We start from the raw sequence: 57,671 nt of genomic DNA, 5'->3' as shown, positions 1-57,671 counted from the left end.
CTAAGTAAACATCACCTACAGGTTTAATGCGATCAGCAATGGCATCGTATTCAGCTTGGCTGGTTGCCAATGCAACACTAGAAAAGGTTAAAGCAGCGAATAACACGCTTATGATTCGTCGAGACATATCCATTAAACTCACTTTATATTCCAAAGGTAAGTTCATGCTTACCTATTTATACTTAGATTTAGAGTGTGGCTGATTTAAAAGCCATTCAAGCTGTTAAATCAATGTAAATATTGGGTGATTATATCCCGATAAGTTGTTGCAATAAACAACAAGTTGCGATCTTCAAGGGGTGAGTCACATCCTTATTATAGAGGTAATAATGGTTATCTGATGAAAAAGGCGTCAAACGATAAAAAAAGTTGAAAAAGTACTAGACGCCCTAGTGTGAACTCCGTATTATTCCACTCCGCCGATAGGGCATGCGCCCGTAGCTCAGCTGGATAGAGCGTTGGCCTCCGGAGCCAAAGGTCGAAGGTTCGAATCCTTTCGGGCGCGCCATCCGGATGCTTATGTAAATAAGTAGCAAATTGGCAAAACAGTGGTGGCTATAGCTCAGTTGGTAGAGCCCCGGATTGTGATTCCGGTTGTCGCGAGTTCAAGTCTCGTTAGCCACCCCATTATTTGGTAACTTCGGTTTCCTTTCTTGGTGAAAGTCGAGAAAAAAGATTTACATCGATGAATAGACTAGTTTGATAGTGCATCATGATGTTAGGAATAGCGGAGCAGAGAGTTCTCTCTCGTTTATTCCAAAAAATGAATTTGTATCGGTGAATAGCGCAGCTTGGTAGCGCATCTGGTTTGGGACCAGAGGGTCGGGGGTTCGAATCCCTCTTCACCGACCACTTTTCTTTTCTTCTCATTGGTTAAAAATGAAAAGAAAAATAACGGCAAGCAAGCGGTTATTGCAAAGTTTGATGGTGGCTATAGCTCAGTTGGTAGAGCCCCGGATTGTGATTCCGGTTGTCGCGAGTTCAAGTCTCGTTAGCCACCCCATTATTCGGTAACTTCGGTTTCCGTTCTTGGTGAAAATCAAGAAGAAAGAGATATATCGGTGAATAGCGCAGCTTGGTAGCGCATCTGGTTTGGGACCAGAGGGTCGGGGGTTCGAATCCCTCTTCACCGACCATCTTAATGAGCCTCAGTCGAAAGACTGGGGCTTTTTAACATCTGGTGTTTGAAGTATTAATCAAGGTAATGAGAGCCAAAGTGGGGTTCGTCTGATATTCAAAACCGGGCTCTTCACCGACCATCTTAATAAGCCTCAGTCGAAAGACTGGGGCTTTTTAACATCTGATGTTTGGAGCCTTAATCAAGGCAATGAAAGCCAAAGTGGGGTTCGTCTGATTTTCAAAACCGGGCTCTTCACCGGCCATCTTAATAAGCCTCAGTCGAAAGACCATTCTCTCTATTCAATGTTCGATTCCTTATTGGCTCCTATCTTATTAAGTCAGTGAATTATCATGTTTAAAGGCTAAACCCTAAATTTTCTGTTCAGATGAATTCACTGCTTTTCTGCCTTTTCATTAGTTTTTAGTCTGGCATTTTGTTGGTTATTCTGGTTTTTGTTTCTAATGTGTTACGTGATATGCCGCAATATAATTTGAAATTTTATTCTGCATTCTTTTTTAGAATGCATGGTAAATTGGCGTTTTCTTAGGCTTAACGTCTATGTTTTGGGGTGTATTACTGCGTGCTAGAATATTGGTCATACCAATGATTAATGCATATGTGGTGCATAAAAATACGATGTTACTGCTTTGGTTTGATTTGATATCGACTTTTTATCCTATCGATGTTGCTTTTCTGTGAAATATTTGCCAAATTGATGGCCTTGTTAATTACCAGAATATTGTACTGGTATGAATGGATTCATTTTTACTGGCTTTGAACGCTTTGTTGTTCAAAGGTAGTTACAGACAGGGCACAACACTGCCCAAGTCGTAGAGGTCTGGGATGTCACTTTTAGAAGTAAAAAACCTGCGTATTGAATACCCATCGCGTCATGGTGTTCACGTTGCTGTGAAATCGCTTTCGTTTAATATCGAGCGGGGTGAAATTGTTGGGGTTGTGGGAGAATCAGGCGCCGGAAAATCGACCGTAGGTAATGCGGTTATCGATTTATTGAGCCCACCCGGTCTCATTGCCAGTGGCGATGTGTTCTTAGATGGCGAGAAGATTTCAGGCCTATCGCCTGAGCAGATGCGCCAAGTTCGCGGCTCTAAAATTGGTTTTATTTTTCAAGACCCAATGACGTCGCTTAATCCGCTATTTACTGTTGAACATCAACTGACAGAAACCATCCACGCCAATATGAAAGTGACTGAGGAAGAAGCGTATCAGCGTGCACTTTCTTTGATGAAGCAAGTGGGTATTCCTCAGCCTGAAAACCGTTTGAAGCAGTATCCACACCAATTCTCTGGTGGCATGCGTCAACGTGTTGTGATTGCCATTGCGCTGGCGGGTGAACCTGATCTTATTATTGCCGATGAACCGACCACTGCATTAGACGTTTCTATTCAAGATCAAATCTTGAGCCTCATCCGCGAGCTATGCATTAAAAACAATGTTGGCTGTATGCTGGTTACCCATGATATGGGTGTGGTCTCGAATGTGACGGATCGCGTCGCGGTGATGTATCGCGGTGACTTGGTTGAATTTGGACCGACAGCTAAAGTGTTGGGCGCTCCTGATCACTCCTATACGCGCAGTTTGATTTCCGCCGTTCCTCGCTCAGATAAAAAACTCGATCGCTTTCCGCTGGTGAGCTATATCGAAGAGGCAAGTGAGTTAAAACCACTGGATGTTAAAAACCATTGGTTAGGTCAGAGCCAAGATAATCGCCAATACACAGGCCCACTGCTGACTGTGGAAAACGTGAATTTACGCTTTACGACCAAAGACTCATTGTTTGAAAGTCGCCGTGAATATGTCCAAGCTTCAAATGACGTCAGTTTTGAGGTGTTTGAAGGGGAAACTTTTGGTTTGGTTGGGGAATCAGGTTCCGGTAAATCAACCATCGCACGCGTGATTGCGGGCCTGTACGCTCCAAACTCAGGCAAAGTCTGTTTTGAAGGGATTGATCTTACTGCGCTGAAATCGGAAAACGAGCGCCGTCCGATGCGCCGCCAGATGCAGATGGTGTTTCAAAACCCTTATACCTCAATGAATCCGAGAATGAAGATTTTCGATATCATTGCCGAGCCGATTCGTTTTCATAAATTAACCCGTAGCGAAGCGGAAACACGGCAAATTGTGCATGATCTTTTAGAGCACGTAGGCCTAGGTAAAATGGCGGGAGTGAAATATCCGCACGAGTTTTCCGGCGGTCAACGTCAACGTATTTCGATTGCTCGCGCACTCGCCACGCGTCCTCGCTTATTGATTTGTGATGAACCTACGTCCGCGCTCGACGTGTCTGTGCAAGCGCAGATCTTAAACCTATTAAAAGATCTGCAAGATGAGCTCAATTTGACCATGCTGTTCATCAGCCATGACTTACCTGTGATCCGCCAAATGTGCGATCGTGTCGGCGTCATGCAAATGGGGACCTTACTGGAGGTCGCCCCTACAGAGCAGTTGTTTAAGTCACCTCAACACCAATACAGCCAGCATTTGATTTCTTTAATGCCTGAGTTTACGGGCTTAAGAGAAGATGTAGTAACGGCGTAAGCCAAAAAAGTTACAGATAGAGATATCATGACCAAGCGTGCTTGGAATGAATAAACAGAAGCAATTACAACAACTAGGGATTTGGATTCCCGCATAAGGAGTTATGCAATGAAAACCATGAAAAGCAAACTAACAGTAGCTTTGATGGCGGCAGGCTTAAGCTTTGCAGCTAGCGCGGCCAATATTACCGTCGCTTATGATGCTGACCCAGTGTCACTTGACCCGCATGAGCAGCTATCTGGTGGTACGCTACAAATGTCTCACATGGTGTTTGATCCTCTCGTTCGTTACACCCAGACATTTGATTTTGAACCTCGCCTTGCTGAGAAATGGGAACGTGTCAACGATACAACGTTCCGTTTTATGCTGCGCAAAGGGGTAAAATTCCATTCTGGTAACGAAATGACGGCAGACGATGTGGTCTGGACGTTCGATCGTTTACAAGATTCTCCTGATTTCAAAGCTATTTTTGAACCGTATGAAAAGATGGTCAAAGTAGATGATTACACCGTCGAGATCGTATCCAAAGGCGCTTATCCTCTGGTTCTGCAAACCGCAACCTACATCTTCCCTATGGACAGCAAGTTCTATTCGGGCAAAGCGGCTGATGGTAAAGAGAAATCTGAAATTGTGAAGCACGGCAACTCGTTTGCTTCGACCAACGTTTCTGGTACTGGCCCATTTAGAGTGACTTTCCGCGAACAAGGCGTAAAAGTGGAATTTGAACGCTTTAAAGATTATTGGGATAGCGCATCAAAAGGCAACGTAGACAAACTGACCTTAGTACCGATTAAAGAAGATGCCACTCGTGTTGCGGCGCTCCTTTCGGGTGATGTGGATATGATTGCACCTGTTGCGCCAAACGATCATAAACGTGTGGAAGAAGCCAAAGGTATTGATCTTGTGACCTTACCGGGTACGCGCATCATCACCTTCCAAATGAACCAAAACAGCAATGAAGCACTGAAAGATGTTCGTGTGCGTCAAGCCATTGTTCACGCCATCAACAACCAAGGTATCGTTGACAAAATCATGAAAGGTTTTGCGACAGCAGCTGGCCAACAAGGCCCAGCGGGTTATTCTGGTTATGACGCGAACCTTGTGCCTCGTTTTGATTTGAAAAAAGCGAAAGAGCTGATGAAAGAGGCTGGTTATGAGAAAGGGCTGACGCTCACCATGATCGCGCCAAACAACCGTTATGTGAACGATGCGAAAGTCGCACAAGCTGCAGCGGCGATGTTGTCGAAAATTGGTATTAAGGTTGATCTTAAAACCATGCCAAAAGCGCAATATTGGCCTGAGTTTGATAAGTGCGCCGCGGATCTGTTAATGATTGGCTGGCACTCAGATACTGAAGACTCAGCAAACTTCACCGAGTTCTTAACCATGACACGTAACGAAGAGAGTGGTAAAGGCCAGTACAACTGTGGTCACTACTCAAATCCAGAAGTGGATAAGTTGGTTGAAGCGGCAAACGTAGAAACCGATCCTGCGAAACGTGCACAGATGCTGCAAAAAGTCGAAGTGACTTTGTACAACGACGCAGCATTTGTTCCACTGCATTGGCAAAACCTAGCGTGGGGTGCGAAATCTACTTTAGATATCAAACCGATTGTTAACGCGATGGAATTCCCTTATTTCGGCGACCTAGTCGTTAGCGAGTAATTACTTAAGTTGGCCGCTCATGTGATGTGGGCGGCGCTTAAGTCACTCAAGGCATCCGCTTGGATGCCTTATTAAGATCTCTGCACTTTGCTTTATTTCAGTCGGGTCGAGTGTCATTTTTTAGGCTGAATTTTTTCGTTCCTATTAAAGTTAATTCAATTTTAAAAAGAACCATCATGGATAGTTTAAGGGGCAAGGAATGTTTTCGTTTCTGGTCAAGCGCCTGTTTCAGGCACTGATAGTGATGTTTGTGATCAGTCTGGTGGCGTTTGCCATTCAGGATAACTTAGGCGACCCATTGCGTGAGCTTGTTGGGCAGTCTGTTTCAGAAAGCGAGCGCCAAGCGCTGCGCGATGAACTTGGACTGAATGATCCTTTCATTGCCAAATATACTCGTTTTATTACGGCCGCGGTGCAGGGTGATTTAGGCACGTCCTACTTTTTCAAACGTCCTGCGGTAGACGTTATTCTCGATAAATTAATCGCAACGTTAGAGCTTGTGCTCGGTGCGACTGTAATCATCATTGTCTGTTCCATTCCATTAGGGGTTTACACAGCCATTCATCCCAAAAGCTTCTTTACCAAAGTGGTGATGGCGGGCAGCAGTATTGGTATTTCTATCCCAGTGTTCTTAACTGCGATTATGTTGATGTACGTTTTCTCGATCACGTTAGGTTGGTTACCATCGTATGGACGAGGGGAAACCGCCAATTGGTTGGGTTGGGAATCTGGCTTTTTCACGGCTGATGGATTAGCACACTTGGTGCTGCCTTGTGTTTCACTGGCGTCGATCATGCTGCCGCTGTTTATTCGTTTAGTTCGTTCTGAAATGTTGGAAGTGCTGAGCTCGGAATACATCAAATTTGCTAAAGCTAAAGGCTTGGCATTGAACAAAATCTACTACCAACATGCCCTTAAAAATACCATGTTACCGGTGCTAACCGTCGGCGGTGTACAAATTGGGACTATGGTGGCCTACACCATCTTAACCGAGACTGTTTTTCAGTGGCCGGGTACGGGCTTTCTTTTCCTTGAAGCGATCAACCGAGTTGATACTCCGCTGATCACCGCTTACGTCATATTCGTTGGCCTGATTTTCGTTGTCACCAACACCATTGTCGATCTGTTATACGGTCTGATTAACCCGACTGTGAACCTTACTGGAAAAGGAGCTTAATCATGAGCCAATTTGCTGCTGCTCCATCTCGTTGGGAGCGTTTTAAACAGTCTGATTTTTTGTACTATTTCTTGCGTGATAAAGTGGCGATGACCAGCTTCGTCATCTTTTTGGTATTCTTAACTTTGTCTGTCGCTGCGCCACTCATTGCCCCCAGTAACCCGTACGACCTATCATCGATTGATCTGATGGATGCAGAATTACCTCCCTCTTGGATGGACGGAGCTGATGAGCGCTTTGTTCTCGGCACGGATGAGCAAGGGCGCGATATTTTGTCGACCATACTGTATGGTTCGCGTCTATCACTGACGATTGGCTTTTTGGCGGTCGGTTTACAGTTGCTACTTGGTATCGTGATTGGCCTTTCTGCTGGCTACTTTGGCGGACGTATTGATAGCTTTTTGATGCGTTTTGCCGATGTACAGCTATCGTTTTCAACCATGATGGTGGCGATCATTGTTTCGGCAATTTTCAAAGCCAGTTTTGGGAGTGAATTTTATAGTCAGTATGCGGTTGTGATGCTGGTGGTGATTATCGGCGTGGCTGAGTGGCCACAATACGCGCGGACAATTCGTGCGTCAGTGCTCGCCGAGAAGAAAAAAGAGTATGTGGAAGCGGCTCGTGTGATGGGTTTTAAATCGCCACGCATCATGTTTCGCCATATTTTACCTAACTGTTTATCGCCTATTTTGGTTATCTCAACTGTGCAAATTGCCAATGCGATCATGTCTGAAGCGGCACTCTCTTTCCTAGGTTTAGGTTTGCCAGTCGATCAGCCATCATTGGGTGCTTTGATTAGCATGGGCTTTAACTACATCTTCTCTGGCGCTTGGTGGATTACGGCTTTCCCTGGTTTTGTACTCGTCACATTAGTGTTGGTGATCAATCTGTTGGGTGACTGGCTACGCGATGTTTTTAACCCAAAAATTTACAAAGGGTGATGTGGCAATTGATTTTTGCTAAAGAAAATCCCTAAACTAAAAGCCGCCGTCAAATGCGGCTCTTTTTTTGCTAGTATTTTTGTTATACCCAACCCAAATCCATTGAACTAGGGAACATTGAATCGGTAATGTTGTCACTACTATTAAGCAAGTATATGGACTCAATATGATGACCCTGATGCGGAAAACGACCCTGTGTGTGACATCAAGCCTAACGGTGTTGGCGTCGCTGGCTTTATTTCAACCCGCTTGGGCGGAAGATTTTCTTTGTGATGCGACTCAAGCTTCTGTCGATCAGCTGCCCATTCTTGATAAAGCATGCCCAATAGGGCAAGGTTTATGGGGAAAGAAAAAGCCCAAAGGGCAATCATCCACTTTTTGGATTCAGTGTGGTGTGTTAAATAAGCCATTATCTTTGCTGAAAGCCAAAGCGTTTTATACCCATATTTCTACCGATGTATGGCTAAAACCAGAAGCGAAAACGTATCGTTGCTTAATCGGTCCTTATACTGATTATGAGCAAGTAAAAAAAGAACTGCCTCTTATCCAGCAAATCCCCGGTTACAAAGAAGCTTTCATTCGTGAGGTTGTCAAAGGGCGCCCACAGTCTAGCTCGCCGATAAAAAAGACAACTTCCGCTCAAGCAACGTCTGCCGCAAAACAAATCACCAAAAAGTCTTTACCGAAACCACAAGTGGAAATGGCGAGTTCGCCATTATCAACGAAACCATCAACCAAAGCGCCAGCTCTTAATGTTCCGCCAGCGGTTGAAATTCGTTTGAGCACCACCGCAAACGGTTTGCAGTTTGTGGTGCCTCATTTACGTTCGAGTGATGAACAGTTCTATATGGAACATGGCCTAGCATGGAGCCGCCTAAACTACGAGGTGGCAGAAAAAACCTGCCAAAAAATGGCGATGCGCTTGGTAACGGAAGAAGAGTGGCAACGCCTTTTGGATTCAAAACAGATGGACAGTAACCAATGGCCAATGCACTTACCTTATTGGGGATGGTCGCAAAAAGGGCTTTTTACCAACGGTAAAGTCAGCCAACTGAAAGGTTCCTCATTACTCAATGTTATTTGCGTTAAATAAGTGTCTCAGTTTGCCGTCAGAAATGGCGGCAGCGCTACTCTTTCTTTCCCTCTTCGAGTAATTGTAGATAGCGTTGTTCGATAAAATCTTTTTCTTTACTGATGTGATACAACTGTTTTTTCATCGCTTCGACATCGACAGAAGTGCTACCTTGTTTGGCTTGCTCTTTGTATTTCTCAATGGTCTCTAGTAGTTCTTTTTTCTCGGCTTGATAATTTTTTGCCATTTCGTAGAAATCACCCGCTTTACTGATCTTGATGTATTCCGCTTCTAACTGTTCAAACTCTTTTTCGATGGTGGCTTTTTCTTCTTTCAAACTGTCAACGGTATCAGTTTGAGCAAAGAGTTTTTTACGAGTCACTCGTAGCCCTTTCACACTTTTATCGAGATCGCCTTTCAGTTTGCGGATCAACTTATGCGATTTACTCAATTTCTCATTGAGCTCATCAATTGAAGCCTGATCTTCGGCACTAATGCCCTTAGAAGAGGAATTTTTGATGAGAGAAACCTGTTGCTCGAGCGCTTTTTGAATGATGATTAAATCATTCAGAGTCGAGCTATGCTCTGCGGTGTAGTTCAACGCATTTTCAACGGATTGTTGGCATAGATGAAGCGTGTCTTCATCGCTATCACTTTTATTACGAGTAAAACCATGCGCAAATTTCCTAAATTCACGCAGGATCAGCAGCAGGATAAAAAACCAAGCCAACAAGATAATAAGCCCGAGATCGATCGCTAAGAGCGATAAAACCTTTTCGGTGAGGAACTCTTGTATTGGCATCACATAAACCCACTTTTGTTGCTGTATTTTCAGGTAAGTTTAGTTGTTGTAAAAAAATGTGCCTATACTTTGAACAAGTTAGGTCATAGAAAAATATGCTGTGAAGATTCTCATTGTTGATGACAGTAAAGCGACACTTGAAATAGTCAGACGAGCCTTAGAGGCGTTTGGCTACCGACGTTTGTCCATTCAAAAGGCAGACAATGGTAAGGCCGCACTCAAGCTGATTGGCAGTTGGCAGCCGGATATTGTCTTAACAGATTGGCACATGCCCGGCATGACGGGGCTGGAGCTGACACAAGCGATAACCAAACGTAAGCTCGGGATAAAAGTGGCAATGCTCACCACGGTGGCCGATGAGCAACAAATCAAACAGGCGCTTGAAGCTGGAGCGTCGTTTGTGTTATCGAAACCGTTTGACGATGGTGAACTGCACCAAAAGTTGCTTCCTTTAGTGCAAGGAGCGGAAGATAGCTGCATTGAATTAGATGAAATGGTCGAGCTGCAAGATGAGTTGGCTTTACCAAAGCTTTCGCAGCTAGAGAAGCTGCTAAAAAGAGCGGTAGGTGCTGATATCGTGCTGAATAATATTCGTCGCCAATCGTTTGATGAGAGTAAAATTCCTTGTTTGATGGCAGTCTATGAAGATGGCGAAACGCAAAAGCCGCGCGCGGTGGCACTGCTTGATATCTACGCCGTTTGTGTCTTTGCTAAAGGCAACCCCAGCATTACCAAAGAGCAACTACAACAAGCGGTACACAGCAAAATGGTCAGTAAAGATATTCTCGATACTTGCCAGAAAGTGTTAAGTGCTTCCGCATTAGCGTTTCTTGATAATCAAACCCGCAAAAGCTTGAAGTTAAAAAATATCAGTTTTATCCCTCAATCATTTGAAAAGCTCGAAACCCTATTTGCCAAAGAAGCGGATAAACGGGTCGATTTTTCCTGCCAAATGGGGGCGTTAGCCCAAGGGAAAATTACTTTAGTGGGATTTTAATCATCTTTAAGAGCATATTCTGAGGTTATCTTTATGACAGGATGATTTTTGCTATTGGGCATATTCTTAGATGATATTGATGAGCCGTTATTCATGAGATATAAGCAAAATTGCCACTTAGTGACTATATTTAAGTTATTCCTAAAAGTATTTAACATTAGGATTAATTGATTAATTAAAGGAAGCGATATGATAAAGTTTATACGGATATTCATCATTGGTTGCTTAAGCCTATTTATGTCAGCCCCACTTTTAGCGAATGTTACGTGGGAGGGGCATTGCCGAGATAGAAAGCCCTATCTTTATTTTGAAAATGGTGAGTGTAAAGGCCCTGGTGGCGATGTGATTAACCAGGTTATTCTTAAGTTGGGGCATAAAGTCCATTGGACAAAAGTTCCTTGGGCAAGAACCATTGGTGTTGCACCACAGGGTGGAGTTGATCTTATTCCTCTGCACTCTATGGATGAAGAGAGAGAACAGTTTCTTCACCCATTATTAATGGGGTATGGTGAAAGAGAGGTGTTTTATTTTACTCGGACGAACTCGGATATTGATGCAAATAGTTTTGATGAAATTGTCAGCCGAGGTTTTGTTATTGGTGCACTCAATGGCAGTTTTTATAGTGACCAATTTAACCAAAATACAGACAAATTAAAAATCAGTTTTGTCACTAGCGTAGAACAAATTATCAATATGCTAGAGGCTAGTCGCATCGATCTTGCTATCACCTCTGAACAGCATGGGCTTAATCTTTTTGAAAATGACCCTAAATTAAAGAAAATAAGTTATAAAAATATTTACCTAAATGGTCGTTTTTTTAGTGTGCCTAAACGATCGGCGAACTATCAGTATATCGATCAGCTAGAGAATATTTTAGCTGAAATGCGTCGTTCCGGAGAGATTACTAGGATATACGAATCTTATAACTTAGAAGCCCCAATTCAGAAAGAGTAGATTGAGGAATATTACTTTTTATTTTTATATTTCATTGCGATATATCTATTCGTAATTTAAACAGCAGCGAGGCGGCTTATGACTCGCTGCTGTTTTACGATAAAGAATATATTTAGTTTCTCATGGTATCACAATACTACCACACGTAATTTCTGGAATTAATCTGTAAAGCTTTGTCTGCTCTAGTCTTGCGGCATTTTCCAGAAAACTTCCCGGTTGAGGCTGAATTTTAATGGATTTCTGTCACATTCAGCATTTTTCCAGAATTTTCGTTGTTAAGCCAGTGCAGAAATTCAGTGTGTTTTGTCTACACTAATGTCGGAAGCTTGCTGCAACGCAATAGTGTTGTTAGAGGACAAAATAGTTTCATCGGAAATGTGGATTTTTCATGCATTTTTTATCAATGTGAATGCTAAGGTTTGATCATTTTTTAGGCGCATCACTAATGCCAAATCTAAGGAGATGATAATAAAGATTGACCAATTTCAAAAACCTTTCTGTACAAAAGCTTCTTAGAGTTCGTACTTAAATTGTGGTTCGTCGAATTAGTTTTAGTATGGCAAGCTAGTATGATAATTTTCTTAAAAAATCATCAAGATATCATCACCTTTGACGGCGTTCGTACAATTTACATATCTAGACATCGTGCTTGTTCAACACTTGGGATTAAGCGCAAATAACAAAAACTATCGTTAACTATCAATTGCTAAAGCTAGTGTCACTTGCAAAAGTTGAACGATTGTTTCGTTCAATTATCGACAGTCTCGGCAATAGGGTTTGCCAACGCTTACACTAAAAAAGTACAAAAACATTGTGCGTTCCTTAATAACTTTGTAGATTCAATGGGATATATGCAGTACCCCTTGAGGCAAGTCAACCTGTGAGAAAAATTAAAGAAAGTATTGAGGCGCATTTCGATTCACTGAATCTAGATCTTCGTCTTAATGGTAATGGCCGCTACTTTGACCAAAAGTGTACATTAGACGTGCTTTGCTCGGTTAGTGATGTCATTTTAGAGATGCATGAAAACGGCCAACAAACATTTACCGTGAAGAATGTCATGTATTCCGATGAGTTAAATGAAGTGATGGCAGGGCATTTCAAAAAGCCAGCAATCAGTGATCCTGGCGCTGCTCGTGAATATGATAAAGTCGCATCGATGCCAATCAAAGCTCTGACACAAGCAGGTGTACTCCAAGAAACAGGAAAATCTGGAAACGCCACCCTCTACAGAGTCGCCAATGAGGACTTTCTTAGTTACATTGCTGCCAGCGAGCGTAACACTCTAAATTTTGTCGTCAGTTACCTAACAAAAGTAATGCGTGATAGCGGTCTTTACCCTAAATTTGAGCAGTTCTTTGCTAGCCCGAACAAGGTCAACTATTCAGATCTTAAAGAGAGCTACAGCAGCTTTATCATCAACTACACCAAGATTAATGGCGTTACGGAATGTAACCGAATATTCCCTAAAGTGCTGAATCCCATCGCCTTTGCTAGATCCTCACATGGTTCAAAAGATGGGCATCTGTCATCAGGGCCAATCCCTTACCAAGATCTCATTTACAACCGTCCTAACTTTAGAGACCTAAACAAACCGAAAGACATGCCAAGGGCCACATTCCTTGAGCAAATTCCAGAGGAAACGACCACTGAGGTCTACCACGTCAACAAAGCGAAGAAGAGTGTACGTCGCTACCATGAGGGCAAGAGTGAGGTGAATCGCTTTAAGGAATTGGAGGCTAGCCATGTGCACCATATTTTCCCTCAAGCAGTCTTCCCTGAGCTTTCTGATACGCTTGAAAACCTTATATTACTAACGCCAGGGCAGCACCTAGCCTACGCACACCCCAATGGCAACACTCAGACCGTATCAAAGTCTTACCAACTGGTTGGCCTACTCGCGAAATTAGACAGCATTGAACGCTCGGTCTTCTCTCAATTTGATGAGTTTTATAGCTTGAATGAGTTCATCAATGTAGTGAACACAGGGTTAGATTCCGATTTGCTTACCGAGGGGATGGGCGTGGAAGAGATCAGACATAAAATTGCTGCGGCATATATCAACTAGCTTTGCCACCTAGGCGCTCAAAACTTGAGTAAAAAAATAGTAGGCGTCATACCTGCTATTTTTTTAATAACAATCTTCAAGCTGCATTATTAGATTAGCGTTTCATCCCAAAGTAACTCACTGAAACACTGTCGATATTCATCGAACGTGTACCATAGTTTCTCGCGATGCGATAAAACTGATTAAACTCAGAACTTGAGAAGTAATCAATATTATCATCGGTCACCACATCATCGGTATATAAAATTGCCGCTGAACCATCAGCCACGCTGCCTTTTGGCAGGCGTGTTGCGCGTGGATTGTAGGTCAGGTTCGGCACCAGAATTACATTGGCATCGAGATACTTTTTCACTGCGAATTCTGAGATATCATCCACATAGCAATCGTAATTTTCAATGTCTTTGATGTCCCCATGGCCGATATTGCGCGACTTAATTACGCGATATTTACCCTGCTTTTTCGTGTGTTTCTTGGTGATTTGACGGTCACGAAAAACTTTAAACTTACCAAACTCTAGGGTCTGGAAAATCTCATCAAACCATTCATTACGATACAACAACCAACTATTGAAGTAGTTATGAGTCAAGTAGTCTTGCTCAAGCACAAAGTAAGCCTTGTTCAGGTAAGAGTAAACGCTCACCTGACTGTGGTTTTTAGGCTTGGAAGTTGTGTAAGTAACTGAAACAGTCTCAATTTTCACATCGAACGCTTTTTCATTGTAATCGTTGATATGCAGCAGTGTGTGCATTTCTAGCAACTTTCGCGTCTTCATATATTCCGGCGCATTTAGTAGCGCTTTTGGTACAATTAATGAAACATGCTTGCCCAACTTGCTGCATTTCTCAATAAAAAACGAGAAAATGTTATTAGTAGTTTGGTTCGCCAAGCCACGACGATACTTACTAAGCAGGCTGTTATCTTTGATTTTCATGTACGGCGGATTACCAACAACCACATCGTAGGTTTTGTTGGTTTCTAGCAGTAAGAAGTCTTCATTAAAAAAATTGATTTCTACATTATCGAGCGAGATGTATTTGTTGATCAGCAGTTTACAAAGTTCAATCGAATCTTTGTTGATGTCCACGCAATCAATGATCAGTTTTTTACCTTGATACTTTTTGACAATTTGATGCAAGAAGTTACCCACACCAACCGCCGGCTCTAGTACGCGTAAGGTGTCAGAACTAATCTCCGGCAACGGCGCTATTGCTGAAAAGCAGATTTCTTGGTCGGTGTAATATGCAGCGGTATCAAGTCGTTCTGCGTTGGCTAACTCACAGATTTTGAACATGTCTTGTGATGCATAGTCTTGCCAGTTCTTCTCAACGAACTTGTAAAGTGTTGCCATGTCTTCCAAGTGATACTCTCGGATGGTATCAGCGATCTGTTTTTCAGATAAACGAGGAGACTTCACACCTATGATCTTACGTCCTATTTCACCGAACACGGCGCTAGGCACCGCTTCACCCAAGCATTGGCGAATATTGATATCAGTCTTCTTTCTAAACTGATTTTTTACTTCATAATTAGCAGCGTTGGTTGGTACAGTACCACTTGGGAACCATTGAAAAGACTCAGGGATCGACATCATCAGCATCAATTCACGAATACTGAAAACGCGGTCATCCACCGGATGGACAGTGTTTTGGCTTGGCAAACAATCGTTGCGTGTGTGAATACAAGGCGCGACCTTATCCCAAAGCTGACGTTGATACTTATCGCCATTTTTGCTCTGGTTCACCACAATTTGTCCATCGACAACCTTGTGCGGCTTTAGCTTGTCGTCGGTATTATCAAATGCACTCTTGCCGTAAGGAGTGGCCTTAATCCAAGGCAACATTTCTTCTTTATACGGCCTGAATGAGTGGAAGAAATCATCCTCAGAAAATTCACCCATCTTTTTTAGATATGGTAAGTGACCAATAACGTCTTGCAGTGTTTTCTCGGGGCGGAAATCTGGATAAAGATCGAGCGGTGTCACGCCTTTTTGATCTCTTCTAACACCAATTACAAGTGTACGGGTGCGACTTGAGTTCGCGCCATAGTTCTTGAGGTTAAGAACTTTGCTTTCAATCTGGTAGTCTGGGCCCAAGTTGGTATGGATAGCCTCTTTGATAGGTTTATCGACACCATCGAGATCGGTACACACTGATTGAAGAAACGCGCGTACGTTTTCAAAGATAAAAAACCTTGGCTGCTGTTCTTTGACAATCTTCAAAGACTCAACCACTAGCGAGTTACGCCCAAGCTCCTCATTTTTCTTATGGTTAGCCACACTCATGCCTTGGCACGGAGGCGTCGCCACAACGAGGTCAATATCTTTAAGCTTTTTACGCTGCTTGTAGGCAGCTATTTCACCGTAAAGCCTGTCATGCGTGTCTTTTTGAGTAAGATCACCACAGATGTATCCAGAATCATACTCACACTTATTGTTGTATTTTTGGATGTTTAAACGCTTTTCTAACAGTTCAGCAGTGGCGATACATTTAAACCCAAGTTCTTTTAAACCGAAGCACCCAACTCCCGCCGAACTGAATAGGCTGACGTACGTTAGCATGATATACCCTCATTTATTGACATGCACATTCTAACACACTTAATCAAAACTTGAAGGGATAAAAAGAACCATTAAATTAACTTGTTGATTAACATGTGATTATTTTTTATTGTGGTTTTTTTTGGGCGAGAAACATGAAAAAACCAGCAATATGCTGGCTTTTAGAGTGTAGTGGGAAAGGATGGATTGGAACCATCGAATGCAGTGCGAATAGGTTTACAGTCTACTTTCTTCGGCCACTCGGGAACCCCTTCCAAATGTGTATGCATAATAAAGAAAAATTCAGGCTGAGTACAAGAAAAAGCTCTCCACTTCAGTTCAAGTGCCTAAATTTTGTATCAAGCACTGTAGCCGTCATCGAAATCCTGTTGGCGAGCAGTTGGCACCGTAGCTTTTACTGACTGATAATCAGGTTCAGACTGGAAGCTAAAACTATGATGTAAAGTCAAATGCTCAAGATATTGGTTACAATTGATGCGACCTAAAATGTTACCAACTCCAGCACTTACGCGACCAGTATATAAAGTTTTGAACTCAAAGAGGCGATCAAAAATTTTAATACGGCATTCATGCCCCCAAGCACCTTGGTGTTGGTTGTTTTCCCAAACTAACTTGCAAGCTCGCGTTTCAATTGAACGAACTAAGAAGCCTAAAGCATAATAAAAGTGTCGCTCGTCCGAAAACACCAAGTAGGGTCTACGAGAACCAAAAGATAACTTCATAATATCTATCCTATATTTTTATATGTAGACAGAATAACAACATAATTTCGTGATTTCTGTGATGAATAAGACCTAGCAATGACTTAGGGACATTCTTTAATTAAAAAGGGTGCTACATCACTGATCAATGACAAACTGTGGTAAAAACGTAGCAAGCACCTTTCTAATTTAGCCTATTTAGACACCAAAATAGAGTCTAGTGACGTTACTGAGCTGGGATTAGATTTAGTAGGAAAAATGCACGCCCCTAAATTTTATAGAGTATTTGATCTAGCGAGTGTTGGGGCAAAAACTGTTTTAGCTTAGCTGCCCCCGACAGACTTGATATAGCCCAAAAGCGATCAATCATTTATTGTAAATGATCAGACTTTATTCGAACTGAAGAGACTTTTTTTCTTCGGCAGGTGTGATGGGCAAAAATTTTGTTACCGTGAGCAATTTTTTGCCCACGCGAGCAATTTATTGCTTGAGTGTTTGCTGGGTTTTTCTAACCACTTGATATATAGATCTTTTTGATTTGGCATTTCTTTTGCGTAGAGAAGCATCAAACTGTGCGATGTGGTTCACATCGCTTTGATTCACTCAATAAGGATTAAGCTATGCCAACTCCATGTTATATCTCTATCGAAGGCGAAACACAGGGCCTCATCACTGCTGGTGCTCTTTCTACTGACTCTATCGGCGATGCATTCGTTGAAGGTCATGAAGACCAAATGTTGGTTCAAATGTTTGACCACGTTGTGACTGTACCGACCGACCCACAATCGGGTCAGCCTTCAGGTCAACGTGTGCACAAACCATTCAAATTCACCGTCGCGCTCAACAAAGCGGTTCCTCTGCTTTATAACGCCCTCTCTTCGGGTGAGAAGATGAAATCGGTTGAGCTAAAATGGTACCGTACCTCTATCGAAGGTAAGCAAGAGAACTTCTTCACGACCAAACTCGAAAGCGCGTCTATCGTGGACATTCATTGCGAAATGCCACACTGCCAAGATCCAAAAAACGGCGACTTCACACAAAACGTTACGGTTTCTATGTCTTACCGTAAAATCCTGTGGGATCACGTGAACGCGGGTACTTCAGGCTCGGATGACTGGCGCAAACCCGTCGAAGCGTAAGCGTTGATTTTGGGTGGCTGGCGGATGTTGCGTAAGCAAAGCCAATCGAGTCAGCCACCTTTTTTAGCCTTAAGCAAAGTGCATTCAATGAGTGTGACTTGCTTAAGGCTTTGCTGTTTCTAGTGTAAAGAGGATGGAAGATGGCCACGCTGAATTTTACGTTAAAGGTTGATGGACTCGCAGAGGATGTGTTTGTAGTGCGAGACTATCAAGGTCAGGAGTCGTTATCGGACACGCGACTGGTCAATGGTGAGCCTTGTTATGGGTTTCGTTATCACATTGAGCTGGCGAGTCGTCAATCCACGCTCAGTGCGATGGACGTGGTGGATAAAAACGCCCAGCTTGCGGTTATCCGTAATGGTCAGGTGGTTCAGTACGTGCATGGCATTGTTCGCCATTTTGGTATCGGAGATACCGGTCACAGCCACACCCACTATTCGCTGACTCTAGTGCCTGCATTAGAGCGGTTATCACTGCGCCATAACAGCCGTATTTTCCAGCTTAAAATGGTGCCTGAAATCCTTTCCGTTTTACTCGAAGAGATGGGCATCAGTGATTACGCCTTTTCACTCAAACGCGAGTGTGCTCAGCGTGAATTTTGTGTTCAGTACCGTGAAACCGACCTTGATTTCTTGCATCGCTTAGCCGCCGAAGAGGGGTTGGTGTATCACTTTGTTCATCAGGCTGGTAAGCACACGTTATTTTTCAGTGATGACAGCCAAAGCTTAAGCAAACTCGATAGCCCGGTACCTTGGAATGCCCTGTCTGGAGGGGTATCCGACACACCTTATGTGTCCAAGTGGGCTCAACACACTCAATCGCATGTGGCGCAGAGCCAATTAGCCGATTACAGCTTTAAAAAACCCGCTTACAGTTTCAGTCAAAACGCTCGTGGTACGGAGATGAATTACCAACAGCCGAACTATGAGCATTTTGATTTCCCCGGACGCTTTAAAGACGATGTGAGCGGTAAGGCGTTCAATCAAATTCGTTTAGAGTATTTACGCCGTGAAGCGCACACAGCGCAAGGCGTCAGTAATGAGCCTCGTTTACGCGCAGGGACAAAGTTTGACCTCATCGACCATTTGGACCCGCGCTTTAACCGTGATTGGGTTGTAGTGAGTATTGTCCATACCGGGAGCCAACCTCAAGCCCTCGAAGAATCGGGGGGCAGTGGCGCGACGACCTACTCCAACCATTTCACTGTGATACCCGCTCATGTGACGTGGCGAGCCACGCCGCAACCCAAACCACAAGTGGATGGCCCGTGCATGGCGAAAGTGGTTGGCCCAGACGGTGAGGAAATCTTTTGTGATGAGCATGGCCGGGTCAAGCTGCATTTTCCATGGGACAGAGAGTCTGAGGGGAATGAGCTAAGCTCATGCTGGGTGCGCGTGTCTCAAGGATGGGCGGGAGGACAATATGGCATGATGGCCATTCCTCGTATTGGTCATGAAGTGATTGTGTCTTTTCTTCATGGCGACCCAGACCAACCGATTGTCACTGGGCGCACGTACCACGCGACCAATACGTCGCCTTACGTCTTGCCCGACCATAAAACCAAAACCGTGTTGCGCACGCAAACCCACCAAGGCGAAGGGTTTAATGAACTGAGCTTTGAAGACCAAGCAGGGCAAGAATTGGTATATGTGCACGCGCAAAAAGATATGCAAGTGAAGGTCGAGAACTCTCATCATGCCCGCATCAACTATGACCAGAGTGTGAGTATTGGTCATGATGAAATGCATGTCGTCGCTAATGACCGCAAGCTCACGGTGGATGGCTCACAAAACCAGGTTACAAAAGGTAACTATCTCTCTGATACTAAAGGGGATAAACACGAATCGATTGGCGGTGATTTGGCACGCAAAATTGCGGGTGCCATCGGGGTCAGTGCCGACGGCGACATTACGATAAAAAGTGGCAGCAAAATTACCCTACAAGTTGGCGGAAGTTTTGTTGTGATTGATGCCAGTGGCGTCGCGATAGATGGTGGTACCATCTTGATTAAATCGGGAGGCTCACCCGGCTCACTAGCCCTTCCTTCAAGCGCGGAGGTTTTAGAAGCGGCCGCCTCAGCTGGGAGCGCTTTTGTCGCTAACTGCCCGGAGATGAGCTGATGCGTCATTTAGTCAATTATGCCGTAGTGGATCGAGCCGTGGCTCCTGAGTTTATTGCCGAAGTAAAAAAGTCGAATAACGAGCATTGGTGTTTATTTCCAGAGCCAATCGAAGAAGACTTTGCCCTAGTGGCTCCTTTTCTGGTGCTCATGACCCCAGAGCTTACCGCGCAGCTCACCACGAAAAATGCCCCTTGGGGATTTTTCCTTCAATCAGATCATGACCACAAGACGCTTCGCGCTCATCTTCGTCGTCTGATGAATATTGAGATCCTACAGACCAAAGAGCGGCTATTTTTTCGTTACTACGATCCACGAGTGCTATGGGCTGTCCTCGATGGATTTGAGCCACTCTGGCTAAACCACTTCCTCGGCCCGATACAGAGCGTTCATACTACATTCCCACAACAACGTGCGTCAGACTTCGAGCCATTGCTGACACCCTATCGCCGATTTGGGTATGAAACATTCACACCGTTTCCAATAGAGCGCATTCACTATCAAGCCATTCTTGCTCAGTGTGAGCAAAACTTGGTCGATGAAGTTGCCAGCATTGTTGGCGATACGGACAAAGTTTTTAGCGAAGCGCTGGTCAACCAATTGATTGAATGGGAGATCTCCCTTCCAACTTACATCAAAAGGGTTGCACAGTGGTGTTCAGATGAGAAAATTACTAGCCTGCTTAACTTTCCCAAGCCGTGGCAAACACTGTTGTCGAACACTCAATATCCAGCGGATTATCGAATCATGCGTCTTCAGTCTGAAGTAAGGACAACTCATGTCATGTAAACACCCGGCAGGTGTTGCCTGCCGCTGTAATCTAAAAGGCGATTGTTTAGTTCGCTACCAAATCACTAGCGATGCAGGACTATTCGAGTTTAAAAATGGCGATAACAAAATTTCGAACATTAAGCTTGTCGATAAAGGACAAGGAACCAAAGTCAACATTGCGATAGAAGGAAAATGCACCAACAATCTGACCACATGCCCAACAGGTTACTTGTCGGACGAACGCTCTTTCTCAGAAGCGCTTTCTACTTCGCAATGTAAAGACCATACCTTGGTTTATCGTCAAAAATCAGGACAAGAAGTCGGCTTGTTTAACGCAATACAATACTTATTGGCTCAAGATGGATATGCAGGGATCCCCTATACTCGATATAAAGTATGCATTACTCAATGTGCGGGAAAACCACAAACGATGCAAACACAGTGGCTTACACCACCTATTCAATATCTGTTGGGAGAGCTCCCCTATGACACTTACATTGACGTCTATCCAAAGGTAGACATTGAATCGAAGCTAACTCTGGACTATTCCGGCTCAAAATCCAATCTAACTGATGAACAAAGATATACGCAATATATAGAGCGTCAAAAAAAGGGGATGCATGATGGCACTCCGATACCCACTCAAGAGATCAAAAAGAAATTTAATCTTTCTGGCACATTGACCGTATCTCAAGGAAGTTCAAAAACCGAGTATTCGGCATCAAAGACAATGACTAAAAGCAATTTGGTTAACGTCAAAAACATACAAGACTCCTTTGAAAATTTCCGAGAACAATGGAGCTTGATTAACGGTATCATTGGCATCGTTGAGCAGTTAAAAAATGGTACTTACCAAAATACTGGAGCGGACAAAGTAAAACTGGTCAGTCTTGACTTTGGGCCACCCAAACTTGTCCTAGAGGGCAAGAGAAGCAGTGAGATTGTCGATTCAAAAGTCGTGACGACCGGTAATGTAACCTTAAAGCTCGATCCTCTGTTGGACTTAAAAATTAGCCTCGACTTAATTTTGGCGGCGGCAGCATACTTTAAAATGGAAAAGGCCGTCGCAGAAATTCGAGAACAAGCCAAAAGCCTAGAAGACAAAGTTAAAGCGGGAGAAATCGGTGCTTACGCAGGTGCAGAGCTTTTCATTTCACTCGCCACAAAGCTTGATGCTTCCGGCACAGTTACTTTCAGTTCTGCTCAACCCGCCAATTACGATCTGTCGCAAGTGGCAACGGTCACGCTCTCTTCTTTAGTCAATTTAAGAGGAGGGGCAAAAGTTTGGGTCGTGGAAGGGGCATTTTTATTAGAAGCCAAGGTGGTTGCAGAAGGAAAAATTGCCTTAAGAAGCAAAATTAAAGACAAAAAACCTCTTGTCGAACTGATTTTTTTCCACGATGGAATTAAAGCAGAAGTAAAAATTGAAGTGGCGGCTCGTAAAAATAGTGAAAATACGAAAAACACAATGGGGAACAGCGGCCCTAATTCTTGGGATTATGTAGAAAGTTCTACTGAGATCAGTGCTAAAAAAACAAATACCAAAGAGTGGATTTGGGCAAAAGCATTAAGTGAAGCCAATTCACTCTGCCGTACAACCTTAATTAGCGGATAAGAAGAGTCTAATGATGAAACCATATTTAACCCTATTAACCCTGCTATTACTGAGTGGCTGTACAGGGAATGACGAGGAACGAATGAATATTAGAGAACAAGTCTCAACGGTTGCGATGAGCATCGATAACGAAGGTGAAAAGCCTCCAGTGCTCTACACGACGAACATCAATTCAAAAAACATCTTTTGTGGTGGACAAATAAACGGCATGGAGCAATTAGATAATCTCGGCTCAGATTCTGGTACGTTTTCATCTGGATTTAATGCGACCGCTTTTTTACAACCAGGTGAGAATGAACTCAATCTTTGGACGGTTCCTGTCGGTGCATACAACGGAGATTTTACTTATAACGAAAACGATCGTTGTGAGCTCACAATCTTTGGCGCTTTTCCTGATGGTAAAAAACAAGAAATTTCTAACCTAACAGCTACTATTATCGATGGCAAACCGAACGTAAAAACCTCAACAATTTACCCAGATAAGCATAAAACTCCGTTAGTAAATGTCGATGGTGTGACTCCCTATCGTCGGACCATTTTTACTCGCCCGATTTACATTAAAACTATCCCGCGTTGGCGCTGGGTGGATGCGACGCCGATTCGTGAAGATAACCCAGAGCAGATGAAACAGCTCTACCGTGCTTATACCAATCTCCTAACATTAATGGAAAAACGCGATTTGGAAGGGCTAAATATGGCTTGGTCTCTTTCAAATAGGGAAAATGCAATGGCCGATGCTTATTATTCTACCCCTGATGAGTTTTTTGATGCTGTTGGTTTTGAATCCACCTTTAAGAGATACAGCGATGGAAAAGTTGAACCTAGACGCGAGTGGCATGAGTACAAGTTAAAAAGCTATATGGGAGGGCGCCTCGTACAATTAGAAGATAAACGAGGGCATTCACCCCTGAGAATTGGTTCCGATGAGCAAAATTTAATTTTCTCTGTCTTACCCTACTTATCCATGATTGATGGACGAGTCGTAGTATCACGCTAGGAGACTTAAGATGCCCGGTGCCGCAAGATTAGGTGATATAGGCTCAGAGCATGATTGCTTCCCGCCAACGCCGATTATTTCTGCCAGTAGTGGCGTGTTTATTAATGGTCAACCCGCGGTGCGTCAAGGCGATGCACTGCAAGATCATGGCTGCCCATGCTCTGAAAAACCCCACGGTAGCCACCCACGCAGTATTTCTGGTGGTTCAAGTGGGGTTCTGATTGATGGCAAACCCGCCGCCCGTTTAGGCGATGCTATTGATTGTGGAGGCACTATTGCCTCTGCATCATCGGATGTGATGATTGGGTAAGGAAATAACGGTCAGCCAAAGCTGACCGTTTTACTAAGTGTTACGTGAATTGATTGACGTTATTGTAGAACGTCGCAACGAAACCAGTTGATCCTTTAGCTCTTGATTAAATCGCTCGAGCTCTTCGGTACGTGATAGCGCTTTTCTCAATAAATCATTAAGGTGGTGATGCTCCGCAGCCATTTGGTGGACTTGCAGCGTGAGTTGTTCCATCGCCGAACGATATTTTTCTTTGATCCGTTTTTCATTTTTTAATGTCTCATGAAGGCGTTGATTATCGCTTTTATTCGTACTTTTCTCTTTGCTGGTTTGCTTACGTTTAATTTGCTTCACTTTTTCAACAAATTCAGGGTAGTAATACCCACTGCCATTGCCTAAATTTGCCTCTTCCTCAATAGCTCGAATACTCAGTTTTCTCGTCACCAGTACCCGTTTCGGTTTGCCTTGAATCAAACGATGAAGAGCGGCATCCAGTGCCAGCAATGTCTGTTCCTTTTTACTCATACAGCGACGACCTCAATGGCATGTTGGTAAGCGGTGTATTCAATACTAAAATCGTTCATCACGAGCTCGGCGGCGCGAATTTGTGTTATGCAGTGTGCATAGACGGATGGGGACACGGCTAAATGATGATGAAGATAGTGTGTTAAATCTAGATGGCGAGATTGCCACCATAGCGCATTGTCTCGATCAATAATGCTACTTCCACTGGAGCAGTCAACGCAAAATGCCGGATTGACAGCCCCATCCATATCGCAATGGTAGCCATTTTTACAATAGCTATGAAACGTACCATGTAGCGTTAGTCTTTTTTCTTTAACCGCCTTGTAAATCACCTCCCAACTGCTGTAAATGTGAGGCAATCCTTCTTTACGCATGGCAACAATCGCTTTGCCATGTGCCCCTGATAAGTCGGTATCTTGTTGGGTCCATTCAAAAAATTTATTCGCACTGGCTTCAATCTGGGTTGAATCAAGTAACTGTTGTAACTCTTCGTCAATCTCGATATTTTGAATGCGGCTGGCCACGCCGCCCGCGCAATACCAATCGGTCATTTGCAGATATAGGTGTTTAAATTGTTGTTTGAGGGCGATGGTATTCCCCAAACGGTGTTTAATTGTGAAAAAGGCGAGGGTTCGCCTAAATTGATGCGTGTTGAGATGCCAAGGTTTACCTTGATGAATGTATTTATGGATACTTTCTGTGCTGTTTGGATTACAGGTCACACATTCTTGGTAGTCTTCTTGGGTTACTGTAATATTGAAATGACGGACAAATCTTTGCAAACGTATGTTCCAATCACTGATAAGAACCGGTTTTTTTGATCGTGCTCCTCGGTTGAACCAAAGAATGTCCAGTGGGCGAGTGCTCAATTGGTTGTACTCCAGCCTCCATGCCTCGGTTAGGACGGTGACCAGTTGAATCGCTTTTTCAACGATGGGAGCGGTGACCCATGTGGCTTTCTTTTGCCCTAATTTGAAGGTGCGAGATTGCAACATGTGGAAAGTGGTGCCATCAAACTCAGTATTGAAATAGCTGTTAGGGGTCAGCTCGGTTAATTCAGAGACTCGCATTCCAGAGAAAGCCCCACAACAAATAAAACAAGCGGTGATCAGTTGACCGTAATATCGTCGCCAATCATTTCCATTGATGTCACGGGGCATATAAGCAGGTAAACCTTGCAGTAATTCCCCAATCTCGTTAGGTGTCGCTTTATGTACCTCTTGTGCGTATTGATGGCGATTCATGATCTCGCCTTGTGTATTGGTTAGAAAGTTCCATCGCCCTGCATTCACGTTATTTTGGACGATGGTTCGACCTGCAATATAGTTGTCATGTAGCCGTTGCTCAATCTGCGCTAATAAGTGACGGCTGTCCCAAGCTTGCTCAACTAACTCAATGGCTTTGCCAAAAATTTCATCCGCGATACGTTGTGGAATGGCTAAAGTTTGAGACTTCTGTAATTTGTTTTTTGCACATAAATCTTGAGCCAATTTGTTTGATGACACTTTATCTAAACCAAAGTGGATCCCTAACCATTTTTCCAGTTTTAAGGCGCTATTGATGCCAGTGAAAATTTGTTCAAGCGTACTTAACGATAAGGCTTGGTTGCTGAGGTGGCTTTCAAATTTCTGCCATATGGTTCGATTGCTCAACGCAGCAAGTGAGTGAAAACCATGCTCCAGCAGGAAATTGTAGACCGCTTTCATTTTGGTGACACGGGTACAGATAGTTGACAGTTTTGCCCCAGTACTTTGCGAGCCACTTTTGTGAAATATCCAACCATAAGTTAGCAATTTCATTTCTAATAAGAGGCTTGGAGAGACGCTAAATTTATCGAAATTTAGGCAGGTGGTTTGGGAACGGCTTTGTGCAAAGTAAGGACTTAGATCCCATTTGTTATCACCAAATATTGTGACCACCAAATTGTTTTTATCTGAGCAGACGACCACCGCGTTTAAGTTATCGAGATCTCCCTGTTTCACTAATTCAATCACGTTAATGCGGCTCATATTTAAAGAGACGGTATCAATAAAATCGACTTGAAACTCAGCGCCTAACGGTTGGTTTGAATGGTTCATGCGGTTTTTCCTTGTAACAAAATGACGGAGGTGATGTCTTTCCATAATGTGTGCCGACCTTCAATCATTAGCTTATCTTGTGCTTGCAATAAAATGGGTCGCTTAATGTTGGGTAAAATACGTTTTTCGATAAAGTGGATGACTTCACCAAAGTTTTTGTGGAAATGATGAGAGTCGAGATGAAAGTAACGTGACTCTTCGAGCGCTTCTTTGAAGGACAGCAGGCACCAAATATCTTCGGTTGATTGCACGATGACTTGATGCTCACAACCAAAACACTTCAGTAGTTCAGCGCAAGCCAAGCGCTCGCCATCTGATAGGTGATGTCGTTGTGCTCTGCGACTAAAGGCTTCAGATTGCACGTGAAAGGGTTGTTTGCAGTGGCTCCCATGAGCCGATACAGAGGTAGGTAAGGTTTGAGTGAGCCATTCCTCGTAAGTGAGAACCTGAATATTAAACGTCTCCATCACCTGAGATTTCGCCACGGAGAGGCTAACCTTATGCTTGGCTTGATGGGCTCGTATGGCAATGGTTTCTTGCATCATGGCATTGTTGTCGTGATGGTTCCCGGTGGAATAATGCCTACGTATGGTTGAGGGGGTGTTATCGAGTAATTCAGAGGCCGCAATATCGCCTAGCCGCAGTTGGGTCATTAAGCTGCCCGTTTCTCTAAAGCGGGAAATGACTGGGCGTAGCTCTCGCCCTTGATTGTCGACTAATGCAAACCACTTTCGAAGGATGGACACATTAAAATCTCTGAAATGATAATGAGTGATCGTCTTATGGTGTCCGTTAATCACCGTCTGAAGTAACAAGGCTTCGGGTTGACGATCGACAGCTTGGGAGACTTTCAATAACGTATCAAAGAAATCAAGGCAGTATTTGGGTATGTTCAGTTTATGCTCCCCGATCTCGACGGTGAGCGTTTTAAAAGCCCGTCGTTTAAAGGCTGGCATGCTATACCAAACGTCACCTAAAGGTTGACTGGCGATAGAGGGGCGCTTTAGTTGTAGGAGTGTTGAGGTATTACAGAAAGTGTAATATGCCAATAAGTAAGTCGCCGCGACCATGAGCCGAGTTAGCCCCGTGCGTATTGGAAACGATTGGCCTTTCCATTGAAAGTTCATCGTCGGTGAGTGTTTCTTGGCCTTCAGATGAAGCTCCGGATTGTCAAGAAACTGGACTGATAATTGCTTGAAAATCGCTCGCAGTAGTGGAAGCAATTGTTTCAAATCTGATTGGCTATAAGCTTCAAAGGATTCGGTATCATCACAATTGACCACTGGCAGTTCATCAAACCAAGTCATTGGATGATCGAGGAACCGGCATAACGTGGTGACTTGTGTCCGTATTTGCTTATAAGTGCTCTTTTTTATCTGCCCTTTTAAAAGCTGCATGTAAATACTCATGCAGTAGTTTTGTACCGATTCGCCATTGAAGGTTGAGCAATAATGCTTGTCACACCATTGAATGTATTCTTTTAATTGATAAAAAAGCCCGTCGCGAGTTGAGACCGCTCGATGGTCTATTTTCATGCTATTCATGATGGCAAAAGCGAGGGCGTTTCGATCCGCAAGTATTTCAGTGCCTTGCTTTATCTTCTTAGTGACGGGGAAATGGCGGTAACGGACGCGATTGAAATCCCACCGATAAAGACGGCCATGCTGATCTGGCACCTCTATCATCAGCTCTGGCTGCCAATCGTGAAGTTGTATGAGATTATTATTCATTATGAGCCTCACTATCCGCCGTTAAAGCGTCATGCATAAGAGTATCTAGCATCGAAAACTTATCTCGCAGGGCTTCTTTCCGTTTTAGATAACGGATGTATTTCCAAGTAGTTGATTCATGGTTATGCCCCATCCAGCCCATAAGACAATCGAGGGCTTCACTGCTATTCAGTCCCGAGGTCAGTAGGTCCCCCAATCGGTATGTCCCATAAGTACTGCGTAAATCATGGAATTTATGATTGAACCCCGGCTCTGACTTTTGCAGCACTTTTCTAAACTCACACCACCTAACTCCAAGGACTTTGGCTGTGAGGGGATTACCTTGCTCGCTGATAAAGAGAGGCGGATGTTGAGCGGTGTGTGTTAGGGGGATGGTCAGACGATCCGTGACCGATAACTTGTTGTCCATTTTTATCTGCCGCTTTAAGCGCCTTTCACTGATGCTGTAATCTTGTAGCATCTTAAGTAGTGAGGATGAGATCTCGATTTTGCGTTCTTTATCAAATTTGGTTTTTACACCATTTGATGGGCCAATCGGTAAATAATAGCGTTGGCGAGAGTCTGTGATCGGAAAGGCTTGATCTATAGCGGTGAGTGTTAATGAACACACTTCATTGACGCGTAGCCCAGTTTGAATGGCAAGTCTGCATTGCAGTTGAAACTCTACCGACTGATATCGGAGGTGATTTGAGACCAACTGAAGTGATTCTCGGCTTAATGGCATGAGAGTTCGTACTTGTGAGGAGTGAGCGTGTTTGGGTACTCGTATCCGTAAATCGCTGGTTTGCACAATCAGCTTTGGCTTAAGGTGAGCCAATTTATCCTGTCGATTGATCGTGGTGTATTCGATTCGAAAAGGGGCTTTTTTTTCTTCTTGCACAGCGAGATAGGTTTCATAGATGGCCCAGAGATAAAATTGAACCACATGATTCATGTAACAGTTTGCCGTTGAATAGGCCATGTTGCCATCTTGAACTTTAAGCAGTAAATAATGACGAAATTGGTAGGTGGGTTTTAGCCTATCGATAGGTGGGATATTGTCCCAAGTTAGTTGAAACTCTTCTAAGAATGACCAATAGCATAAGATCGCCCTTGCTGAAGAGTTCAAACACTTGAGTCTTTTTACGGTTTTTAGATCAAAAAACCATGAGTTGGCAACAGCAATGAATTTGCCGTGGTGATCGTACAATGTGGGTAATGGTCCAATGTTATATCCGTGTGGATGTAAAGTGATTGGGCCATTTCTAGTATGAGAAATTTGTGTATCAGTAAATACGTTTGAAGATTGGATGATTGTTGCCATTTGTACTCCATAGCGATAATTAATAAAAACAGGCTGCATTGAGAGCGAATCGTCAAATGTGCAGCCTGAAGTAGATTAATTTCCAGAGTTACAAATGTGTAGCAGTAGAGTTTCTACACTAACGTGTAAGAGTAACAAACTCTTCACTACCCGTTGGGTGTATTGCCACAACTGAATCAAAATCGGCCTTGGTTGCGCCCATTTTCATGGCTACGCCAAAGCCTTGAATCATTTCATCAACCGCAAAACCGATGCCGTGTAGGCCAACAACGGTTTCTTCAGGGCCAGCGCATACTAGTTTCATTTTGCATGGTTGACGGTGAGAGGTGACGGCGGTGTACATGGCCGTGAAGCTAGATGTATACACTTTGACATTCTCTTCGCCATATTGCGCTTGGGCTTCTTGCGTGGTGAGGCCAATTGTGCCGATTGGCGGATGGCTAAAGACCACGGTCGGGACTAGTTTGTAATCCATCTTCGCATCGGTTTTGCCATTAAACAGGCGCTCTGAAAGTTGACGGCCTGCTTTGACGGCTACTGGTGTGAGCTCGATACCGCCTTCCATGATATCGCCGACACAGTAGATACCCGCGACGTTGGTTTGCTGGTACTCATCAACCTTAATATAGCCTTGTGCATTAGTTGCCACACCCGTTGCTGCTAGGTTTATCGCATCGGTTGCTGGGTGGCGGCCGATTGCCCAAATGAGCGTATCAACGTTTTGGCTTTGGCCATTTTCAAGGTGTAGAGTCAGGCTGCCATCGGCTTCTTTGATCACTTCTTTTGGCACTGAATGAGTATGTAATGTTGGGCCTTCCGCCGCCATGACTTCAGTGAGTGTTTCGATGATCATGGGATCAAAGCTGCGCAGGGGTGATTCTTTGCGCACGTAAAGGTGCGTTTCAGTGCCGAGTGCGTTGAGTACGCCCGCGATTTCAACCGCAATATAACCTGCGCCCACAACCGCGACGCGTTTAGGCTGTTCGGTCAAGTCAAAGAAACCATTGGAATCAATGCCGTATTGCGCCCCTGGGATCGCCGGAATCGTTGGGCGTCCGCCAACGGCAATCAGGATATGATCTGCTGTGTAGTGTTCACCGTTTACTTCTACGGTTTTTGCATCAACAAAGCGTGCAAAACCGCGGATCACTTCCACTTTATTATTGCCCAATACGCGGTCGTATGATTGATGAATACGGCCAATATACGCTTGGCGGCTCTCAATCAGTTTTGACCAATCTAATCCTTTGACATCGACATCGAAGCCGTAATCTTTGGCATAAAGGTGCATTGCTTCAGCAATTTGCGCGCCATGCCACATCACTTTTTTCGGAACACAACCGACGTTGACACAAGTGCCGCCAAGGTCTTTGGCTTCAATCAGTGCGACTTTCGCACCATACATTGCCGCGCGGTTCGCTGAAGCGATACCACCAGAGCCACCACCGATACAGATATAATCAAAATGCGTTGTCATTACTTTCTCCATTATTCTTTTTTCATCCTATTTGACCTTGGTTTTGTACGATGTTGGCAACCATAGCAAGGCGAAAAAGGTTCTCTACTTCTTTGATAGATTGGGTCAGTTTATTCTGGTACAACCCATTCGACTTTAAAATGACCGGTTACCGGGGCAATCGCTTGCTGAAGAAACGGTAAAATTTCCTGCATTTGCCCTTCCAGTGTCCATGGTGGGTTAATCACTATCATGCCTGAAGCGGTCATGCCACGTTCATGGGTGTCTGGCGACACGCCCAATTCAATTTGTAAGATTTTGCGAATGCCAAGGCTTGCCAGCCCTTCAAGCAAGTCCTCAATGGTGTCGCGATTCACTACGGGATACCAAATGGCGTAGATACCCGTCGCCCAGCGCTTATAACTTTGGGCAATGGCTCTTACGACATCGCTGTACTCTTTGGCCAATTCGTAAGGGGGATCGATCAACACTAAGCCGCGACGCTCTTTCGGTGGCAGGCTACCGATTAAGCGTTGGAAACCATCTTCTTTGTAAATCGATACCTGACGATCTCGGTGGAACTCTTGCTCGAGCAAAGGGTAATCGCTCGGATGCAATTCAGTGAGCACCATACGATCCTGCGCGCGTAGATGAGCACGCGCCACACGTGGTGAGCCGGGGTAGTAGCGTAACTCTTCGCTTTCATTGAGTGCTTTTACTGCCTCAAGGTAGCTTTGAATGGCGGGTGGCGTTACATTTTGTTGCCAAATACGAGCAATCCCTTGTTTATATTCACCGGTTTTTTCTGACCATTCATGGGTCAAGTCATAACGGCCCACGCCAGAGTGGGTGTCATGATAAACAAAAGGCTTCTCTTTTTGCTGTAATGCATTGAGGATAAGGCTTTGTACGATATGCTTTAATACATCCGCGTGGTTGCCCGCGTGAAAACTGTGGCGATAACTTAGCAAAATAGGCTCTCAAAACACCCCAAATGGAGTGTGTTTCATCAATCAAACGTATTGGCTGATTATACGCCACTATTGAAAATTGCTGAACCTACCTATATTTACTATTTCAGATAAACAAAATCGACGGTTGCCGTGAAACAATCAGTGACTGTTGCAGAGAAATGCATCAACGTGCAGGCGCGTCTTAACTTAAAAGGAATGTTTTATGTCTAATCCACTTCTCACTTTCACGGATTTACCGCCGTTTTCCGCCATTAAGCCAGAGCATGTGAAGCCTGCGGTTGAGAAAGCGATAGAAGATTGCCGCACCGAAATTGAAAAACGCCTTGCTGGCAATAGCACCCCAACGTGGGAAAACTTGATTGCACCCATTGAAGAGGTGGATGATCGCTTAAGCCGCATTTGGTCGCCAGTGAGCCACCTTAATTCCGTGCTCAATAGCGATGAACTGCGTGATGCGTACGAAAGCTGTTTGCCGCTGCTGTCTGAATATGGCACTTGGGTTGGGCAACATAAAGGCCTGTTTGAAGCCTATAAGAGTATGAAAGCCAGCGACACTTTTTCCTCGCTCTCTCAAGCGCAGCAAAAAACCATCAATGATGCACTGCGTGATTTTGAGCTATCGGGTATCGGCTTGCCATTGGCAGAGCAAAAACGGTACGGCGAGATCAGTAAACGTCAATCTGAGTTGGGTTCTAAGTTCTCTAACAATGTACTGGATGCCACGATGGGCTGGACCAAGCACATTACCGACGCCAATCAATTAGCGGGCATGCCAGAATCGGCATTAGCAGCTGCACAAGCGGCGGCGCAAGCCAAAGAGCTCGATGGTTATTTATTAACGCTCGACATTCCTTCTTATCTGCCAGTGATGACTTATTGTGATAACCAAGCTCTGCGCAAAGAGCTTTATGAAGCGTATGTCACGCGTGCCTCGGATCGCGGGCCAAATGCGGGCAAGTGGGATAACAGCGAAATCATCGCTGAGAAGCTCAAACTGCGTCATGAAATAGCCCGTATGCTCGGCTTTAATACCTACAGTGAAAAATCACTGGCGACTAAAATGGCGCAAACGCCCGATCAAGTGTTAGGGTTTTTAAATGATTTAGCCACTAAAGTGAAACCGCAAGGTGAGCGTGAAGTAGAAGAGTTGCGTCAATTTGCGCAGCAAGAGTTTGGCGTGACCACGCTAGAGTTGTGGGATATCGCTTACTACAGCGAAAAACAGAAACAGCACTTGTTTGATATTTCAGATGAAGAGCTGCGCCCTTATTTCCCAGAGTCGAAAGTGGTGAGCGGCCTATTTGAAGTGCTCAACCGCGTATTTGGCATGAGCGTCAAAGAGCGCTCTGGGGTTGATACTTGGCATCCATCGGTGCGTTTTTTCGATATTTTTGATGCGAAAGGATCACTGCGTGGCAGCTTCTATCTCGACCTGTATGCACGCGAACATAAGCGTGGCGGCGCGTGGATGGATGATTGCCGTGGCCGCCGTATCACTCAAAATGGCGAGCTACAAACCCCAGTGGCTTATTTGACCTGTAACTTTAATCGCCCAATCGGTGATAAACCTGCGTTATTTACTCATGATGAAGTGGTCACTTTGTTCCATGAGTTTGGACACGGGATCCACCACATGTTGACTCAAGTTGAAGTGGGTGCGGTATCTGGCATCAATGGTGTACCGTGGGATGCGGTTGAACTGCCAAGTCAGTTCCTTGAAAATTGGTGCTGGGAAGAAGAGGCGTTAGCGTTTATTTCAGGTCATTACGAAACGGGTGAACCGCTACCGAAAGAAATGCTCGATAAAATGCTCGCGGCGAAAAACTTCCAGTCAGCGATGTTTATTTTGCGCCAACTTGAATTTGGTTTGTTCGATTTCACCTTGCACACCACTTACGATCCCGAAGTAGGCCCGCAAGTGTTGGAAACTCTCGCCCAAGTGAAAAAGAAAGTGGCCGTGTTACCAAGCCTTGAATGGAACCGTTTCTCACACAGCTTTAGCCACATCTTTGCTGGCGGTTACAGCGCAGGTTACTACAGCTACTTATGGGCAGAAGTGCTTTCGGCGGATGCGTTTTCTCGCTTTGAGGAAGAGGGAATTTTTAACCCACAGACTGGGCAAAGTTTCTTGAATAACATCCTTGAAATGGGTGGTAGTGAAGAGCCGATGGAGCTATTTAAACGCTTTAGAGGCCGCGAGCCGCAAATTGATGCGTTGCTGCGTCATGCGGGGATCGCCGCGTAGTCACGCGCTTAAAATGCGATGAAGCTCGAATTAGCCCACCTTTGCGGTGGGCTTTTCATTTTTGAATGCCCAGAAAAATGTGATAGAGACGAGCATCTTGCCGCGATTTGAGGTTATAATCTGGGCAATTATGTATAAATAACCAGTAGCTTAGCCATGATGGATCCTTCTCTCTTACTCGACGGTCTCAACGATAAACAGCGCGAAGCGGTTGCCGCGCCTTTAGAAAACTTGCTGGTGCTTGCCGGAGCGGGGAGTGGTAAAACCCGAGTATTGGTGCATCGCATTGCTTGGCTTATCTCGGTTGAAAACGCCTCGCCTTTTTCAGTCATGTCGGTGACTTTTACCAACAAAGCGGCGGCGGAAATGCGTGGCCGAATTGAAGAGTTGATGATGGGCAGTGCATCGGGCATGTGGAATGGTACCTTCCACGGTATTTGCCACCGTATTTTACGCGCTCACTATCTTGACGCTCGCCTGCCTGAGGATTTTCAGATCCTCGATTCTGAAGATCAACTGCGTTTGCTGCGTCGCTTAATCAAAGCACAAAACCTAGATGAGAAGCAGTGGCCTACGCGCCAGGTGTGCTGGTGGATTAACGGTAAAAAAGATGAAGGTCTTCGTCCGAAGCACATCGATGCGTACCGCGATCCCGTGACTCAAACCTATTTGCAGCTTTATTCCGCGTACCAAGAGGCGTGCGATCGCGCAGGTTTGGTTGATTTTGCCGAAATTTTGCTGCGTTGCCACGAGATGTTGCGTGATAAGCAGCACATTCGTGAACATTATCAAGCGCGCTTTAAACACATCTTGGTCGACGAATTTCAAGACACCAATAACATCCAATACGCGTGGCTGCGCATGATGGCTGGGCGCGATTGCCACGTGATGATCGTCGGTGATGATGATCAGTCCATTTATGGCTGGCGTGGTGCCAAAATTGAAAATCTCGAAAAATTCACGCAGGAATTTCCGAGCGTTAATACCATTCGTTTAGAGCAAAACTACCGTTCAACCAAAACCATTTTGCAAGCCTCGAACGCACTGATCGCGAACAACACCGAGCGAATGGGTAAAGAGCTCTGGACCGATGGCAGCGAAGGCGAGCCAATTTCTATCTATTCGGCCTACAACGATCTTGATGAGGCGCGTTTTACCGTCAATAAAATCAAAGAGTGGCGAGATAAAGGTGGCGCATTAGAGGATTGTGCGATGCTTTATCGCAACAACGCCCAATCTCGTGTTTTGGAAGAAGCCTTGATTCAAGCAGGCTTGCCCTATCGCATCTACGGCGGCATGCGCTTCTTCGAGCGCCAAGAGATCAAAGATGCGTTAAGTTACTTGCGTTTGATGTCTAACCGCAATGATGATTCGGCCTTTGAGCGAGTCGTAAATACGCCACCGCGTGGCTTAGGTGATAAAACGCTGGAAACCATTCGTTTTGCGGCGCGAGATCGCGGTTGTACCTTGTGGCAAGCGAGCCTTGTGCTGTTGGAAGAAAAAGTGCTCACAGGACGTGCGGCAAGCGCATTAAGCCGGTTTATTGAGCTGGTCAATGCCCTTGAAGATGATAGCGCTGAGATGCCGTTACACAGTCAAACCGACCATGTAATCAAAACATCAGGTTTGTTTGAGATGTATCAGCTTGAAAAGGGTGAAAAGTCTAAAGCCAGAATTGAAAACTTGGAAGAGCTAGTCACCGCAACACGCCAATTTGAAAAGCCAGAAGAAGCGGATGAGATGAGCATGTTGACGGCCTTTTTAACCCACGCCGCGCTGGAAGCGGGCGAAGGGCAGGCTGACGAGTTTGATGATGCCGTACAGTTAATGACACTGCACAGCGCGAAAGGGTTAGAGTTCCCGTTGGTGTTTATGGTTGGCGTTGAAGAGGGCATGTTCCCCAGCCAAATGTCGGCCGAAGAAGCGGGGCGATTGGAAGAGGAGCGCCGTTTGTGTTACGTCGGAATGACGCGCGCCATGCAAAAGCTCTACATTACTTACGCTGAAATTCGCCGTTTATACGGTCAGGATAAATACCATAAGCCGTCACGCTTTATCCGTGAGCTGCCAGAAAACTGCCTTGATGAAGTGCGCATGAAAGCGCAAGTGAGCCGACCAAGCAGTGCCGGGCGTTTTAGTCAAACAGCGGTCAAAGAGAACTTTAACGAGACGGGCTTTAGCTTGGGCGCACGCGTGAAACACCCTATTTTTGGTGAAGGCACCATCATTAATTTCGAAGGTAGTGGTCCGCAAAGTCGAGTGCAAGTCGCTTTTAACGGTGAAGGCATTAAATGGCTAGTGACTGCTTATGCCAAGCTAGAGAAACTATGATCTTCCTTGTACAAAGAAAAGGTACTTTTCTTTGCTGAGATGGTTGGATTGTTCTCCTCCCTCTTTGAGGGGAAGGCAGGAGGGAGTGTTTATGGCGTTGTTTAAGCCAAATACCTAACCTAGCCGTTCAAGATATGAAAGCTGGATAACTCATCTACTTATCCGATCCAAAAGAAAAACCCCGAGGGCTTGCGCCCTGCGGGGTTATAGTCTTACTTGCAGCAATCCAGCTACGAAAGTGCTCCATGCATCAAATCCATGATAGTGGCTGAATTCCGTCAGCTTAATCCGTTCTTCGCCTTCCTAGCGGTGTCCTTGGTGACTTCCTAGTCTGCTAACCATCCACGTTAGCGCGCTTCACTTGTTCCTTGAGCGGTGTCCTTTACATCATCCTGATGTTCAGTCCTTGCCTCGTCCAGAGGTGTCCATTGTCTTTCCTTAGTAGTAACCATCCTAGCTACTATTGCGTCCATTCAATGTCCAATTTGCTTTCCGTGCCGACCATTCATCCTGAGCAGTCGTCTCTTCATCCTGAAGATGACCAATCCGTGGTGCTTTCCTGTTCCGTGTCAGAATCCTTCCGACAAGGTTCATATTACCCATCTCTAATTTATCGGCAATGCTAGAGAAACGCTTTTTTCGCAAAGGGTTTCTCTAGCTGGTTGTTATTTTATTTAAAATCAATTAGTTAAGTTTTTTAGTATTGATTTTCCTACTCAAAAAGCGATATTTGCTCACTCGTTTGTAAGAGATCTCGCACAAAAATGGGCGCGAATCGCTGCATCAATGGCTAAGGCTAAGCAGCGCTTGCAATAAAATAAGTCCACCGATGAGCGTAAAAATGATGCCACATACCGCATCAATATACACAGTGAGTGATTGCAAACGTTTTTGTAGGCGGGCGGTGGAGAGCATCCACGCCAAGCTTGAGAACCACATAAAAGAGAGCCCCCAAAGAATCAGCAAGGCGATACCTTTACCTGAAAAGGACATCCCCACAGGCACTAAACTCGACATTAAGCTGATAAAAAAGACCAAAGCTTTTGGATTAAAAATATTGGTGATAAAACCGCGGGAAAAGGCTTGGCGTTGATTTTCGATCAGCTTGTAGCGCTCATTGTTGACTCCGACAGCTTGTGGCGATCGCCAGGTGGTGTAGATGGATTTGAGTGCGCCCAAGCCTAAATAGAATAAATACCCCCCGCCGGCCAGTTGCACCATCGCAAACAGTGCGGGTTGTTGATGCACCAAATAGCTTATCCCTGTGAGGCTAAGCAATGAGTGAATGACAATGCCACATGATAACCCTAGCGCAATAAAAACTCCGGTTCTGCGACCGTAACGGGTGGAATTTTGTACCACCAGTGCCACATCTGGGCCGGGGCTTAATAATGCCATAAAATGTACGCCAGCCAATGTGGCCAATATGGAAAGTTCGTTCATGTATTCTCCTCATGTTTTACGGTGAGTATGCGTGGAGAAAACGTGCTTGCCTTGTAAATTTCTGACAGTTTGGTTAGTAAAGTGTGCGATTGATGGCGGAGGGTGGCAGGCCAAAGGTTGCTTTGAACGCCTTACTGAAATGGGCTTGATCATAAAAACCGACTTGATAGGCGACTTCAGTGCTAGAGGTGCCGGTTTTCAACAATTTCATCGCTTGCTCTAAACGTAAACGCAATAACCACGCATAAGGTGTGATGCCCGTTTGCGCCTTGAAATGGCGCTGAAACTGAGTGGGTGAAAGCTGGCAAAGCTGAGCGAGTTGTTCAAGGCGGATTGGTTGGTCGAGTTGACTGAGTACCCACTCTTTCAGCGTGGCGAGGTTGCGCTGGCCGAGCGGTTTAACCTCCGGCAGTTTCAAGTGGCTATAGCGTTCAAGCAAAGGTGTGAACCCTTGGTAGGGTAAGCAATCTTTAGCGAGTTGACTGAGCTTATCCTGCTTCATGGTGTGATGAAGTTGCAGCAGTGAGCAAAAAAGTGGCGCGTCATCGACTATTAACTGCTCAAAACCCAGCACTTGTTCAATCTGCTTGGCTTCTAAGGTTTGCTGTAGCCAAGTGGGCTCAATAGCAAACACTTGCACTTGGTAGCCAGAGCCATTGTGCGCTTGCCCATCGTGCAGTTCATCTGGCGACATCAGAACTACGCCGCCCCGTTGTACCTGATGCCAAGCGCCTTGGTGGTAGAAGCGCTGTGTTCCTTGAGTGATAAGGCCAATATGAATATCAAGATGGTAGTGGCGATCAAACGCAAACTGACGATAGTCTGCATCAATCAGACCGATCGCAGGATAGGCCGTTTGGCTGTAGCTCACTTTATCCATAGAGACCAAAATTTAGGGTTGAATAATGCAAGCTTAGCCAGCCATGTCGCCACTGTCTTGTAAAAAATGATCACAGAGCCCTCGATCGCTTTGACGAACGAGGGGAATAAACAATCCTAATTAAACGGATGCTCGTTGAGCGCGTCGCGCGGTTCGGCCTGTTTTTAAACCATCAAAACTGAACAGCAACAATGCAGCCCAAATAAAGGCAAAAGTAATGGCTTTATCACTAGAGAAGGCTTCACCGTAAACCAAGACAGCGAGCAAAAACATCAAGCTTGGGCCGATGTATTGGAAGAAACCCAGCGTTGAAAGTTTTAAACGCGTTGCTGCTCCTGTGAAACAAAGCAAAGGCAAGGTCGTAATGACGCCAGCTGCGATCAGCAGTAGGTTGAGGTTAAGCGGATTGAGCGCCATATCTGAAGTTGGCGAGCTGGCGATAAACAACAGATAAATCAACGCCGCGGGCAACATCACCAAGGTTTCGATAAACAAACCTGTTTGTGCATCAACCGCCACTTTTTTACGCAGTAAGCCATACAAGCCAAAAGTGGTAGCCAAAGCGATGGCGACCACAGGAATCGAACCAAACACAATTAACTGAATGGCCACACCAATGGTGGCTAGCGCTACCGCGACCCACTGCAGTTTGCGTAATCGCTCACCAAGAAAAAGCATGCCGAGCACCACATTGAGCAGTGGGTTAATGTAATAACCTAAACTGGCATCTAACATATGATTAGCATTGATTGCCCAGATGAAAATTAACCAGTTCACCGCAACCAGACAAGCGGTGGTCATTAGATAGATCATCTTTGATTTATGAGTAATCACACTGCGTACACTACGCCAGTTGCGGCCAAAATGAAGTAGTGCTGCTAACAAGAAAAACGACCACACTACGCGGTGAGTGAGGATCTCAAGTGCAGGAACATTGTTGATTGCTTTAAAATAGATCGGTGCGATGCCCCACATAGTGTAAGCACCAATAGCGAGTAAAACGCCTTGTCTGGAGCGTTGTTGTTCTTCTGCGGTCATGATGAATTCTCAAAGGAGTGAAGTGCTGAGCCAGCGAAACGATTCGACAGTATATACTGTTCCTCAAGTAAGTTGCAGCTTTGTTAATCGACCGCCTACTCGGGAGTTTGAGTGGCGAATAATGGCCTAGAATCAGGTGATTCGCTTTACCGCTACATTTTGCGGTTTTATTCACCATCGAACCCCACTACAATAAGACGCTTTGCGGTATAGCGGTTGCTCTACCCCTTTTGTTCACCCTTGGAAATTTCATGACCGCAACGTTAATGGCTCAACAAACCGATCCTCAACCTGAGACACCGCACAGTATTTTACAGACTGTGTTCGGTTATCAGTCGTTTCGTGTCGGCCAGCAAGAGGTGATTGACGCTTCGTTAGCGGGGCAAGATAGCTTAGTTATCATGCCAACGGGTGGGGGGAAATCGCTCTGTTATCAGATCCCTGCGTTAGTCAAAGAGGGCATCACTTTAGTCATCTCGCCGCTCATTTCGTTGATGAAAGACCAAGTGGATCAGCTCAAAGCCAACGGTGTCGCGGCTGAGTGTATTAATTCAAGTATGTCACGTGAGATGCTGATGTCGGTGTATAACTGGATGAATGCGGGGCAACTGAAGTTGATTTACGCGTCGCCTGAGCGCGTTTTGATGCCCGATTTCATCGAACGCTTGCAGCAGTTGCCATTGGCGATGATTGCCGTGGATGAAGCACACTGTATTTCTCAATGGGGGCACGATTTTCGCCCTGAGTATGCGGCGTTAGGCCAACTTAAACAGCATTTTTCACACGTGCCTTTTATGGCACTGACGGCAACGGCCGATGACGCCACGCGCGTGGATATTTTGCACCGTTTGCAGTTGCAAGAACCGCATGTCTATCTGGGCAGCTTTGATCGCCCTAATATCCGCTATACCTTGGTCGAAAAGCACAAACCGGTTTCACAGGTGATCCGCTATCTTGATACGCAAAGAGGACATTGCGGTATCATTTACTGTGGCAGTCGCAAAAAAGTAGAAATGCTGACAGAAAAACTGTGCAACAACCATTTACGAGCAGCCAGTTACCATGCGGGTATGGACGCCGATGAGCGCGCTTATGTGCAAGAAGCATTTCAGCGTGATGACATTCAGATAGTGGTTGCTACCGTCGCATTTGGAATGGGGATTAATAAACCCAACGTGCGTTTTGTGGTGCATTTTGATATTCCGCGCAACATCGAATCTTACTATCAAGAGACCGGGCGCGCAGGGCGAGACGGTTTGCCAGCCGAAGCGATGATGCTCTATGATCCGGCCGACATCAGTTGGCTGCGTCGAATGTTAGATGAGAAGCCGGAAGGGCCACAAAAACAGGTGGAAAGCCATAAGTTGGGCGCGATGAGTGCTTTTGCTGAAGCACAAACTTGTCGCCGCCAAGTGTTGCTCAATTATTTTGGTGAATATCGAGACAAACCTTGCGGCAACTGCGATATCTGCCTTGATCCCCCCAAGCATTTCGATGCCACGCAAGAGGCGCAAAAAGCGTTATCGTGCGTTTATCGCGTCAACCAAAGTTTCGGTATTGGTTATGTGGTGGAAGTGATGCGCGGTATGCAAAATATCCGTATTCGTGAAAATGGCCACGACAAGCTCACTACTTACGGCATTGGTCGCGATCATAGCCATGATTATTGGGTGAGTATTTTCCGTCAGTTGATCCATAAAGGGTTGTTGCAGCAAAACATTACTCGCAATTCGACCTTGCAGTTGACGGAAGAGGCGCGACCGCTGTTGCGTGGAGAAATGCCATTAGAGTTAGCTATTCCACGCTTAGATACTGCTGCTCGTGCGGCGAAATCAGATAAGTTATCCAACAAAAACTACGACAAACCACTGTTTGCCAAATTGCGTAAATTGCGTAAATCGATTGCTGATGAAGATGGCCTGCCGCCTTACGTGGTCTTTAGTGATGCGACCTTAATTGATATGGCGGAAATATTGCCCACTTCGTACGGAGAAATGTTGGCCGTTAACGGCGTTGGGCAGCGCAAGCTTGAAAAATACGCCGACCCATTTTTAGACCTGATTCAGGAGCACTTAACCCACCATGGCTGAGTTCGGTTTAGCACACAATTTACAAGATGAAGGGCGACTCGTCCTGAGTACGCCGCGTTTTGATGTCGATACTTTTCCTGCACTAGGCGAGCGTTTGGTCAAGCAGCTTTCGGCTACAGTGATAGAAAAACAGTGGGATGCGGACATTCACTCATGGTTGATTGATTTTGAAGGTTGCTCACTTTTTCTCAAAGCCGAGCATTACAGCGAGTCGCTTTGGCTTGAAGCACTTGCCATCAAAGAGAGCCAAGAAGAGTTGGCGTTTCTCGCGCAATTATTAGCGCGAGGTTTCTAAGCGTGTAGATCAACTCTGCATATCCGCCTTTTGGTCCTTCATTATTAAGCTGCCATTGCTTATGATGAGGCAAACATCAAGGAGGCTGGCGTGAAATTTGAATCGATTCATCAAGAAGTTATCTCCGTTGAGCGTTTTACATGGCGCTGCTTACGCTATGCGGCGATCGCTGCGTTACTGCTGTTGGCTGGCCTCATTCCCGGAGTGGTGGGTTTTGTCTACCTAGCTGATCTCCCGGCGGCGCAAGCGTGGTTGAATGCGCTTTCGATGGTCAGTGGTCTCGAACTTCCCTACCCGATAATCAATCTGCATCTTGCGCCGAGCTTGCATCTCTTTTTAGCCTTTTACAGCTTATTTATTGAAACTGTCTTTTTCGTTTCATTGGCCACCCTATTTGCGCCGATCATTCATCGCGTTTTTCATCGCATGCACTGCATTGAAGAGAGCGATTAGTTCCGTTAAAAGATTTGACGAATATCAGATGAAATGTCTTGGATCAATTGACGCGCCGACTCGTCTCTTTGCTGTACAAGAGTAATAAACAACAGGTCGGTTAGAACGTTCTGCGCGGTGCGAGAGGCGATGGATGAGCTGCGATGTTCATTTTCATCGGCAATCGTATCAAAAGAGAGATCGGCTAATTCACGTAGTCGATTTTTCTTCGGAGAGGTGAGCGCGATAACGCTTGCTCCTTGCTGCTTGGCCGCTTCGGCGGCAATCAAAATCTCTTTTCTCTCTCCTGAAAATGAAATCACAATTTGAACATCTTGCGAACCCAGCGTGCGTGCGGTGGCGATTTGTACGTGGCTATCTTGTTCTGTGAGCGCTGTGATGCCTAATTTCAGGAGCTTAAAAGCCAAATCTTTTGCGGTGAGCGCAGAGCCGCCGATACCGATAATTTGCACGCGGTTGGCGAGGTTTATCCACTGTACCGCTTGGTTGAAGTGGGGAAATGAAAGCGCGTTGGTGGTGTGAAACATCGCTTCTGTTTTCGCTTGCACCAATTTTTGCGCGATCACCGCCAGTGGGTCGTCAGCCAGAATATTGCTGTGCAATGGCGTGGTCTGAAACGCCAATTTACGGCCAAGCTCTTCGGCCAGCGCTAACTTAAACTCACTGTAGCCCCTAAAGCCAATTTTCTGGGTAAATTTGACAATGCTCGATTGGCTGACTTTTGCGTGTTCGGCCAATGCTTGGCTGGTGGCGAGCGCGGCTTTTTCTGGATGAGCGATGATCCAATCGGCGATTTGTAATTCATTGCGAGAGAGTTGAGTGCGGCGGCTGACGATTTTATGCATCACAGACATGCGCGATCCTTGTATTTTTTAGAATAAATTATTCCAAATTTAAAATAACGAACATTAGTGTAGTGGCTTGTATTAACTGGCCTTTTGTTCGGAGGCTTAAAAGATATCGGTGCATTGTAGGCCATTATTCCATGTAATGACTGGTCAAAGAATAACCTTTGTTGTGATTTTTGTCACTAAAGTGGAATATTTTATTCCATAGAATCGCCCTCAGTTCCGAATTAAAACCGAGAAATAGACGATGAACCTAGACCTAACCCTGTTGGTTACCGAAAGCCGCAACCCTGCCAGTGCTGACATTGACACCCTTTCCACCTTAGAGATGCTGCAAGTCATTAACCATGAAGATCAACTGGTCGCGTTAGCGGTTGAAAAAACCTTACCGCAGATAGCGCAAGCGGTGGATGCCATTACCTTGGCATTTCAAGCGGGTGGACGTTTGATCTACATGGGAGCGGGAACCTCCGGTCGCTTGGGGATTTTAGATGCTAGCGAGTGCCCACCCACCTACGGCTCTGATCCTAAACAAGTGGTTGGGCTTATTGCGGGCGGACACCCAGCAATTCTTAAAGCGGTTGAAAATGCCGAAGACAATGTTGAGCTTGGGCAAAGCGATCTGAAAAATATTAATTTGACCCGCAACGATGTGGTGGTGGGTATCGCCGCCAGTGGTCGCACACCCTATGCGCTAGGCGGCATGGCTTACGCTAAATCACTGGGTGCAACGGTTGTGGCAGTAGTGTGCAACCCAGATTGCGCGATGCAGCACGCGGCTGACATTGCCATTGTGCCTGTGGTGGGCGCGGAAGTGGTCACGGGATCTTCACGTATGAAAGCGGGCACGGCGCAAAAACTGGTGCTTAACATGTTAACCAGCGGCGCGATGATTCGTTGCGGTAAAGTGTTTGGCAACCTTATGGTCGATGTCGAGGCAACCAATGCTAAGTTGATTCAGCGCCAAAATAACATTGTGGTCGAAGCGACAGGTTGCAGTAAAGAGGAAGCAGAACAAGCACTGAGCGCCTGCCATCGTCACTGTAAAACCGCCATTGTAATGATTCTTGCGGGGCTAAGCGCCGAGCAAGCGACGCAAAAACTGGCCAAGCATAATGGTTTTATTCGCGCGGCACTGAATGATCAATAACCCGACTGGATCTATCCAAGGATGTCCCAATGGCAAAAATAACCTCCAATATGATCGCCAAGCTGCTTAGTGCAGTCGGTGGTAGTGGCAATATCGGTAAGTGTGGTAACTGCATGACGCGCTTACGTTTAACATTAAATAATACGGCATTGGCCGATCAGGCTCTGCTGAAAACCCTTCCCGGCGTAATGGGCGTGGTGGAGAGTGACCAACAACTGCAGATCATTTTAGGCCCAGGCAAAGCGCAAACGGCGGCCGATATGATGAATGAGATGATCGCCAACGGTGACGGTGCTGAGACGGATGTGGCCGTAACTGCCGATCTATCCGCGATTGCTGCTGAGCAGAAAAAGCAGATGAAGAGCAAACAGACCAGCGGCGTACAACGTTTTTTAAGCAAATTTGCGACCATTTTTACGCCGCTGATCCCCGGTTTCATTGCTGCGGGTTTGTTGCTTGGTTTTGCCACTTTGCTGGAGCAAATGTTCGTTATCGATCAATCGCCTAGCCAGTTTATGCTCGATCTCATTACTTATATGAAAGTGTTTGGTAAAGGGCTATTTGCTTTCTTGAGTATTTTAATTGGTTATAACGCGCAGCAAGCTTTCGGTGGCTCGGGTGTTAATGGTGCCATTTTAGCTTCGCTGTTTGTGCTGGGGTATAACCCAGAGGCGACAACGGGTATCTACTCGGGTATGAGTGAATTCTTTGGCTTCGCCATTGACCCGCGCGGCAACATCATCGGGGTACTTTTAGCCTCTATTTTGGGCGCGCAAGTAGAACGTAAAGTGCGCCAATACATGCCTGATGATTTGGATATGATCTTAACCTCTGTGGTGACGTTACTCATCATGGGCGCGGTGACTTTCTTGGTGATCATGCCGATTGGTGGTGAGCTGTTTAAAGGCATGTCATGGTTGTTTTTGAACCTCAATGATAACCCGTTGGGCGCGGCGTTACTGTCGGGTTTGTTCTTAATTTCGGTGGTGTTTGGTATTCACCAAGGGTTTGTGCCAGTCTATTTTGCGCTGATGGATGTACAAGGGTTTAACTCTCTGTTTCCTATTTTGGCGATGGCGGGCGGCGGCCAAGTGGGCGCTTCGCTGGCACTCTATTTCAAAGCGAATAAGGATGCGTTGCTGCGCACGCAAGTGAAAGGGGCGATCATTCCCGGTATTTTGGGAATTGGCGAACCATTGATTTATGGCGTGACCTTGCCGCGGGTTAAACCGTTTGTCACCGCTTGCATTGGTGGGGCGGCGGGCGGTTTCTTTGTCGGCTTAGTTTCTTACCTTGGTTTGCCAGTAGGATTAAATACGGTGTTTGGCCCGTCAGGCATTGTCGCCATTCCATTGATGACTTCCGAGCAAGGAATTTTTGCTGGGATGATGGTGTTTGTTGGCGGTCTTTTAATTTCCTACACCGTTGGCTTTCTCGCGACCTACTTTTTTGGCTGCAAAGATGTCGATTTAAGCTAATTCACCCCCCCCCTATGTATGGTATGCAAAATACCCAAACTCGGTCAAGTGAGGGTATTGGGTGAAATAGCGCGGCCTTTAGCACATCTTCTTTCTCTGTTGGATGTGTCTAAAGGCCTTTTATTTGGCCTAAAGAGCATCCACTACGCAAGTTCGCCTATAAACCCACCCGTTTGATGCGCCCATAGCTGAGCATAAACGCCTTGTTGTTGCAGCAACTCTTGGTGTGAGCCTTGTTCAATGATTCGTCCTTCATCCAGCACAATTAAGCGATCCATGGCGGCAATGGTTGATAAACGGTGCGCAATGGCGATCACGGTTTTGTTTTCCATCAGCGTTTCAAAATTTTCTTGAATAGCCGCTTCTACTTCTGAATCTAGGGCCGAGGTGGCTTCATCCATGATCAGAATCGGCGCATTTTTTAATAGCACTCTGGCAATCGCAATGCGTTGGCGTTGGCCGCCAGAGAGTTTGACACCGCGTTCTCCCACTTGAACATCGTAGCCAAGGTTGCCATTCTCATCCTGCAACTGCGCGATAAAATCATGAGCATGCGCTTGACGGCTTGCTTCTATCAGCGCTTCTTCCCCGGCATCTGGGTTGCCATAGAGAATGTTGTCGCGGATTGAGCGGTGCAACAGCGAAGTATCTTGCGTGATCATACCAATGTGTTGGCGCAGTGAATCTTGGCTGACCTGCGAAATATCTTGCCCATCAATGCAGATTTTGCCGCCATTCAAATCGTAAAATCGCAGCAGCAAGTTAACCAGTGTTGATTTACCCGCGCCCGAACGACCCACTAACCCCACTTTTTCGCCCGCTTTTAACTCAAAGTTAAGCGCCTCAAACACAGTGTTCTCTTGTCCATAGTGAAAGTGAACGTTATGGAAGCTGATTTGCCCTTGCGTTACTTGCAGCGGCGGCGCATTGGCTACATCCGTTATGGTCACTGGTTGCGACAAGGTATTCATTCCATCCACCACAGTACCTATATTTTCAAATAGTGCGCTCACTTCCCACATGATCCATTTCGACATGCCTTGTACGCGCAGCGCAATGCTAATCGCAATCGCAATGACACCGACAGTCACTGAGGCATCGAGCCACAAATTGATTGATAAAGCGGCGATAGAAAACAGCAGTAAATAGTTGATGGCGTCAACACTCCACAACAGGCACGTCACCATGCGCATCTGTTGGTACACGGTGTTCAAAAACCGTTTCATGCTGCTTTTGGCGTACTGCATTTCTCGTTGCGAATGGGAAAACAGTTTCACGGTGGCAATGTTGGTGTAACTGTCGACTATGCTGCCCGTCATAGTTGAGCGAGCATCGGCTTGATCGGTCGCCACTTTTTTCATCTTGGGAATGAAATACAATTGAATGATGATGTAGGCCACGAGCCAAATCAGAATCGGGATCATCAAGATGCGGTCAGATTCGCCCATCATCCAAATCATCGAGACGAAGTAGACCGCGATGTAAACCAGTACATCGACCAGTTTCATTACTGTTTCTCGCACGGCGAGGGAGCTTTGCATCACTTTGGTGGCAATTCGCCCCGCGAAATCGCGTTGGAAAAAACTGACGCTCTGTTTGAGTAAGTAGCGGTGGATCATCCAACGCATCGACATCGGGTAATTACCCAGTAGCGTTTGGTGCATGATCATGGAGTGGAAGAAAGCCAGCAGCGGCATAATGACCACCACCAGCGCGGCCATTACCCACAAGCGGTCACTCTGATCAGCCCAGAATGTGGCACGTTGTTGGCTGCCAAGCATATCAACCAATTCACCCATATAGCGAATGAGGGTGACTTCGGCAATCGCCACACAAGCACTGAGCAGTGACATGACCAATAACGGTACTTCAAAACCCCGCGTGTAATGACGGCAGAAGGCTAATAAGGAGTTAGGCGGTTGTTGCGGCTCTTCTTTAGGAAACGCCGTCGTGAGATTTTCAAACCATTGAAACATAGGTGATCAACTTATGGTGATGTGCGAGTGAGATTCATTCTTATTTTTATCTGTTAAATATTGAATTTATCAGTAAAATGACAGGCAATAATAATGATAATAAAAACGTTTCTCAAACTAATTAAAGCAGGAGGTATCCTTTAATGGATCTCATTCGCCCAAGCTTGCTGGGGACAGCAATTCACAACATATTAAAAATCAGCGCATTACCTTGTCTGTTCATGGTTTCGGCTACGGCACAAGCTGAGCAAACACCGCCACCAGTTTTAGACACGATCGTGGTGACGGCATCGGCATTGAAAGTCGATACCCCGACACAAGAAACTGCAAAGTCGGTCACTGTCATTGAACGTGATGAACTGGACCAGCATAACGTACAAAAACTGGATGAAGCATTGCGCTATACGCCGGGATACACCTCACCTTATGGCGCGGATAACGACGCCGAATGGATGTTTGTGCGTGGTTTTGAACCGAGTGTCTATCTCGATGGTAACCGTCTTTATAAAGAAGGTTTCTTTGCTTGGACGGTTGAACCCTTTGGTTTAGAGCAAGTTGAATTGGTGAAAGGCCCATCTTCTGTGCTGTATGGTGAGTCCATGCCGGGCGGTATTGCCAACGTGGTGCAGAAAAAGCCGACTGATGGCGCGCAGCATTCCGTATCTCTGTCGGTGGGGAATAAAAATTACCAGCAGTTGGGTGTCGATATTGCCGATTGGGCCAACCAAGATGGCAGCCAGCGCTACCGCCTCGTGGCGATGGTTAATCAAAAAGAGGGTGAACTGGATGGCATTGAGAGCCAGCGCGTTTATGTTGCGCCAAGCTACGCTATCGATTTATCAGATCAAACCACGCTAACGCTGATGGCCACTTTCTTGAAAGATAACGGCGTGCCACAAAACGGTTTCTTCCCAAGCGATGGCACATTAGTGGCGCTGCCCAATGGCGAGACGATTGCGCCTAACCGCAACTTTGGCGAGCCGGATCACGATGATTTCGATAAAACACAACTGTCGTTCGGCTACCAACTCTCTCATCAACTGAACGACACTTGGAGCCTCAAGCAAAACTTCAACTACGCCTATGTTGATCTGTACCTACGAAGCTCTTCGGCCTATCAAAATGCTTGGCAAGACAGCGACCCATACACATTGGCACGTTATACCTTGATCAATGATGGCGATGCACACAGCGTAACCTTAGATAACAACGCCCAAGCACAATGGCAAAGTAGCCAATTTGAACATCGCTTACTGACCGGGTTTGACATTCAGTATCACCAAAATAAATGGCTGGGTAATGGCACTGGTTCACAGGTGGGCGTGATCAACAGCCTTAATCCGACCTACGGCAATGTGCCTGATCTCTCAAGCAGCTTGTATGACAATGAGATTGTCAAACAGCAACTGGGTGTGTACGCGCAATATCAAACGAAATGGCAACAGAAATGGGTGCTGAATTTAGGTGGCCGCTACGACAAAATTGATGTTGAAAGCAAAGGTTTGAATAAAGATGAGCTTGATGATGGCCAACTGTCATTAAACAGCGGTTTGATCTATTTAGCCGATAACGGTTTGTCACCTTATGTGAGCTACTCAGAATCTTTCTATGTGATCAGCAGCTTAGATTTCACCACCAACAAACTCTACAAACCCGTTGAGAGCAACCAAACCGAGGTGGGTGTGAAATACATGCCAAGCTGGCTCGATGGCTATGTCAATCTGGCGTGGTTTGATATCGACCAGAAAAACGCAACCGCCTCTACCGTCGGCAGCAATGGCGCGTTAACCACCAGTCAATCGGGCACAAAAACCAATACGCAAGGGTTCGAAGTGGAAGCTCGCATGGCTGTGACAGAGAATCTGATGCTGAATGCCAGCTACACCTATCTCGATGCTCATACGGGTGAAGGAACGAGCCAGAAGCGCAAGTCGATGATTCCGCGCCACTTAGCGACAGGTTGGGCGAGCTATGATTTTGCAGGCCTTGGGATTGAGGGGCTGACGTTGGGCTCTGGCGTGCGTTATACCGGAACGTCTGTGGATGCCTCGCTCGATAAAAAGGTGCCTGCTTATATGCTGTGGGATGCAATGGCAAGCTACGCCATCAATACACAGTGGGATGTGCAGGTTAACCTCAATAATATTTTGGATGACGAGTCCCTTGCTGGTTGTGATTTCGGAACCTGCTATTACGGCGAATCACGTCGTATGGTGGCAAGCGTGAATTACCGCTGGTAAGCCAGCATGAACTCACCTTCGCTGAAGGTGAGTTTGACGGTTTTTGAACATTCCCGCGCCGGCGGGGATGTGTGTTTTAGGTGGTTCGATTTTTGGGGGAGAGTGATGTTTACCTTATCAAATGTTCAAGTGGTACGCGGTGGACGAAGCATTTTATCCATTGAATCACTGAATATTCCCACCACAGAGTTAACTGTGGTACTCGGCCATAATGGCTCTGGTAAATCCACGCTGGTGAGTTTGATTTCTGGTCAGCAAGCACCTGACCGTGGCGACGTGTTACTTAACCAGCAGCCGATTGCCGAGCTCAGCGCCAGAGCGCTGGCTAAAGCGGTGGCGTTTTTACCACAAAAATTGCCAACTTCAGCGGGGTTAACGGTACGAGAGTTAGTGCGCCTTGGGCGTTTTCCGTGGCGTGGTCCTTTTGGTCGCTGGCAAAATCAGGATGAAGTGATCATCGATCAAGCGATCGCCCAAACTGGCGTCACTGAATTTGCCTATACCTTGGCAGATGAATTGTCTGGCGGTGAAAGGCAACGCGCTTGGGTGGCGATGCTGTTGGCGCAGCAGTCTCCGGTGCTGATTTTAGATGAGCCAACCTCGGCGTTAGATGTGCAGCACCAATATCAGTTAATGGCTCTGCTTGCGCAATTAAACCAAACACAAGGCTGCGGAATTATCGTTATTTTGCATGATCTGAACCTTGCGCTGCGTTACGCGACCCACATTGTCGCGCTCAAGCAGGGCAAGGTTGCTTTTGAAGGCGATGCCTCTTTATTGGCCGATGAAGCACGTTTATCGGCGCTTTATCAAACGCCGATCCAACTGCTGGATCACCCAATGTCCAATTCAGATTCTCACACGCATAAGGTCGCGATTGTATGTGCTTAAACCTTGTAAAGCGCTGGCTGATTGCTGGCTTACTCTCTGTTTTTTCGAGTGTCGCTTTTAGCGCGCCATTGACCGTACACGACAGCCGCGGAGAGCAAACTCTACAGCAGCTGCCACAACGTGTGGTGGTGCTCAATTGGGATTTACTTGAGCAAGTGATTGAACTGGGTATCACACCGGTTGGCGCGCCAGAGCTTGCCAGTTATCAAGATTGGGTTGTCAAACCGCAAGTGCCGCAAGGGGTAGAAGATATCGGCACGCGCGTTGAACCTAATTTGGAAAAAATTGCTGCACTGCAACCAGATCTCATTCTCGCCGCTGCGCCGCAGCAAGATTTAATCACACCGTTAGAGCGCATTGCTCCGGTGCTCTATTTCTCTAATTTTCAAGCCAGTGATGACAGTGGCGCAGTCGCGATTGACCATTTTCGCCAATTAGCGCAGCTCTTTGGCAAGCAAGCGTTCGCCGAGCAAAAACTGACCACAATGACGGAACGTTTTGCGCAGTTAAGAGCACAAATTGACATCGCATTTTCTCATCAAACACCCGCAGTGGTGGCGATGCGTTTTGCTAATCCAACCTCGGTGTTCCTTTACGGTGAAAACTCCACCACTCATTATGTGTTAAAGCAATTGGGCTTGCATGAAGCGTTGCCTCAGCCCGCCAAAGAGTGGGGGATTGTGCAACATCGGTTAACGGATCTGCAGTATGTTGAGCAAGGTTATGTGCTCTATTTTTTGCCATTTGCCCAGCAAGCACAGCTAAAAAAATCAATGCTTTGGCAAGCGATGCCGTTTGTGCGTCAAGCGCGAGTGAACTCGGTTGAGAGTGTCTGGAACTACGGCGGCGCGATGTCACTACAATACATTGCAGAAGCGCTGACACGCAGTTTGCTTGAGGTTGCGCCTAAGTCATGAACGGAAAAGTGTTTCTCGCACTGAGTAGTGCGCTGCTGCTTGCGGCGATGCTCAGTGTGCAAATTGGCAATGGCGTTGATCTAGTCACGCAATGGCAACTGTTGTGCGCGCAACGTGAAGCGAGCTCTTTTGCTGAGTTCAATTTCCTATATGGTCAATTGCCCCGTTTGGTGATGACGCTGCTGGTGGGCGCGATGTTGGGTTTGGTCGGCAGTGTGATGCAACAACTGACGCAGAATAATCTCACTTCACCATTGACGCTGGGCACCTCATCTGGAGCTTGGCTGGCGCTGATTATTCTCAACATTGGTTTTCCAAGCCTAGTTGCCAGTTACAGCGCGTTGGCGGCAATGAGTGGTGCTTTGCTCGCATTTGCGTTGATCGTGGTGATTGCGGGTGTGCGTAACATGACGGGCTTGCCGTTGATTGTGGCAGGCATGGTGGTGAACCTGCTACTTGGCGCGATTGCGACGGCACTGATTCTACTCAATGAACAATACGCCAAAAACGTCTTCATGTGGGGCGCGGGCGATCTGGCGCAAAATGGCTGGGATTGGGTGCAGTGGTTGCTGCCGCGGTTATCGGTCTCCTTATTGATTTTACTGTTTGCGCCAAGGGTTCTGACGTTATTGCGTTTAGGTCATCAAGGTGCTGCGGCTCGTGGTCTGCCTGTCATTCCTGCATTTTTAATCTTAATGGTGCTCGGGATTTGGTTGGTTTCAGCCTCGATTACCGCGGTGGGCGTCATCAGTTTTATCGGGCTACTCACACCAAACATCGCCCGTGCTATGGGGGCAAGAACGCCCAAACAAGAGCTCTATTCGAGCTTACTGCTTGGCGCGTTACTGCTTTTATTAACCGATATGCTCGCAATGTGGTTGAGCCTATGGACTACGCAAGTCATCGCCAGCGGTATCACAGCCGCGGCGATTGGCGCGCCCGCATTGATCTGGTTTAGTCGCCGTCAGCTCAAGGCGCAAGATACATTGACTATCTCACTGCCTCAGTCGCGCGCATCATTAAGCCGTGTCGCACTATTGGGGTTGTTGCTAATGATGCTGGCAGCACTTGGGTTGCATACGTTGTTTCAAATGAACGAACTCAGTTGGCAATTGGCGCTGCCAAGCAGCTATCAGTGGTCATTACGCTGGCCGCGCATGCTCACCGCATTGTGTGCCGGTATTGGTCTTGCACTAGCAGGTAGCATTTTGCAACGTTTGATATACAACCCGTTAGCCAGCCCAGATATTTTAGGGGTCTCGTCAGGGGCGACGTTTGCGTTGGTGTTTGCCAATCTCTTTTTAGGTCAAAGCTTGTTAGCCGCTCATTGGGTGACAGCATTGTTGGGTAGTTTGCTGGTGTTGGCGGCATTAGTTGTGCTGGGTAAGCGCCATCAATACGCCGCGTCGAGTTTGATTTTAACCGGGATAGCCATCACCGCATTGCTTGAATCCTTAGTGCAATTTTGCTTGGCTAAAGGGTCAGAAGACAGTTATCGAATTTTACAGTGGTTGGCAGGCTCAACCTATCGCGTTACGCCTGACCAAGCGCTGTTGCTGGCCGTTTTGGTGCTGTTGCTGGCCGCGGCCACCATCGCGCTGTCGCGTTGGCTGACTTTAATCTCCATTGGTCGTCGTTTTGCCAGTGCGCGCGGCGTTAATGCGCAAAGCACCAGTTTGATTTTATTGACCATTGTGGCGCTGTTATGTGCGCTGGTGACGGCGACGATGGGGCCAGTGTCGTTTGTGGGTTTGATTGCGCCACACATGGCGATGATGCTAGGCGCGCAGCAAAGTAAAACCCAACTGCTGGTGGCAAGTTTAGTCGGTGCATCATTAATGTTGTGGGCGGATTGGCTCGGACAGGTGATCGTTTATCCGATGCAAATTGCGGCTGGCACGCTGGTGGCGATTCTCGGTGGGAGCTATTTCTTGCTGTTACTGTTGGTCAACCGTTCAAAATAAGCTCAGTCTATTTATCATTGGCATCGATAGTGTTAACGAATAGCCCTGTGTATACAGGGCTTGCGGCTATTTTTTGGTGATTTTATCTAAATAACCCATCGCAAAGGCCGATAAGACAAAGGTAATGTGCAGCAGTAAGTACCACTTGATTTTTTCACTGTCGATATTTTCAGTGTTCATGAAGACTTTCAGCAAATGAATTGAGGAGATGGCGACAATCGATGCCGAAACCTTATTTTTCAACGATCCTGTGTCTAATTTTCCGAGCCAGCCGAGCTTATCATCCTCTTCGGCGATATCAATTTTAGAGACAAAATTCTCATAGCCTGAAAACATCACCATCACAATCAACCCACCAACCAATGAAATATCAATCAAAGAAAGTGTCACTAAAATCAGGCTGACTTCATCGGTGCTCAAGATGTTAGGTAACAGATGAAACACTTCTTGGAAAAATTTAATGCCTAATGCCAGCAGCACTAAACTTAACCCCAAATAGATAGGGGCCATAATCCAGCGCGCTGAATAGAGTAGTTTTTCGACGATATTTTCCATAATTATTCCGTTTATGATCTCCACGAAGTATGTGGAATAAGGGGTGATAATACTGTGTTTTCTTGTGATTTGGCTACGTTATTGCACAAAGTTTTTGTAGAGCAATATAAGCCAGCTAAGCTGATATTCAAGGGGGCGTGGTGCGCGTTTGATCACTATGGCATGATGTTGAAAATATTGTACGGTTTTGTATGGAATTGTCTTGATGTATTTATAAGTTCAATAAATGGGTGATAATAAGCGCTCAATTCGAATGAGTGTCGTCCCATACATACTGAGAATCTTAATTTGCGTAATATTCTATTTTTTCACCCATTGAGCTTATTATTGCTGCTTGTCATATCGGCCAGTTCGCTATCGACGGAGTTACCTAAAAGTCATCGCATTCACGAAGGTCAGCTTGAAAACGGCTTAAGGTACCAATTAGTCCATAACACGACACCTGCTCATGCTGTCATTATGCGTATGCGCATTGCGGGTGGTTCTTTAGTCGAGTCAGATCAAGAACAAGGCTTGATGCATCTTTTAGAACACATGGCGTTTAAAGGTTCGGACTCTGTAGCCGAAGGGGAGATGATTCGCCAACTTGAACGCTTAGGATTAAGTTTTGGATCCGATACCAATGCGGTGACTCAATTCAATCAAACCGTGTATGAGTTCAATATTGCTCAAGGAGACTCACAAAAAGTAGCAACTGGTTTGTGGCTTATGAGAGAGATTGCGGATCGCCTTAAGCTTGAGCCAAAGGCGTTGGAGCAAGAAAAACCGGTTGTTGTGGCGGAATGGAAAGAGAGAAATTCCGCTGATGTTGAGAATTATCGTCAACAGCTGAGCTTCTTATATCCGAGGAGCCCTTTGTCAAAACGTTTGCCAATTGGTGATCTCGATGTAGTAAAACATGCTAGCTCAGAGCAGTTACGTTCACTCTATCAACGCTTTTATACGCCAGAACGTACCACGATCATTGTGGTGGGAGACCTTGATGTTGCTCAGGCCGAAGAGCAGATCAAACGACTTTTTTCTAACTGGGTACCTCACCGGGATGCGGTACCGCTACGGGCTGACCATTTGATGTTGCCTGCAGTAAGGACGCACTTGCAAGCCGATGTTTTCTTTGATGCTCGCTTACCGACCCAAATTTCGCTTGGTGTGATTGCACCACAAGAGCGACAAGCAGATAGCGTTGAAAGTCGCCATGAAATGATCCTTGAATCAATATTGTCGAACTTACTCTACCAACGGTTACTTCCCCATCTGATAGACCAAGAGGGGATAACGAATGCTTTTGTTCATATTGAACAAGATTTCGGTATCGCATCACGGATGGAATTGTCACTGGTAACCTTGCCCGAGCAGTGGCAGCATGGGCTGACATTACTTGAACAGACGGTGCGACAAGCGATTCGATACGGCTTTAATCAGAACGAAATTGATCAAGCGATCAAGGCAATGCATGCTGATTATCAGCAAAGAGAAGCAAGTAGCGATACCTTGCATAGTTTTTCGATTGCGCAAGGCCTAGTGACAAGTGATGCTCAGCAATTTGTCCCGATTGAACCGACGTTCGCGCTTGCTCTTTTTGAAGCTTATCAACCTCAAATCACCGCAGCTCGATTGCACGACCTGCTTACAGAGCGTTGGCAAGGTAAGCCGTGGATTTATCTTTCTGGGCCATACAAGGTTGAGAAAATCAATCAAACGCTACTCGATGTATATGAACAAAGCCAAAAGCAGCCAGTAGAACCTTATCAATTTCTATCAGTGGACGCTTTTGCCTACCGTGAATTTGGTGAGGCGGGCACGCTCGTTCACGACAAGCGAGATCCCGAAACAGGGATTCGGATGTTGAAATTTGCCAATGGCGTTAAGCTCAACATCAAGCCAACCGAGTTAGAGAAAAACGTCATCTACCTCAATCTTGCATTAGGTTTTGGCGAATATCCGTTACCTAGAAAAGAGGGCATTCAGGCACTGTTTAATGATGGCTTTGTTGCTGGTGGGTTAGAGCAGCATTCGTTTCAGCAGTTAATTCATCTCTTTTCTGCTGCCAATGTGACGACGGGGTTCAATGTCGGAACGCTTGGTTTTGCGAGTCAGGATTTCACCAATCAAGCGTCGCTTGACCAACAGTTAGCACTGCAAACGGCATTTTTAACGAGCCCGGGCTGGCGAGAAGAGGGGATGAACCAATTTCGTCAACGAGTACTGGCAGCGAGTAACAGCCAGAACACGACGCCAGAAGAGGCATTTTGGACGGTGTTACCTGAATTATTGCACCCTGACGACCCACGATTTCGTAGCCATGACGAGGAACTGTTAAAGCGTCATTTTTCAGAATTAGTTCCAGTGTTTGCCTCGGCGGTAGATAAAGGCCTTTTAGAAATTGCCATTGTGGGTGATCTTGACGAAGAGAAAACGATTCGATCGGTTGCTAAAACACTGGGCGCTTTGCCGCGTCATCCAGAAAAAGAGCTGCAAGTTGAGCGCGTTGAGTTTCCACCAGTGCCTGCATCACATATTGTTGAGCATCAAGGTTCAGCCAATGCCGCGGCATTGGCTTGGCTGTGGCCAACGACTGATAAGGTGAATGCCGAACACTACGCAAAACTGATGCTGCTTGAAGAGGTTCTCAGTATTTTGTTGACGGAAGAAGTGAGAGAAAAGGCTGGCGCGAGTTACTCACCTTACCCATTTAGCAGCAATGATTTTCTTCCCACAGGATTTGGTTATTTGGGGCTGTTCAGTGTGACAGACACAACGCAACTTAAATTAGTGGAAGAGAGTTTTGATGCGGTATTGTCTCGAGTGAAAGCTGATCATGGCATCGATGCTGATATGTTGCAACGAGCGAAACAACCGCTTCTACAATGGTTAGATAGCCTGCCAGAAAAGAATGTATTTTGGCTTGATGTCGCATCGCTAACTCAAACTTATCCGCATCGCTATAGTCGTTGGCAGGAGGTTCGTCATTCCATCAATCAGGTGAGTATGAATGATCTGCGTCATGTTGCTAATCAATATTTACAAGCAGACAAACGACTGAGCGTTAAGATATTACCCAGCACTACTTCTGCAATCTCAAAATAAAATGAGCCTCCTATCGGGGGCTCATTTTTATGATGAAACTTATCACTTTGTTATATTTTTCTTGGATTAATGTCACTTATTTAAATATGGATAATATAATGTTCATGTTTAAATTTAATTAGAATAAAAACTCAAATTTATCATGTCTTTAATTTATTTAAAAATATTATCAATATAATTT

The 57,671-nt window shown here is 45.7% G+C and carries 42 protein-coding genes and 5 tRNA genes (1 of these 47 running past the window's edge); 31 read left to right on the top strand and 16 right to left on the bottom strand.

What is annotated here, in order from left to right; translation table 11 throughout:
- Positions 1–133, bottom strand: the start of a protein-coding gene (locus AACQ21_RS12015; RefSeq protein WP_088718017.1) for a c-type cytochrome. It extends 275 nt beyond the left edge of the window; only the first 133 of its 408 coding nucleotides appear in the window; its start codon is at positions 131–133; its stop codon lies beyond the left edge, outside the window.
- 298 nt (positions 134–431) lie between these two features.
- On the opposite strand from AACQ21_RS12015, the gene AACQ21_RS12010 reads away from it, so the two are divergent.
- From AACQ21_RS12010 to AACQ21_RS11965, 10 genes are all read left to right on the top strand, one after another.
- Positions 432–508 (top strand) — tRNA-Arg (locus AACQ21_RS12010).
- A gap of 43 nt (positions 509–551) precedes the next feature.
- A tRNA-His gene (locus AACQ21_RS12005) sits at positions 552–627 on the top strand.
- A gap of 148 nt (positions 628–775) precedes the next feature.
- A tRNA-Pro gene (locus AACQ21_RS12000) sits at positions 776–852 on the top strand.
- 75 nt (positions 853–927) lie between these two features.
- Positions 928–1,003: transfer RNA gene (locus AACQ21_RS11995), tRNA-His, on the top strand.
- A 56-nt stretch (positions 1,004–1,059) separates the two neighbouring features.
- Positions 1,060–1,136, top strand: a tRNA-Pro gene (locus AACQ21_RS11990).
- A gap of 827 nt (positions 1,137–1,963) precedes the next feature.
- Positions 1,964–3,679 (top strand): dipeptide ABC transporter ATP-binding protein, encoded by a 1,716-nt coding sequence (locus tag AACQ21_RS11985; protein WP_019281822.1) that lies wholly within the window; start codon positions 1,964–1,966, stop codon positions 3,677–3,679.
- A gap of 108 nt (positions 3,680–3,787) precedes the next feature.
- Positions 3,788–5,344: an ABC transporter substrate-binding protein gene (locus tag AACQ21_RS11980; RefSeq protein WP_026029171.1), complete on the top strand. Its 1,557-nt coding sequence runs from the start codon at positions 3,788–3,790 to the stop codon at positions 5,342–5,344.
- Positions 5,345–5,543: 199 nt separating this feature from the next.
- The gene (locus AACQ21_RS11975; RefSeq protein WP_013855660.1) at positions 5,544–6,521 is read left to right on the top strand and encodes an ABC transporter permease; all 978 of its coding nucleotides are present in this window, start codon (positions 5,544–5,546) and stop codon (positions 6,519–6,521) included.
- Positions 6,522–6,523: 2 nt separating this feature from the next.
- The gene (locus tag AACQ21_RS11970) at positions 6,524–7,462 is read left to right on the top strand and encodes an ABC transporter permease (RefSeq protein ID WP_010319654.1); all 939 of its coding nucleotides are present in this window, start codon (positions 6,524–6,526) and stop codon (positions 7,460–7,462) included.
- 166 nt (positions 7,463–7,628) lie between these two features.
- Positions 7,629–8,555: an SPOR domain-containing protein gene (locus AACQ21_RS11965; RefSeq protein WP_019281823.1), complete on the top strand. Its 927-nt coding sequence runs from the start codon at positions 7,629–7,631 to the stop codon at positions 8,553–8,555.
- A gap of 34 nt (positions 8,556–8,589) precedes the next feature.
- Here AACQ21_RS11965 and AACQ21_RS11960 read toward each other — a convergent pair whose 3' ends face one another.
- Positions 8,590–9,339: a chromosome partitioning protein ParA gene (locus AACQ21_RS11960; RefSeq protein ID WP_105976530.1), complete on the bottom strand. Its 750-nt coding sequence runs from the start codon at positions 9,337–9,339 to the stop codon at positions 8,590–8,592.
- A 97-nt stretch (positions 9,340–9,436) separates the two neighbouring features.
- Between AACQ21_RS11960 and AACQ21_RS11955 the strand changes: the two genes are divergently transcribed.
- From AACQ21_RS11955 to AACQ21_RS11945, 3 genes are all read left to right on the top strand, one after another.
- Complete coding sequence (locus AACQ21_RS11955) at positions 9,437–10,333, top strand: response regulator (protein ID WP_105976529.1); 897 nt, start codon at positions 9,437–9,439, stop codon at positions 10,331–10,333.
- A 189-nt stretch (positions 10,334–10,522) separates the two neighbouring features.
- Complete coding sequence (locus AACQ21_RS11950) at positions 10,523–11,287, top strand: substrate-binding periplasmic protein (protein ID WP_013855665.1); 765 nt, start codon at positions 10,523–10,525, stop codon at positions 11,285–11,287.
- 880 nt (positions 11,288–12,167) lie between these two features.
- Positions 12,168–13,355, top strand: coding sequence for a hypothetical protein (locus tag AACQ21_RS11945; protein ID WP_258174176.1), 1,188 nt, complete (start codon positions 12,168–12,170; stop codon positions 13,353–13,355).
- A gap of 94 nt (positions 13,356–13,449) precedes the next feature.
- On the opposite strand, the gene AACQ21_RS11940 is transcribed toward AACQ21_RS11945, so the two are convergent.
- A complete protein-coding gene (locus AACQ21_RS11940) occupies positions 13,450–15,912 on the bottom strand; it encodes a DNA cytosine methyltransferase (protein WP_105976528.1) in 2,463 nt (820 codons plus the stop codon).
- 338 nt (positions 15,913–16,250) lie between these two features.
- Positions 16,251–16,634 carry a hypothetical protein gene (locus tag AACQ21_RS11935; protein WP_105976527.1) on the bottom strand — a complete coding sequence of 128 codons (384 nt, stop codon included), beginning with the start codon at positions 16,632–16,634 and terminating at the stop codon, positions 16,251–16,253.
- A 599-nt stretch (positions 16,635–17,233) separates the two neighbouring features.
- Between AACQ21_RS11935 and AACQ21_RS11930 the strand changes: the two genes are divergently transcribed.
- The 6 genes from AACQ21_RS11930 to AACQ21_RS11905 all read left to right on the top strand — a co-directional run bounded on the left by AACQ21_RS11930 (position 17,234) and on the right by AACQ21_RS11905 (position 23,564).
- Entirely contained in the window at positions 17,234–17,752 is a 519-nt protein-coding gene (locus AACQ21_RS11930; RefSeq protein ID WP_019281889.1) for an Hcp family type VI secretion system effector, read from the top strand.
- 140 nt (positions 17,753–17,892) lie between these two features.
- A complete protein-coding gene (gene tssI / locus AACQ21_RS11925; RefSeq protein ID WP_105976526.1) occupies positions 17,893–19,872 on the top strand; it encodes a type VI secretion system Vgr family protein in 1,980 nt (659 codons plus the stop codon).
- A complete protein-coding gene (locus AACQ21_RS11920; RefSeq protein WP_105976525.1) occupies positions 19,872–20,660 on the top strand; it encodes a DUF4123 domain-containing protein in 789 nt (262 codons plus the stop codon). The genes tssI and AACQ21_RS11920 overlap by 1 nt, the downstream gene beginning before the upstream one ends.
- A complete protein-coding gene (locus tag AACQ21_RS11915; RefSeq protein ID WP_105976524.1) occupies positions 20,650–22,257 on the top strand; it encodes a hypothetical protein in 1,608 nt (535 codons plus the stop codon). Before AACQ21_RS11920 ends, AACQ21_RS11915 begins: the two co-directional genes overlap by 11 nt.
- Before the next feature lie 208 nt (positions 22,258–22,465).
- Complete coding sequence (locus tag AACQ21_RS11910; protein WP_105976535.1) at positions 22,466–23,254, top strand: glycosyl hydrolase; 789 nt, start codon at positions 22,466–22,468, stop codon at positions 23,252–23,254.
- A gap of 10 nt (positions 23,255–23,264) precedes the next feature.
- Positions 23,265–23,564: a type VI secretion system PAAR protein gene (locus AACQ21_RS11905; protein WP_081245287.1), complete on the top strand. Its 300-nt coding sequence runs from the start codon at positions 23,265–23,267 to the stop codon at positions 23,562–23,564.
- A 33-nt stretch (positions 23,565–23,597) separates the two neighbouring features.
- On the opposite strand, the gene AACQ21_RS11900 is transcribed toward AACQ21_RS11905, so the two are convergent.
- The 6 genes from AACQ21_RS11900 to AACQ21_RS11875 form a co-directional block, all read right to left on the bottom strand.
- On the bottom strand, positions 23,598–24,068 hold the full coding sequence (locus AACQ21_RS11900) for a hypothetical protein (RefSeq protein ID WP_065771706.1): 471 nt from the start codon (positions 24,066–24,068) through the stop codon (positions 23,598–23,600).
- Positions 24,065–26,146 carry a hypothetical protein gene (locus AACQ21_RS11895; protein WP_105976523.1) on the bottom strand — a complete coding sequence of 694 codons (2,082 nt, stop codon included), beginning with the start codon at positions 26,144–26,146 and terminating at the stop codon, positions 24,065–24,067. The genes AACQ21_RS11900 and AACQ21_RS11895 overlap by 4 nt, the downstream gene beginning before the upstream one ends.
- A complete protein-coding gene (locus AACQ21_RS11890; protein ID WP_105976522.1) occupies positions 26,143–27,876 on the bottom strand; it encodes a hypothetical protein in 1,734 nt (577 codons plus the stop codon). The genes AACQ21_RS11895 and AACQ21_RS11890 overlap by 4 nt, the downstream gene beginning before the upstream one ends.
- A complete protein-coding gene (locus AACQ21_RS11885; protein WP_105976521.1) occupies positions 27,869–29,179 on the bottom strand; it encodes a tyrosine-type recombinase/integrase in 1,311 nt (436 codons plus the stop codon). Before AACQ21_RS11885 ends, AACQ21_RS11890 begins: the two co-directional genes overlap by 8 nt.
- A 118-nt stretch (positions 29,180–29,297) precedes the next feature.
- Positions 29,298–30,656 carry a glutathione-disulfide reductase gene (gene gorA / locus AACQ21_RS11880; RefSeq protein ID WP_166538068.1) on the bottom strand — a complete coding sequence of 453 codons (1,359 nt, stop codon included), beginning with the start codon at positions 30,654–30,656 and terminating at the stop codon, positions 29,298–29,300.
- Positions 30,657–30,766: 110 nt separating this feature from the next.
- On the bottom strand, positions 30,767–31,606 hold the full coding sequence (locus tag AACQ21_RS11875; RefSeq protein ID WP_017045941.1) for a 23S rRNA (adenine(2030)-N(6))-methyltransferase RlmJ: 840 nt from the start codon (positions 31,604–31,606) through the stop codon (positions 30,767–30,769).
- A 205-nt stretch (positions 31,607–31,811) separates the two neighbouring features.
- On the opposite strand from AACQ21_RS11875, the gene prlC reads away from it, so the two are divergent.
- Both prlC and uvrD read left to right on the top strand, forming a co-directional pair.
- Positions 31,812–33,854, top strand: coding sequence for an oligopeptidase A (prlC, locus tag AACQ21_RS11870; protein ID WP_013855686.1), 2,043 nt, complete (start codon positions 31,812–31,814; stop codon positions 33,852–33,854).
- 156 nt (positions 33,855–34,010) lie between these two features.
- On the top strand, positions 34,011–36,185 hold the full coding sequence (uvrD, locus tag AACQ21_RS11865) for a DNA helicase II (RefSeq protein ID WP_013855687.1): 2,175 nt from the start codon (positions 34,011–34,013) through the stop codon (positions 36,183–36,185).
- 783 nt (positions 36,186–36,968) lie between these two features.
- Here uvrD and AACQ21_RS11860 read toward each other — a convergent pair.
- The 3 genes from AACQ21_RS11860 to rarD form a co-directional block, all read right to left on the bottom strand.
- On the bottom strand, positions 36,969–37,628 hold the full coding sequence (locus AACQ21_RS11860; protein WP_105976520.1) for a LysE family translocator: 660 nt from the start codon (positions 37,626–37,628) through the stop codon (positions 36,969–36,971).
- 73 nt (positions 37,629–37,701) lie between these two features.
- Positions 37,702–38,508, bottom strand: a complete 807-nt coding sequence (locus AACQ21_RS11855; protein WP_026028188.1) for an AraC family transcriptional regulator — start codon at positions 38,506–38,508, stop codon at positions 37,702–37,704.
- A gap of 120 nt (positions 38,509–38,628) precedes the next feature.
- Positions 38,629–39,546: an EamA family transporter RarD gene (rarD, locus tag AACQ21_RS11850; RefSeq protein WP_013855691.1), complete on the bottom strand. Its 918-nt coding sequence runs from the start codon at positions 39,544–39,546 to the stop codon at positions 38,629–38,631.
- A gap of 251 nt (positions 39,547–39,797) precedes the next feature.
- Between rarD and recQ the strand changes: the two genes are divergently transcribed.
- The 3 genes from recQ to AACQ21_RS11835 all read left to right on the top strand — a co-directional run bounded on the left by recQ (position 39,798) and on the right by AACQ21_RS11835 (position 42,384).
- Complete coding sequence (gene recQ / locus AACQ21_RS11845; protein ID WP_105976519.1) at positions 39,798–41,636, top strand: ATP-dependent DNA helicase RecQ; 1,839 nt, start codon at positions 39,798–39,800, stop codon at positions 41,634–41,636.
- On the top strand, positions 41,629–41,931 hold the full coding sequence (locus AACQ21_RS11840; RefSeq protein ID WP_105976518.1) for a DUF3630 family protein: 303 nt from the start codon (positions 41,629–41,631) through the stop codon (positions 41,929–41,931). The genes recQ and AACQ21_RS11840 overlap by 8 nt, the downstream gene beginning before the upstream one ends.
- 90 nt (positions 41,932–42,021) lie before the next feature.
- Positions 42,022–42,384, top strand: a complete 363-nt coding sequence (locus AACQ21_RS11835; protein ID WP_181185529.1) for a hypothetical protein — start codon at positions 42,022–42,024, stop codon at positions 42,382–42,384.
- A 5-nt stretch (positions 42,385–42,389) separates the two neighbouring features.
- Here the strand turns inward: AACQ21_RS11835 and AACQ21_RS11830 are convergent, their stop codons facing one another.
- A complete protein-coding gene (locus AACQ21_RS11830) occupies positions 42,390–43,238 on the bottom strand; it encodes a MurR/RpiR family transcriptional regulator (RefSeq protein ID WP_105976516.1) in 849 nt (282 codons plus the stop codon).
- Positions 43,239–43,479: 241 nt separating this feature from the next.
- Here AACQ21_RS11830 and murQ point away from each other — a divergent pair, with 241 nt between their 5' ends.
- Positions 43,480–44,382: an N-acetylmuramic acid 6-phosphate etherase gene (gene murQ, locus AACQ21_RS11825; RefSeq protein ID WP_017045936.1), complete on the top strand. Its 903-nt coding sequence runs from the start codon at positions 43,480–43,482 to the stop codon at positions 44,380–44,382.
- 29 nt (positions 44,383–44,411) lie between these two features.
- Positions 44,412–45,860 (top strand): PTS N-acetylmuramic acid transporter subunit IIBC, encoded by a 1,449-nt coding sequence (murP, locus tag AACQ21_RS11820; protein ID WP_088721413.1) that lies wholly within the window; start codon positions 44,412–44,414, stop codon positions 45,858–45,860.
- Positions 45,861–46,003: 143 nt separating this feature from the next.
- Here the strand turns inward: murP and AACQ21_RS11815 are convergent, their stop codons facing one another.
- Positions 46,004–47,836 carry an ABC transporter ATP-binding protein gene (locus AACQ21_RS11815; RefSeq protein ID WP_094127886.1) on the bottom strand — a complete coding sequence of 611 codons (1,833 nt, stop codon included), beginning with the start codon at positions 47,834–47,836 and terminating at the stop codon, positions 46,004–46,006.
- A 143-nt stretch (positions 47,837–47,979) separates the two neighbouring features.
- On the opposite strand from AACQ21_RS11815, the gene AACQ21_RS11810 reads away from it, so the two are divergent.
- The 4 genes from AACQ21_RS11810 to fhuB all read left to right on the top strand — a co-directional run bounded on the left by AACQ21_RS11810 (position 47,980) and on the right by fhuB (position 53,848).
- A complete protein-coding gene (locus AACQ21_RS11810) occupies positions 47,980–50,076 on the top strand; it encodes a TonB-dependent siderophore receptor (protein WP_094127883.1) in 2,097 nt (698 codons plus the stop codon).
- A gap of 105 nt (positions 50,077–50,181) precedes the next feature.
- A complete protein-coding gene (locus AACQ21_RS11805; RefSeq protein WP_026028190.1) occupies positions 50,182–50,967 on the top strand; it encodes an ABC transporter ATP-binding protein in 786 nt (261 codons plus the stop codon).
- Complete coding sequence (locus AACQ21_RS11800; protein ID WP_094127880.1) at positions 50,958–51,884, top strand: iron-siderophore ABC transporter substrate-binding protein; 927 nt, start codon at positions 50,958–50,960, stop codon at positions 51,882–51,884. Before AACQ21_RS11805 ends, AACQ21_RS11800 begins: the two co-directional genes overlap by 10 nt.
- Positions 51,881–53,848 carry a Fe(3+)-hydroxamate ABC transporter permease FhuB gene (gene fhuB / locus AACQ21_RS11795; protein WP_094127877.1) on the top strand — a complete coding sequence of 656 codons (1,968 nt, stop codon included), beginning with the start codon at positions 51,881–51,883 and terminating at the stop codon, positions 53,846–53,848. Before AACQ21_RS11800 ends, fhuB begins: the two co-directional genes overlap by 4 nt.
- Before the next feature lie 66 nt (positions 53,849–53,914).
- Here fhuB and AACQ21_RS11790 read toward each other — a convergent pair whose 3' ends face one another.
- Entirely contained in the window at positions 53,915–54,403 is a 489-nt protein-coding gene (locus AACQ21_RS11790; protein WP_017045929.1) for a TIGR00645 family protein, read from the bottom strand.
- Positions 54,404–54,691: 288 nt separating this feature from the next.
- On the opposite strand from AACQ21_RS11790, the gene AACQ21_RS11785 reads away from it, so the two are divergent.
- A complete protein-coding gene (locus AACQ21_RS11785; protein ID WP_105976515.1) occupies positions 54,692–57,490 on the top strand; it encodes a M16 family metallopeptidase in 2,799 nt (932 codons plus the stop codon).
- Positions 57,491–57,671 lie beyond the last annotated feature (181 nt).

Source organism: Vibrio sp. V01_P9A10T6 (genome assembly GCF_963877065.1).
In the GTDB taxonomy this organism is placed as follows: Bacteria; Pseudomonadota; Gammaproteobacteria; order Enterobacterales; family Vibrionaceae; genus Vibrio; species Vibrio anguillarum.
The sequence above is the reverse complement of the archived record's forward strand: the minus strand, read 5'-3'. Positions and strand labels throughout refer to the sequence as shown.

What these genes read in the sequence shown, in the direction of transcription:
- AACQ21_RS11800 (WP_094127880.1), top strand. Translation starts at nt 50,958, where the DNA reads ATGTGCTTAAACCTTGTAAAGCGCTGGCTGATTGCTGGCTTACTCTCT.
- AACQ21_RS11935 (WP_105976527.1), bottom strand. Translation starts at nt 16,634, where the DNA reads ATGAAGTTATCTTTTGGTTCTCGTAGACCCTACTTGGTGTTTTCGGAC.
- AACQ21_RS11940 (WP_105976528.1), bottom strand. Translation starts at nt 15,912, where the DNA reads ATGCTAACGTACGTCAGCCTATTCAGTTCGGCGGGAGTTGGGTGCTTC.
- prlC (WP_013855686.1), top strand. Translation starts at nt 31,812, where the DNA reads ATGTCTAATCCACTTCTCACTTTCACGGATTTACCGCCGTTTTCCGCC.
- AACQ21_RS11885 (WP_105976521.1), bottom strand. Translation starts at nt 29,179, where the DNA reads ATGGCAACAATCATCCAATCTTCAAACGTATTTACTGATACACAAATT.
- murP (WP_088721413.1), top strand. Translation starts at nt 44,412, where the DNA reads ATGGCAAAAATAACCTCCAATATGATCGCCAAGCTGCTTAGTGCAGTC.
- AACQ21_RS11895 (WP_105976523.1), bottom strand. Translation starts at nt 26,146, where the DNA reads ATGAACCATTCAAACCAACCGTTAGGCGCTGAGTTTCAAGTCGATTTT.
- AACQ21_RS11915 (WP_105976524.1), top strand. Translation starts at nt 20,650, where the DNA reads ATGTCATGTAAACACCCGGCAGGTGTTGCCTGCCGCTGTAATCTAAAA.
- AACQ21_RS11790 (WP_017045929.1), bottom strand. Translation starts at nt 54,403, where the DNA reads ATGGAAAATATCGTCGAAAAACTACTCTATTCAGCGCGCTGGATTATG.
- uvrD (WP_013855687.1), top strand. Translation starts at nt 34,011, where the DNA reads ATGATGGATCCTTCTCTCTTACTCGACGGTCTCAACGATAAACAGCGC.
- AACQ21_RS11950 (WP_013855665.1), top strand. Translation starts at nt 10,523, where the DNA reads ATGATAAAGTTTATACGGATATTCATCATTGGTTGCTTAAGCCTATTT.
- tssI (WP_105976526.1), top strand. Translation starts at nt 17,893, where the DNA reads ATGGCCACGCTGAATTTTACGTTAAAGGTTGATGGACTCGCAGAGGAT.
- AACQ21_RS11815 (WP_094127886.1), bottom strand. Translation starts at nt 47,836, where the DNA reads ATGTTTCAATGGTTTGAAAATCTCACGACGGCGTTTCCTAAAGAAGAG.
- AACQ21_RS11980 (WP_026029171.1), top strand. Translation starts at nt 3,788, where the DNA reads ATGAAAACCATGAAAAGCAAACTAACAGTAGCTTTGATGGCGGCAGGC.
- murQ (WP_017045936.1), top strand. Translation starts at nt 43,480, where the DNA reads ATGAACCTAGACCTAACCCTGTTGGTTACCGAAAGCCGCAACCCTGCC.
- AACQ21_RS11860 (WP_105976520.1), bottom strand. Translation starts at nt 37,628, where the DNA reads ATGAACGAACTTTCCATATTGGCCACATTGGCTGGCGTACATTTTATG.
- fhuB (WP_094127877.1), top strand. Translation starts at nt 51,881, where the DNA reads ATGAACGGAAAAGTGTTTCTCGCACTGAGTAGTGCGCTGCTGCTTGCG.
- AACQ21_RS11840 (WP_105976518.1), top strand. Translation starts at nt 41,629, where the DNA reads ATGGCTGAGTTCGGTTTAGCACACAATTTACAAGATGAAGGGCGACTC.
- AACQ21_RS11970 (WP_010319654.1), top strand. Translation starts at nt 6,524, where the DNA reads ATGAGCCAATTTGCTGCTGCTCCATCTCGTTGGGAGCGTTTTAAACAG.
- AACQ21_RS11855 (WP_026028188.1), bottom strand. Translation starts at nt 38,508, where the DNA reads ATGGATAAAGTGAGCTACAGCCAAACGGCCTATCCTGCGATCGGTCTG.
- AACQ21_RS11920 (WP_105976525.1), top strand. Translation starts at nt 19,872, where the DNA reads ATGCGTCATTTAGTCAATTATGCCGTAGTGGATCGAGCCGTGGCTCCT.
- AACQ21_RS11975 (WP_013855660.1), top strand. Translation starts at nt 5,544, where the DNA reads ATGTTTTCGTTTCTGGTCAAGCGCCTGTTTCAGGCACTGATAGTGATG.
- AACQ21_RS11930 (WP_019281889.1), top strand. Translation starts at nt 17,234, where the DNA reads ATGCCAACTCCATGTTATATCTCTATCGAAGGCGAAACACAGGGCCTC.
- AACQ21_RS11965 (WP_019281823.1), top strand. Translation starts at nt 7,629, where the DNA reads ATGATGACCCTGATGCGGAAAACGACCCTGTGTGTGACATCAAGCCTA.
- AACQ21_RS11900 (WP_065771706.1), bottom strand. Translation starts at nt 24,068, where the DNA reads ATGAGTAAAAAGGAACAGACATTGCTGGCACTGGATGCCGCTCTTCAT.
- AACQ21_RS11810 (WP_094127883.1), top strand. Translation starts at nt 47,980, where the DNA reads ATGGATCTCATTCGCCCAAGCTTGCTGGGGACAGCAATTCACAACATA.
- rarD (WP_013855691.1), bottom strand. Translation starts at nt 39,546, where the DNA reads ATGACCGCAGAAGAACAACAACGCTCCAGACAAGGCGTTTTACTCGCT.
- AACQ21_RS11905 (WP_081245287.1), top strand. Translation starts at nt 23,265, where the DNA reads ATGCCCGGTGCCGCAAGATTAGGTGATATAGGCTCAGAGCATGATTGC.
- AACQ21_RS11985 (WP_019281822.1), top strand. Translation starts at nt 1,964, where the DNA reads ATGTCACTTTTAGAAGTAAAAAACCTGCGTATTGAATACCCATCGCGT.
- AACQ21_RS11910 (WP_105976535.1), top strand. Translation starts at nt 22,466, where the DNA reads ATGGAGCAATTAGATAATCTCGGCTCAGATTCTGGTACGTTTTCATCT.
- AACQ21_RS11805 (WP_026028190.1), top strand. Translation starts at nt 50,182, where the DNA reads ATGTTTACCTTATCAAATGTTCAAGTGGTACGCGGTGGACGAAGCATT.
- AACQ21_RS11890 (WP_105976522.1), bottom strand. Translation starts at nt 27,876, where the DNA reads ATGAATAATAATCTCATACAACTTCACGATTGGCAGCCAGAGCTGATG.
- gorA (WP_166538068.1), bottom strand. Translation starts at nt 30,656, where the DNA reads ATGACAACGCATTTTGATTATATCTGTATCGGTGGTGGCTCTGGTGGT.
- recQ (WP_105976519.1), top strand. Translation starts at nt 39,798, where the DNA reads ATGACCGCAACGTTAATGGCTCAACAAACCGATCCTCAACCTGAGACA.
- AACQ21_RS11830 (WP_105976516.1), bottom strand. Translation starts at nt 43,238, where the DNA reads ATGTCTGTGATGCATAAAATCGTCAGCCGCCGCACTCAACTCTCTCGC.